This is a genomic window from Marinobacter sp. P4B1 (assembly GCF_001447135.1).
GTDB lineage: Bacteria > Pseudomonadota > Gammaproteobacteria > Pseudomonadales > Oleiphilaceae > Marinobacter > Marinobacter vinifirmus.
In genome coordinates this window covers 286,624-343,773 of the sequence record NZ_LLXM01000010.1, presented here as the reverse complement: position 1 = coordinate 343,773, position 57,150 = coordinate 286,624, and the positions used below count along the sequence as shown (strand labels likewise).

Below are 57,150 nucleotides of genomic sequence, written 5' to 3'. Positions count from 1 at the left end.
ATCCGATACAGATTCATCATGTAGAACGGGAGATACAGTGTCTGACAGCCACGATTTTGACCTGATAGTGATCGGCGCCGGCTCTGGTGGAGTGCGGCTGGCAAGAATGTCTGCCCAACGGGGCGCGCGGGTAGCGGTTGTGGAATCCCGCCACCTGGGCGGTACCTGTGTGAATATTGGTTGTGTTCCGAAAAAACTGTTTGTTTACGGGGCGCACGTCAGGGAAGAGCTGGAAGACGCCGCCGGCTATGGCTGGAACATCCCCACAGACGACGTAAGCTTCGACTGGCCCACGCTGGTGGCCAACAAGAATGCCGAAATCGAGCGCCTGAACGGCATCTATGGCCGGCTGCTGGAAAACGCCGGTGTTGAAATTATCAACGGCACGGCCAGCCTTCAGGGCCCCAACACCGTTGCCGTCGGTGACAAGACCTACAGCGCAAAACACATTACCGTAGCCACCGGTAGCTGGCCGGTAGTGCCGGATATCCCCGGCAAGGAATGCCTGCTCACCTCCAATGACATGTTCTACCTGCCTCAGTTGCCACGTCACGCGGTGATCTGGGGTGGCGGCTATATTGCCGTTGAATTCGCCGGCATTCTGGCGGGGCTGGGTGTGGAAACCACCTTGCTGTACCGGGGTGACCTGTTCCTGCGCGGTTTCGATGGCGACGTTCGCCGCTTTACCGAAACGGAAATGCGCAAGAAAGGCGTGGATCTGCGCTTTGGCGTAACCATCAACTCGGTGGAATCCAGAGACGACCACTACCAGGTCAACCTCAGTAATGGCGACACCCTTGAAACCGGATTGGTTATGGCGGCAACGGGCCGTCGTGCGCTGGTGGACGGGCTGGGTCTGACCGATCTCGGTGTGGAGCTGACGGCGTCGGGCCATGTGAAGGTCGATGACCACTTCCAGACTGCTGTACCGTCCGTGTATGCGCTGGGTGATGTGATCGGAACGCCGCAGCTGACCCCGGTCGCACTGGCACAGGCCATGGTGCTGTCACGCCGTTTGTATGGCGATGGCCAGGGCGACATGGATTACAGCGCTATCCCGACGGCAGTGTTCTGCCAGCCGAATATCGGTACCGTGGGCCTGACTGAAGAAGAGGCGAGGGAAGCGGGCCATCAGGTGAGTGTTTTCCGGTCAGAATTCCGGCCTATGAAATACACCCTGAGTGGCCGTGAAGAGCGCTGCCTGATGAAGCTCGTGGTCGATAAAGAGACTGATAAGGTGCTGGGCGCCCACATGGTAGGCCCGGATGCCGGTGAAATCACCCAGGGCCTGGCGGTGGCCATCAAGGCCGGAGCCACCAAGGCCCAGTTCGATTCCACCATCGGCATTCACCCTACCTCTGCGGAGGAGTTTGTCACCATGCGGGAGCCGGTGGCTTAATCCTCACCGGATAGCTGGAAGGGCAGGTCAAAGCGGAAATAGGCTCCCTGTCCAAGGTCGGTATCGACCTGGACGTGGCCTCCCATCAGCTCTACCAGCCGCTGCACCATGGATAAACCCAGCCCGCTGCTGACATGCATGCGGGTTGCGGTTCCTGCCAGCGACTGCTCATAGTGCGGCAACAAGTTGTCGAGCCTCTGGCCAGCATTGTTCGAGCCGGAATCACTGACGGTGCAGTTGAGCACCGCTTGCTTGCCATCAGCGGATGACCAGCTGGCCCGGACGCTGATATAGCCGTCTGTGGTGTATTTGAGTGAGTTCCCCAGCAAGCCCGCCAGAACCTGCCGAACCCGGGCAGAATCCCCAAAAACCAGGGCCTTTTCAGGCCAGCTTCCCTGAAAGTGCAGCTCCAGCATCAGCCCTTGTTGCTCGGCCGCAAGGCGGTACGAAGCAGCACAGTTACTGATCAGGTTGCGCAGGTCGAATTCCTGGTGCGCCAGTTCAAAGTGGCCGTTTTCCATCTGCGCGAAGTCCAGCATGTCGGAAATAACCGTCATCAAATCCTGGGTAGACTTACGGGCAGTTTCCAGATAATCCATCTGTTGTTTGCTCAACGGCTCCTGGTGCACCAGGTCAATCATACCCAGCACACCTTTCAGGGGTGTTCGCAATTCCTGGCTCATGCCGGCCAGGAACTCCGACTTGGCCTGGCTGGCGTGCTCGGCCTTTTCCCTGGCGGTTTCCGAGAGGGCGAGGGTCTTTTCCCGGGATTCCCGGGCCTGTCCCAGATGCAGGGCCAGTTGGTTCAGCTGCTGCTGAATACTGGCAATTTCGCGGCCTCCGCCGTGAGTTTCGATGGGCTGTTCTTCGTAATCCCCCTGCATCAACAGGTTTACCCGGCCGGATAACTGGCTGATGGCACGGAAAATAGCGCTGAGGAAATGATTCACCAACAGCATGGTGAATAACAGCATGGCTATGCCCACCGACAACGACGACCACAGCACTTCCTGCTGTCTTTCTTCCAGGATTCGGGGGCTGACAGCCACCTCAAGGGTGCCCACACGCAGTGAGCCGGTGCTGAAGTTCCACTGGCCCGCCAGCCAGTCCGTTCCTGAGGAAAGCTCGACCGGTTCCTGCAGTATCTCTGCGGAATAGATCATCGGGGAGCCTGCGGTGCGATCACCAGATTCGGTGCTATTGCCAACAAATCCGATTTCTTCGCCAACCACATCCGTTACCCGGAGCCATTCCGCCTTGCTGCGCCTGAGCGACTGCCGCAGAACCTGTTCCAGGGCCCCGCGGTTACCGGAAACCACGGCGTATTCCAGGGCCGGTGCCAGGCTGTCCGCGAACAGCTGGCTGCTTTCAGCGAGGTCACGGCGGGAATCTTCCAGCCGGGCGGAGGTGAAGAACGCCATCAGCACCACAAACATCACGGCTGCGGGCAACACTCCGATCAATAGCCGGCGGGACAGCGACATGCCGGACTTTTGCTCCGGGCGACTCATTCTCCGGCCTCCTGCTGTTCCTGGATGAAGCGGTCAACTGCCTGTGCAATCCATTCCCGGTCGGGCAGGGGGATGTTCAGGGAGCGTGCGACCTGCTGGTTGACTTCTACGCGATATTCATCCGGATAGGCGGGTGCCGGCAGCTTTCCGGTTTCAAAGAATGCCAGCAAATAATCCGCGGTCTGTTTTGCCATGGTTGTAAAAGGTGCGTAGCTGGATGCCAGGGCGCCGGCCTTGACGTAGGCCTGGCTGGGGCCGATCAGGATTCGATTACGGCGGTAGGCGGTCAGCAGGATATGTTTGATGTTACGGGGGTTGTAGATCTTGTCATCCAGCCCCGCCAGTACAAAGTCACCGTAGGTCAGGGCGCGGTTAAGGCTTGGAATCAGCTGGTCGTCGCTGCTGACGATAAACATTCGGCCTTCCAGCCCGTAAGTCGGCAACTGTTCGATCAAAGGCTCATACATGTCTGCTGAATCAAGGGTGGCCAGCACGCTGACGCGGGTAGCCTGCGGGAGGATTGCCTTGCCTGTCAGCGCCTGGCGCAGTAACGGGACGTCGTAGAACACCGCGGTCAGCTGCTCCCCGGTCTTGTCCAGGTAATTCTCTATCGCCTGCTTTTCCACCAGTAAGGCGATAATCGGTGCCGTGATTTCCTTATCCAGGAGCCCCGAAAAGGCTGCGGGCCCTATGGCTATAACCGGTCTGCCCGAGGCTAAGGGCAAATCCTTTGCTTCAAGGGGCACCAGGTCCACCTGGCCATCCAGCTCCTTACTGACCAGGTTGGTCATATGCTGGTCCAGCGCGGCATTGCCTGAGCCTTCAATGTAGGCCACCGGGTGTGTGATTGCGGCCGCCTGAACTTTCGAGGCCATCCATAAAAAACAAAGCAATAGCCAGAAGGCCATGCCAAGTGAATGTCGCAAAGATTTATGCACGGTTATTGTCATACCTTCCTGGCTGGTGTCGACATACATCATGGGTGCGTTCTGTTTCCATCAGAACCGGAGACCGGCTTCGACAAAGAACTGATTATGGTCTTCGATATTGTTGTCCGAGCTCAGCTCCGGATCCCGGTTCAGGTAGTGCTGCACGGTGAATGCCAGCTCGGCGCTGTATCGCGGGCCGAAAAAGCTCTTGCTGACCCGGGTGTCTATGCGTTCAAACTGGGTATTGAACTCGTCTGCCCAGTAAAACGCAGAGGCGAACCGGAACCCCAGTGGCAAATCCTGGATGGCGGCAAGGCTGCCTGAATGGCGCACAGACATGCGGGTGAGCAGGGCGACGGCTTTGTCCTGGGTATCGGTGTCGACATTGCCGTCCGCTCCGATAATCGGAGTGCCCGAGTACCATGTGTCCTGGTCCAGGTAGCCGTAGCTGGCCCGGAGGGTGGTGCCCGGAAAGTCCAGCGACGCCTCGACCTCGAAACCTTTCTGGTCGGCTGCCACGTTGTTGTCGATGGTCCATTCTTTGAGCTGAATGACTCCGCTGATCATATCCCTGAGCTCGTCCTTGAAGCCTCTGACCTCCAGAGAAAACAATGCGGAATCCATCGGGAACTGGCCAAAATAACTTATTTCACGGGAAGTTATGCGCTCTTCCTGCAAGTCTTTGTCAAGAGTTAAAACATCCAGGTCTTCCGCAGCTGCATAGGTATCAACCCGAAAACCCTCGAGGTCTGAATAGATCGCCGGCCGCACATTCGAGAGCGTGTAACCCCAGTCGGGGTTCTGTTCGAATTCATCCGGTGTACGCACGGCTTCGGAATAGACCAGTCGCAGCGCATGGCGGTTGCTCAGCGTGAAGTTGGCGGCAACGCGAGGTGAGAAATAACCTTCGTCGGTGGTACTGGTGTGCTCCCAGTTTCCGCCGGCGTTCAGGGTCATAAAAGAGATTGGCGTGTATTCCAGGTTACCGAAGTAGCGGGACTGATAGCTGTTGCCACGGCCGTTGAAGTAGGTTTCCGAGCGATAGGTGTCTTTGCGGAAGCCAGCGCCAGAAACAAGCTTCAGGTTGTCGCTGAACAGCAGGGTGTCCTGAAACTCAAATTCCAGGCGGGTGTCTTCGGAGTTGGCGTTCACCGTAGCAAATGCCCGTTCTCCGCCGCTGTTGGTAAAGCACAGTCGTTCACGGTCATCACCATTGTCGAAGTAGGTATATTCGTAAAGCGGAGTTCCGTTGCGCAGGCACTGGGCCGTATTGTCAGGGAAGGAAACGGCGTAGGCCTGCCGGCGATCAAAGTTCTCGACAGCGGCCTGGATGTGGAAAAAATGCCGGTCTGACGTGGCGTAGTTAAACCGGGTTTGCAGGTAGAAATCCCTGACTTCGATATCCGGGTTTTCCAGCGGCTCCAGCTCGCCACTTTTGAAGCGATCCTGGTTATTGGTGCCATCGACCACACCGCCGCGAAACTCCAGGTCGGCCTGGCTGTTTATTTGAAGACGTGAATCGTAGGTGAAGGAATTGATGTCATGGCCGTCGTAAAACGGCACCTGCTCATCCCCTTCAATCTGATAGTCAAAGCCGTCGAACTTGCGCTTTTCGTAAGTCAGGCGCCAGTCATAGTCAGACCCCGTATGACCGACGGAGCCGAAGGTTCTCAGGTGCCCCCGCGAGCCCCGGGTAACCTTGAACTCGGCGCCACCGGTGTCAGCCGGGTCCCGGGTAATGATGTTGATGGTGCCGAGAAACGCATTAATGCCGTAGGCGGCCGAGTTTGGGCCCCTGGCTACTTCGATACGCTCAATCATCTCCAGCGGCACCGGCATGGTTTCCCAGTCCATATCCGACAGGGTGGCCCGGTGAGCGGTGCGGCCATCCACCAGAACCTGCATGCGGCGCTGCTCGTAGTGAACAGTGCCGTGGTAAGTGGTTACCGGTGTGTGGCTGCCAACAAAATTGACCACCATGCCAGGCACCAGGCGGAACACTTCGTACAGGTTAACAATGCCCAGGTTGCGAATCAGGTCGCCATCGATCACGGTGGTGCTGCCGGGAACCCGGGTTTTGGGTTGGCGCAACCGGGTAGTGGTAAGCACTTCCGGGATGTCTTCATTGAAACCGGCATAGAAACCATTGCTGAATTCCTGCTCGCTTTGGGCAAGTGCCTGTGGCGCAGCCGCAGCGGTTATAGAAACAGCTAACAAGCCGAGCGTAAATCGGGCTGAAAGTGCCGGTTTTCGGGGCAGGGTTGCCGCCAGGTAATTCGTAATGGGCATGGGTGTCGTTCTATAATTTGCCGAGCGGGCAGATTAGTTGCGTTTATTGCCTAATCGTAGGGTAGATCGGGCGATTTGTCTCGAGAAACATTACAAATCTTCCATGACCGGAGTTGCGAATTTATGAATTGTTGGGACATTCTGGGTATCGAGCCAACCGATAACCGGGAGCGGATACGGCAGGCATACGAACAACAGATGAAGTTCGCCTCTGACCACGAAGCCGAAGCCCTCAGGCAGGCCTACCAGGAAGCAACGGGCCATGCGCCATCGGTGGCAAAGGCACCGTCTGAGCCTGATTCGACTCCCGAGCCTCGGGTTGCTGCCGCGGACACCCGGGAACCGATAGCCCCAATGGATGGCAACGACGCCCAGATCGTCCGTGAGGTGATTATCCAGGTTCGTGCACTGCTGAACGACAACGACCGACAGCAGGATGTCAATATCTGGAAGGCGATTCTGTGTGAACCGCCAGCAGATCAGATGCCGTTACGGCGGGAGATTGCCAGCCAGCTGGAGCACCAGGTGCGGCCCATGGCCGAGAACGGCAGTTTTCCGGCACCGGTTGCCCGCTTTCTGGGGGACTGGTTTGAATGGTTCAGCGTGCAGGAAGCCAATCCGGAACCGGATGAGAGAAACTATCCGGAAGCCGGAATGGCCGATGACCAGGGTTTTGATAACCAGGCCGAACAGCCGCCGCAGATGATGAATTTCTGGCCGGCGGTGATCGGCTGGATTGTCGGGCTGGCTATTCTGGCCGCATTATTCGGTGGTATGGGTGGCGGCTGAGGCCTGCTCGATCTTTACCCGGTACCTCTGGGCCAGGATGGCCCCTACAATCACCTGGATCTGGTTGTAGCACATAATGGGCAGCACGATCATGCCAAACCCGGGGTGGCCGGAGAACAGCACCTTGGCCATCGGCAGTCCTGACGCCAGGCTCTTCTTGGAGCCACAGAACACCACCGCGGCTTCGTCTTCCAGGCTGAAGCCCAGTTTTCTCACCATCATCCGTGCAATCAGCATAAACAGCGCCAGCAACCCGAAGCAGAGGACAATCGCCAGCACAATGGCCTGAACCGGCAGGTTCTGCCAGAGCCCGCTGACCACAGAGTGGGAGAAGGCGGAATACACGATAATCCAGATAACGCACTGATCGTAGCGCGCCATCAGCTTCTCGTTCCTGCCCAGGAACCCGCCCAGCCAGGGCCGCAGGGCGTGGCCCACCGCAAACGGCAAGAGCAACTGAAGGATAATGTCCTTGAGTGCTTCAAGCACCGCAAATTCGCCGGTGCCAGACGTGGAAACCAGCAACAGCAACAGAAACGGTGTCAGCATCATGCCAAACACATTGGAGGCGGCCGCACTGCAGATGGCTGCCGGCACATTGCCCCGGGCCATAGCGGTGTAGGCAATGGAAGAGGACACCGCTGAAGGCAGTACCCCCAGATAGAGGAATCCCAGCCCCAGGTCTTTCGGCATCCAGTCCGGTGCTATGCCGCTAAGCGCATTGACCGGAAGTACTGCCAGCGGAAAGAACACGAAGGTGAGGGAAGTGATCAGGATGTGCAGCCGCCAGTGGGTGGCGCCATCAATAATCTGTTGCCGTGACAGTGCCGCACCGTGAAAAAAGAACAGCAGCGCAACCGCAATGGTGCCAGTGGTCGCCAGGGCATCGGCAGCACTTCCGGTTACCGGCAGGAAAGACGCCAGGATAATGGCGCCCAGCAACAACAATGTGAAGGTATCGATCCGGAACTTCACCGCTTAATCCTCCCCGGTCAGGGCTTTCAGGCTTGGGGTGAGCAGGGCGCGGGACAGCGCTTCGGCCTTGGCTGCATCTTTACGGCGGATAGCCGCCAGCAGCAGTTCATGGTCTTCCTGGGTGGGTTCCGGAAGGTCCGAGTCGGTTTCTGTCTGTTCAATGGTCTGACTGACGGCGTGGGAAAAGTAGTCGTAGAGCTCAATCAGTGCCGAATTGCCGGACGCCCGTACCAGCGCGTGGTGAAAGTGCTCGTCGTGCTGTATGCGCTCGGAAACCCGCTCTCCGGCGGCAGCCCGTGCGTCCAGGGCACTGGTCATGGCCTTCAGATCCTGCTCGGTTCTCCGCGCGGCGGCGAGCCTGGCCGCTTCGGTTTCCAGCATGATCCGAACCTCTATCTGCTCCGCCAGTTTGCTGCGGGCAATGCGCCGGAGAGTCTCTCCGGCATCCCGATTGGCCCTTACGTAGGTACCGTCGCCCTGACGGGTTTCCAGCATGCCAACGTGAACAAGTACCCGGACCGCTTCCCGGATGGTGTTACGGCTGATACCCAGAGCCTCCGAAAGCTCTGCTTCTACAGGTAAGCGAGTGCCTACTGGCCATTCACCGCTTTCAATATTCTGACGAAGGCTTTCAATGGCCGTTTCCACCAGGGAGCCTTTTCGGATCGGTTTGAGCATTGTGGATCATCCCTCAATATGATGAACCAATCATCCTATGAATTGGTGATAAGTTCAAGCCGTGCAGGGCATCGGCTTGAGTGGGGATCAGAGGTTTTCGGAACGGGGTTTCAGGAACTGGTAGTCGGCTGTGTCTACAAACCGTGTGGCAAAGCGGTAACTGAAGGTAAAGCCTGGCCAGTTCACGGTGTTGCGACCGTGCTCATCCAGATACCAGGAGGTACAGCCGGCCTCCCACACGCTGCCGTCCAGCCCTCTTTGTACCACCTGGCTGTAACGGCTCTGGCGGTCTTCCCGCACATCCATTGCCTGCCCCGGATAGCGGGACAGCGCCCTGAGCGCGCTCAACACGTAGCGGAACTGGGATTCCAGCATGTACAGGATAGAGTTATGGGCCAGGTTGGTGTTGGGGCCATACAACATGAACAGGTTCGGAAATCCGCTTACGGTGATGCCTTTGAATGCCTTGCTGCCATTGGCCCAGGCCTCGTTCAGGGACACGCCGTTGCGACCGGTAATGTGGATGGGCGACAGGAATTCGGTGGCCCGGAAGCCGGTGCCGAAAATGATCACATCCGCAGGCCGGTGTTCACCGGTTTCTGACACCACGCCCGTTTCGTCAAACCGGGTGATGCCACCGGTAATCAGGTTCACGTGGGGCTCGTTTACGGCCCGGTACCAGTCGTTGGAAATCAGGATGCGCTTGCAGCCAATCCGGTATTCCGGAATCAATTCGGCGAGCTTGTCCGGGTCAGTTACCCAGCGGCGCGCTTCGTTGCGGGCGCGATTGGCAAAGAACTCGAGTAACCCCGAGAAACGTGTGAACGCCAGGGCGCGCACTTCATTCTTCAGGTAAATCATCCCGCGATACAGCCGGTCCCACAGGGGCAGCTTTGCGAACAGTGTTTGTTCCAGCGGGGTGAAGGTTTTGTCCGGTTTGGGCAGCACCCACGCGGCAGAGCGCTGGTAAAGGTCCAAATGGGCCGCCTTCGCGGTGATTTCCGGCACAAACTGGATGGCGCTGGCGCCGGTGCCGATGACGGCAACCCGTTTGCCCTCCAGGTTGATGTCGTGGTTCCAGCGGGCGGAATGGAAACTCTCACCGCCGAAATCCTCCAGGCCGGGAATATCCGGCATGGCAGGGCGGTTAAGCTGACCGGTTGCGGTGATCAGTACATCGGCCCGGAAAGTGTCGCCGGCGCCGGTGGTTATCTGCCATTGGTTGGTCTGTTCATCAAACTCGGCGGATTCCACCGTCTGGTTGAAGCGGATCAGGGACTCGAGGTTGTGTTTGCGAACGCAGGATTCGATGTAATCCAGAATCTCGGGCTGGGTGCCGAATTTCCGGGTCCAGTCGTGTTTGGGCTCAAACGAGTAGGAATACAGGTGCGATTGCACGTCGCAGGCGGCACCGGGGTAGGTGTTGTCCCGCCAGGTTCCGCCCACGGCCCCCGCTTTTTCCAGCAGGGTAATGTCGCGGATACCCGCTTTCTGCAGCTGGATGGCCATGCCAATGCCACCAAAACCGGTGCCGATGATAATAACCGAAGGGGATTTGTGCTGCTGTTTCCGGCGTCGTGTCATGGATACTGCTTCCTGGACGTTTGTTTTTATATGACACGACTATAACCGGCTAACGCCGGAACCAAAAGACTGTTTCAATCAGATCCGATGGCCGGAACGCTCACATATTGGCAGCGCTGGCGTGGGCAGTATTGTGCCAGTCGACGGTTTCCGGCTGGGCGCTGTCTCCGGCAAACAGGTGGCCCACCGCAGGGATGGCGTACCACAATTCACCCCGGGTGGGGTTATGGCGGGCAAACTCGCCATGGCTCATGCCCACTTCCCAGATTTCATTGCTTTCCCAGCCTTCCGGAGCCAGCTCGATACGCACCTCCGAACCAATCAGGCTGATGGCTTCAATCCGCAGCGGCAAGCGGGCGTGGGCCACCGGGGCCTTAGCCAGCTGCACTTCGTGGGGGCGAAGGTACAACTGGGCTTCCTGGTTATTCATCACACCGGGCAGGGCTACCCGCGCGTTGCCCTGCACCAGGCTCTGGCCCTTCACCACACCGGACAGCACGTTTACATGGCCCAGGAAGTCGAACACAAAGCGGCTTTCCGGGCGGGCATACAGACCAGTCGGGCTATTCACCTGCTCAACCTTGCCCTGGCTCATTACGACCACCTGGTCAGACAGTTCCAGTGCTTCTTCCTGATCGTGGGTTACAAAGATACTGGTGAAGTGGAATTCATCGTGCAAGGCACGCAGCCAGCGGCGCAGATCCTTACGCACCTTGGCGTCCAGTGCGCCGAACGGCTCGTCCAGCAGCAGGATGCGTGGCTTGGTAGCCAGGGCCCGCGCCAGCGCGACACGCTGCTTCTGGCCACCGGACAACTGGGCCGGATAGCGGTCTGCCAGCTGTGGCAGCTGAATCATTTCCAGCAGTTTCGCTACCCGTTCGTTGATTTCTTGCTTCGAGGGCCGGCTCCTGCGGGGCAGGGATTCCAGGCCGAAGGCGATGTTCTGGGCGACCGTAAGGTGCTTGAACAGGGCGTAGTGCTGGAAAACGAAACCGATGTTTCTGTCCCGAACGTGCAGGTTACTGACATCGTCGCCACCAAACAGCACCCGGCCGGAATCCGACGATTCCAGCCCGGCAATAATCCGCAGCAACGTGGTCTTGCCGGAACCGGATGGCCCGAGCAGGGCGGTCAGCTTGCCTTCCGGTATATCCAGAGAGACATCGTTCAGGGCCTGGAACTTGCCGAAAGATTTCTTGATGCGATCGATTGTGATGCTCATATCATGCACCTCCTGTTTTCGGCGCCGGGTGTTCAATTCGGGACTGTCGCCATTCCACAATGGCCTTGGCGATCAGTGTCAGTATGGCGATAGCCGCCAGCAGCGAGGCCGCGGCAAACGCACCGGCCACGTTGTAATCCTGATAAAGCAGTTCAACATGCAGCGGTAAGGTATTGGTTTGTCCGCGAACATTGCCGGACACCACAGACACTGCACCAAACTCGCCCACGGCCCGGGCGTTGGTGAGCACCACGCCGTAAATCAGTGCCCATTTGATGTTGGGCAGGGTGATCTTGCGGAAAATCCGCCAGCCGGATGCGCCCAGAACCACGCCGGCTTCTTCCTCTTCACTGCCTTGTTGCTGCATCAGAGGAATCAGTTCCCGGGCCACGAAGGGGCAGGTTACAAACACCGTGACCATGACAATGCCGGGCCAGGCAAACATCAGTTGAACATCGTGGCTGCTCAGCCAGCCACCCAGCCAGCCGTTGCGGCCATACAGCAGCAGGTAAAGCAAACCGGCCACCACCGGAGACACGGCAAACGGAATATCAATCAGGGTGATCAGCAGTTTGCGGCCGGGAAAGCGGAACCGGGTAACGGCCCAGGCCAGTGCGGTACCGAAAACAAGGTTCAGTGGCACCGTCAGCAGGGCTACCAGCAGCGTCAGCCCGATGGCGTGCAGGCTGTATTCGTCCAGAATGTTATCGCTGAAGGTGCTCCAGCCGGCGCTAAGTGCTTCGGTAAAGATCACCACCACCGGAATGACCAGCAGGATCACGGTCAGGCTCACCGCCAGGCCGATCAGGCTTCGGCGAACCCAGGGCTGGTCACCGACTCTGTGCTGTTCCGCCGACATCTATCGACCCTCCAGCCGGCGCAGATACCGGCCTTGCCACAGATTGATAGCGAACAGCAGCACCAGGGAGACCAACAAGACCATAGAGGCAATGGCACTGGCGGCGGCGTAGTCGTATTCCTGCAGGCGCACGAAGATCATCAGGCTGGTCACTTCGCTGAGATAGGGGGTGTTGCCGGCAATAAAGATAATGGCGCCGAACTCACCAAGGCTGCGGGTGAATGACAAGGCAATGCCGGTCACCAGGGCTGGCCACAGGGACGGGAAAATCACTTTCCGGAAAACCCGGGCATCGGAGGCACCAAGGCTGACAGCGGCCTCTTCATCCGCCGGAGACAGCTCTTCCAGAACCGGTTGAACGGTGCGCACCACAAACGGAATGCTGGTGAAGGCCATGGCAACCACGATACCCAGCGGGGTAAAGGCAACCTCAATACCGGCTTTTGCCAGCACCTGGCCATACCAGCCGTTCTGGGCGAACAGGGTAGCTAGGGTGATGCCGGCAACCGCCGTGGGCAGGGCGAAGGGCAGGTCGACAACCGCATCGATCAGCCGCTTGCCGGGGAATTCATAGCGCACCAGCACCCAGGCCAGGAGCAACCCGAACAGGCCGTTGAACAACGAGGCTGCCAGCGCAGTCCAGAGAGTCACCTTGTAGGATTCGATCACCCGGGGATCGGTGATGGTGAATACGAACTGATCCCAGGTCATGCCGGAGGTTTCCACGACCAGCCCGGTCAGGGGCAGCAGCAACACGAGGCTGACAAAGAACAGGGAAATACCGAGGCTCAGACCAAACCCCGGTAACACCCGTTTGCTTCGACCGGCAAAGCGCCGCACGGGGGCGGCGCCTGCTTGAGCGGATACCGACATGCTCGCCTCTTACCGCCGACGCTGCAGCTGGTCGAGTTTGCCGCCACTGGTGAAGTGAACCTTCATGGCGTTTTCCCAGCCACCGGCGATTTCATCGATGGACTTGAGCTTGAGCTCCTTGAAGCGGTCGGCGTTCTCGGCTTTCACAACCTCATTGTGAACCCGGTAGTTAAAGCCGGCCAGCAGGCGCTGGGATTCTTCAGAATACAGATGGGTCAGGTATTCCTTCGCCAGTTCTTCGGTGCCGTTCTGCCTTACGTAGTCATCAATCCAGGTGACCGGGAACTCGGCCAGGAAGCTCACGTTGGGGGTGACCACTTCGTACTCATCGCCCAGACGGTCGGCCAGGTTGAGTACTTCGGATTCAAAGGTCAGCAGCGCATCGCCAATGCCACGCTCAACGAAGGTGGTGGTGGCTCCACGGCCGCCGCTGTCGAATACCCGTACCTGGCCCAGGAAATCCGCCAGGAACTGGTCAACCTTGTCCTGATCGTCGCCGAAGGTGTCCTGGGCATAACCCAGCGCGGCCAGGTAGGTGTAACGGCCGTTACCGGAGGTTTTCGGGTTCGGCATCACCAGGGCAACGTCTTCGCGAACCAGGTCATCCCAGTTCTGGATGTTCTTCGGGTTGTCCTTGCGAACCAGGAACGCCATGGTGGAATAGTAGGGGGAGCTGTTGTTGGGCAGGCGCTCGGCCCAGTTTTCGGGGATCAGCTTGCCGCGTTCGTGCAGAATATCGATGTCGGTCACCTGGTTGAAGGTGGCCACATCGGCTTTCAGACCCTGAATAATGGCCTGGGCCTGCTTGGAAGAACCGGCGTGAGACTGGTTAACTTCAAGGGTTTCACCGGTCTTTTCCTGCCAGTGCTTCTTGAATTCCACGTTGTAGGCGGCGAACAGCTCGCGGGCAATATCGTAGGAGGTATTGAGCAGCTCCCGGTCAGCGGCAAGGGCTGGTTGGGCGGAGAGCAGGGCAGCGCCCAGTGCAAATCCTTTTAGCAGGTGTTTCATGGAAAGCTCCTCAGATTGGAATCAGTGAATCTGAGGAGCAATTTAGCAAAGGCTTCTAAGAACTAAAAATACTAAAAATAAATAATCAAAGCACTTTGGGGAATATGGGTCAGTATTTCAACAGGGCGGAACCCCAGGTAAAGCCACCGCCAAACGCTTCCAGTAACACCACCTGGCCCCGCTGAATGCGACCATCCCGAACGGCTTCGTCCAGCGCCAGGGGCACAGAGGCGGCCGAGGTGTTGCCATGGCGGTTCACTGTGACCACAACCTGGTCCATCGACATACCGAGCTTGCGGGCGGTGGCGGAAATAATCCGCAGGTTGGCCTGGTGCGGTACCAGCCAGTCAATGTCGGATTTTTCCATCTGGTTGGCTTCGAGGGTTTCATCGACGATCCGGCCCAGAGTGTTTACCGCTACCTTGAACACTTCGTTACCCTTCATCTCCACAAACGCCTTGCCGGCCTTGACTGCGTCGAAGTCATTGGCGACACCGCAGGGCACGTGCAGCAGCTCTTCATAGCGGCCATCTGCGTGCAGGTGTGTAGACAGAATGCCGGTTTCTTCACTGGCCTCCAGAATGACCGCGCCGGCGCCATCGCCGAACAATACGCAGGTGCCCCGATCGTCCCAGTTGAGAATGCGGGAGAATACCTCGGCTCCAATCACCAGCGCCTTTTTGCTGGAGCCGGTACGGATGAACTTTTCCGCAGTGGCCAGGGCATACACAAAGCCGCTGCACACGGCCTGGATATCGAACGCGGGGCAGCCCTCGATGCCAAGGCGGGCCTGCAGAATACAGGCGCAGCTGGGAAAGACCTTGTCGGGGGTGGTGGTAGCAAACACAATCAGGTCGATGTCTTTGGCATCGATGCCCGCGGCTTCAATAGCCCTCAGGGCAGCCTGTTCGGCAAGGTCTACGGTGGTCTGGCCGGGCAGGGCGATATGGCGTTGTTCGATGCCGGTGCGTTCACGGATCCACTGGTCAGAGGTATCTACCCGCTGTTCCAGGTCCTTGTTGGTCACAATGTTGTCCGGCAGGTAGGAGCCGGTTCCGGCAATGCGTGCAAAGGTCATTCGGCTTGTCCAGGGTCAGAGTCGATAACAATAGACCCATGCTAACCCTTTGCAACCGGATTGGTTATTAGCGGATTGTCAAAGACCGCCCGGGCAGAATATTTCCCGCCCGGGCGCTTTCGGCGGGCTGATCAGCTCTGTTTGAGCGTATTCATATCAATCACGAAACGGTACTTCACGTCGCCTTTTTTCATGCGCTCGTAGGCTTCATTGATGTTGCGGATGTCCAGCATCTCGATGTCGCAGGTGATGTCGTGCTCGGCGCAGAAATCCAGAACTTCCTGGGTTTCGGGCATGCCGCCGATCAGCGATCCGGCGATTACCCGGCGCTTGGTTACCAGAAGCCCGGCTTGCAGCGCTGGCTCAACCGGCGTCAGCAGGCCCACCAGAATATGGGTGCCATCATGCTTCAGGCATTTCAGGTAAGGGTTCAGGTCGTGGGCTACCGGAATGGTGTCGAGCAGGAAGTCGAAGGAGTTGGCCGCTGCCTTCATCTGCGCCTCATCGGTAGAGATGATCACATGGTCTGCGCCCTGCTTCTTCGCTTCCGCCACCTTGGCCTCGGAGCGGGTGAAGATAGTCACTTCCGCGCCCAGCGCCTTGGCGAATTTCACACCCATGTGGCCAAGGCCGCCCATGCCCAGAACGCCGACCTTGTGGCCCTTGCCGACATTGAAGTACTTCAGGGGCGAGTAGGTGGTGATGCCCGCACACAGAATCGGTGCGGCGGCGGCCGGGTCCAGTTTCTCCGGTACGCGAACCACAAAGCGTTCGCTGACCACGATTCTCTCCGAATAGCCACCGTGGGTAACTGTGCCGTCGTGCCGGTCCAGGCTGCCGTAGGTCATGGTAGAGCCTTCATCGCAATATTGCTCCAGCCCGGATTCGCAGGCGGAACAGGTACGACAGCTGTCTATCATGCAGCCCACGCCCACCAGGTCACCCTCTTTATAGCCTTTTACATCCGGCCCCACGGCGGTTACCCGGCCCACAATCTCGTGCCCGGGAATAACCGGGTACTTCGAGCCGCCCCAATCGTTCTCGACGGTGTGGAGATCGCTGTGGCAGACACCGCAGTAGTCGATTTCAATGGCTACGTCGTCGGTCCGCAGCTCCCGGCGGTCAATGGCGTAGGGGGCCAGGCCGGAATCCGGTGCAGTGGCCGCGTATGCTTTGGTATTTGCCATTCGATTACTCTTTTTCGGTTTTAATACAGGGGTCACGGTACCGGTACGATATGACCGTTACCGTATGTTACCCGACATTCGTCGATTGTAACCTACGTAATCCAGACCATCAGGGATGACCAGATGACACAGATGAAATCTCTCAGGGCGTTCGGCGTTGCCGGGTCCCTGGCCCTGGCCGGGATGGTAGCCGGCTGCATGCCCGGCACCATCGCCACCGGCGTGGGTACCGGCTTTGTGTATGAACAGAAGCAGGACCACAAACACCGTCATGAAGTAGAGCGGGCCGTCGACCAGTATGTGCAGGACCATGCCAGCTCACCCTGCCGGCACGGCGAAGACCGGGTGATGGAATCCGCCACAGAGATCCTCAGGGAATACCGGCTGACCGGTGTGAATGAAGTGCTCAGCCGCCTTGAACGGATTTACAAAGATGATAGCCAGCCGGACCAGGTCAGGGCCGGGGCGCTGTACAACATGGCTGTACTGGAATCCCGCCGCAAAGAGCCGAACAAGGTGCGGGCAAGGGAGTATTTCAAACGCCTTTATGTAGAGTTCCCGAACGAATACCGATGCATCTTTGCAGAGTCTGACTGGCGGGATTCGATGATAGAACAGCAGTTGCTGCTGCCCGGAGAAACCGTGGAGTCCTTTTTGCGTGATGCCCGTGAGGATGTAGAGCACATGCAGCAGTAGGAGTACACTGGCCAAAAGGCTTTGATGAACAAACTCCTACAACCGACTCGGGCGGGCACAGGCTATGAAGGTAATTGTTATCGGCGCAGGCATTATGGGTGTCACCCTTGCCACACTGGCAAAGGAACTGGCACCCGAGCTGGATATCACCATACTGGAACGGCTGGATGGCCCGGGGGCAGGGAACTCCTGGGTATTCAACAACGCTGGTACCGGTCACGAAGCCAACTGTGAGCTGAATTACACCCCGGTAGACGGTGAGGTTATCTCCGTTGAAAAGGCCCTGAAGATCCACGCCCAGTTTAACGTGGCCAAGCAATTCTGGGCGTACCTGGTAGAAAAGGGTGCCATTAAAGACCCCACCACGTTCATCAACCAGACCAAGCACTGCACCCTGGTCTCGGAATCCTTCATCGAAGAGCTGGCGCTTCGGCACAAGGAAATGTCCGGCCATCATTTCTTCGAAAGTATGCGGTATTCCGATGATTTTGATGAGATAAAAAGCTGGATCCCTTACACCATGGAGGGCCGGCCTCGCCATGAAAAGATGGCTGCCACGGTAATTGAAACCGGCACGGATGTGAACTTCGGCTCTCTGACAGAACAAATGGCCTCGTACGCTGCCCGGGATTTGGGCGTGGCCATTGAGTACGGTGTACACGTAAAGCGTGCACACCGCAGCCCGGCCGGCAGCTGGTTGCTGGAAACCGAGCGCAACGGTACGGCCACCCAATATAAAGCTGATGTACTGTTTGTTGGCGCCGGCGGTGGCGCCTTCCCGCTACTGAAACGGAGCCATTTGCCGTTTGCCAGGCGTTTCGCCGGCTTCCCGGTGGGTGGCCGTTTCCTGCAGGCGCCGGTTACGCCGGAGCAGGCTGACCAATACCGCGCCAAAACCTATGGCCGGGCCGAAGTGGGCGCCCCCCCGATGTCTGTTCCGCACCTGGATCTGCGGGTGGCCAATGGCCAGCATTACCTGTTATTCGGGCCGTTTGCCTCCTTTAAACCGGTTCTTGAGAAAGGCCGGGGCTTTATTGACTATCTCCGCTCCATGCGCCTGCACGACATTCCGGGCCTGTTGAACGTGGCCATGGAGAACTTCCCACTGGTGAAATACCTGGTCTCCGAGACCTTCAAAGGCGAGCAGAGCATGCTGGATTCGCTGGAGAAGTTCGCCCCCGGGCTTGGTGACAAGTTCAACTGGCAAGCCGTGGAAGCCGGGCAGCGGGTACAGATCATTAAAGATGGCGACCTGCAGATGGGCACGGAGATAATCGTCTCCAGCGACAAGACCTATGGCACCTTGCTGGGTGCATCGCCCGGAGCCTCGGTTTCGCCGGAAGTGATGTTGCGCGCACTGGAACAGTTGATGCCGGCGCGGTTAAACACAGAGAAAGCCAGGAGCAAGCTAAAAGAAATCTTTCCGGAAGATAACCTGGAAATCCTTGCCAACGATGCCGAGCGCTACCGCGAAATTCGTGACGGGGTAAACCAATCGCTGGGCATCGTTTAACAGAACCAGCAGTTACACCCGCCGGCGACGGCCTTCTGTTCGCCTGCGGGCCTGTTCCGAGTTTACGTAGACGGATTCCGTGAAGGTGGCATTGGCGTGGCCGAGCTCTTCACTGATGTGGCGGATATCCGCCCCGGCCTCGATGGCCTGGCTTGCTCCGGTGTGGCGCAGATAGTGGGTTTCGGAGCGAATCGCCAGCATTTGCCTGGCTTCATCCAGATAGCCTTCGCGCTCCATCCGGTCTGCGGTGGCAACCATTGCCTGCTCGTAGATGCGTTGCACCTGTCGTTTTCCGATGGCATTACCTTTCGCTGACGGCAGAATAGGCGTGGATTCTCCGGGCACCGGCAACGGAGAAGGCAGGCCCAGATGGCCTCGCCAGCGCTTCAGGTAATCCAGGTAGGCGTCTGGCAGGGTAACTTGTCGGGTTTTGTCGCCTTTACCGAACACCGAATAAACCCAGTAGGGTTCGCCATCGACAATGGTTCGGCGGAAATCACCGAAGCAGGGGGTGCGCACCTGGTTCCGGTCCACCGGCCGCGGTGCCAGTTCGCTGACCCGCAGGAACAGGCTTTTCATGGTGACGATCACAAAGAGGTTACGCTCGAATTTCGGGTTGCTGTCCGCCAATTCAGTGAGGGTTTCCAGCAGGAACGACCATTGCCAGTCCGTCAGCCGCCGCACTTCGGCGTCCCGGTCCTGGTTCAGGCTGGGCTTGGCGTTCCGGTCACGCTTTCGGACATCAATCAGCGGATTTTTTGACAGATAATCCTGGGCCACCAGATACTTGAAGAAGGTCTGCAGTGCCGTGCGGCTGGCGTTCAGGCTGGCTTGGGTAACGGAGTAGGGCGCCTGTACGGCTTTGGATCGGAGCGCCATGGGTCGCCAGTCCGGGTTGGAGCGACGCAGGTCTGCCTGAGAGACGAATGCCGGATAGATCCCACTGGATATCCAGGGAGCCGGAGGGGTTTTCAAAAAGGCAAAGTAGCCTGTGATCAGGTCGCTGTCTGCCTGGGCAAGGTGACGGCGGGCAATCAGCCAGGTGTAGTTGAGAAAACGCTGGATTTCGCTTCGAAAACGGTTGTATGTTCCGGCAACATCGCTGTATTTTTCGAGGAAACGGCGGGCCGTGTAGAAGTCCCGACGGGCTTTGTCCGGGTTAATGGGCACCGCATCCAGCGCCGCACGCAGATCGGGATACAGCGCAAGCTCGGCCTGTTCGTGGATGAGATCAGCGGTGTCAAACAGCGGAAAACCGGGAAATCCGGGCCTGGCGTTCATCTGGGCAGCCTTGTTTGCGAATTGTGTTGTACGGTCGGGAAGCCTGAAATGTCCAATACTCCTAAATATTGGACATGCCAAAGAGTGTAAACAATTCAGTGATTTATCGCCAACTCTTCATGCAGTATCTCTCAAGCGTTTCGGCGCCTCAGGAATTTCTCTGCTTCAGTTGATGCGACGATAATGGAGTTTCACAGCGAGTTATGGATATAAAAAACGGCTTATCGGGATTGGTAACCGCCGCTGCGTTCTCGGTGTGCCTGTTTGCGTTTCCAGGTATTTCAGGTGCAGAGACGCTATGGGATGAACAACCTGCGGTCGTCGAGTTTTCTGTGCCCGTCGAACGGGTAGAGAAAGCGTCAATCTCGGAAGACGGGCTTCTATGGATTGTTCTCGACGACCAGGGCCGAACTGAGCTCCACGAAATGACCAGGGCAAACCTCGGCCAGCCCGTGCAGATTGTGATGGCCGGCCAGGTTGTTCTGCATTTTACCGTTATCACAGAGTTGGAAAGTGGCCGGCTGCGTGTGCAGAATCCCCACCAGGGCCTGATTGAGGCTTTAGAGGCATTTCTGTGAAATACGGCGGGGCCTGTGTTTGCCATTCTGACGACATGAAGGGCTTACCTGTTTGAGCAGATACCTCCATACCTCACTGCGCATAATGTATATTATGTTAAATGTAGTATAGGGATCTGCCCACTCACACTTTGTGATAAGCGCCATACAGGTATAGAATCGCCAACGACTTTCCCGGCGGCTCATTCACGGGCAGCTATTCCTTTTCTGCGGTTCAGGATCCTGAGATGCCAGTTCTTGATGCTGTTCTGATTGCGGTTGCGGTACTTGCGCTTCTTGGCGTGATTTTCGAAGAAGTCATCCACGTTAATAAGGCAAAGACGACCCTGTTTTTTGGCACCCTGAGTTGGGTGTTGCTGTTTCTTTTCAGTGGCAGCCAGGATGAAACTGCCGCGGTCTCTGCCGGGCTGTCTGAAAGTATTGCCGAGATTGCCGGGCTCTGGTTGTTCCTGGTGGCGGCGATGACCTTCGTGGCTTACCTGAACAAGAAAGGCATGATCGAGAACATGATCTACCTGATCATGCCACGCAAAGTGACGGAACGCCGGTTGCTGTTTCTCACCGGGCTGTTCTGTTTTGTGTTCTCGTCCCTGGCGGACAACATCACCGCTACCCTCGTTTCCTGCTCACTGATCCTGTCCCTGAACCTTGAGCTCAAGAAACGCCTGCAATTTATTGTTCTGGTTGTGTTTGCGGTGAACTCCGGTGGTGTCTCGCTGATTACCGGCGATGTAACCACGCTGATGATCTTCCTGGCCGACAAGGTAGAGATTCTGACATTGCTGACACTGGCCATCCCGGCTTCGATCACGGTATTTATCCTGGCGGTGTTCCTCTCCGGCGGGCTGTCCGGAACGGTAACGCTGCAAGCCAGCTCCAATGAAGTGCGAAAGGTTGATGTGATCATCGCGATTCTGTTCCTGGCGACCATTATCGGCACCATCAGCGGAAATGCCCTGTTTGGCATCCCGCCGGTTCTTACCTTTCTGTTCGGTCTTTCTATCATGTTCCTGGTGTCCCGGTTCATGAGCAGCGACGAAGACCTGGACCCGATCCTGGAATACATTCGGGTGATCGAGTTCGAAACCCTGCTGTTTTTCCTCGGTATTCTGTTGCTGGTGGGTATGCTCAAGGAAATCCACGCGCTGGATTCGCTGGTTGCCATCTATGACGTACTGCCGCCGGTCTACGCCAACTATCTGATGGGCATTTTCTCGGCCATTATCGACAACGTTCCGCTGACCGCTGCACTGCTGAAATCCGGGATTGATATGAGCCCTGCGGAATGGATGGGGCTTACCTACGCCGTGGGCGTGGGCGGTTCTTTGCTGGTGATCGGCTCTGCCGCAGGCATTGTGGCCATGAGCAAGATCCAGGGGCTCACCTTTGGCACCTACATGCGCTACGCCCTGCACTTGCTGGCCGCCTATACGCTGGGCTATGGCGGGGTGTTGTTACTCGGATCCTTTATTAACGGCTGAGCATGAAAAAGCCCGCGGGAAGAGGCTTCCGGCGGGCTTTGTGCGTTGGGCGCGGGGTTAGAAATTGACTTGCATGCCGATGCCCAGGCCATCCACGGTTACATCGTTATCATCGTAGTAACGCATGTACTCCAGGTTTGCGGACAGGTTCGGGGCGAAGGCGAAGTTCACGCCAGCGCCATAAGAAAAGTCGGAGTCGTCGTCCTTGGCATTACCTGCCTCAGCTTCGATACGGGTGAAACCCAGCACCCCGTAAGGCGTAATCGGGCTCTCATTTACCATGTTGAAGGTAGCGTAGCCGCCGAAGAAGTTGTCCAGTTTAACGTCAACGCCCCGAACGGTATCGTCATCTACACCAAAGCCCGCGCGCGCTTCCACGCCAAAGTATTCGGTGGCCATTACACCAACCTTGCCGGACAGTGTGCCCGCGTCGGCATCACCAATTCCGTCAAAATCCGCGTTCATAAACGTGTAATTCGCACCCGCATACAAACCTCCAACGCCAGATTTGTACATATCCTGGGCCGATGCGGCGCCAGCCATGGCAATGCCGGCCGTAGCCACAGACGCAATCAGAACATTCTTTTTGATAGTCATAGCGTTTCTCCTTGGTGAAAAACGGAGCTGTGTTGCACTCCTGTTATCAACTTGCACCAACTCAACGGCAGTGGCCATAGTAAGGTTCCGCATTTACCCGGAATTTACAGTGTTTTAATTTGCCGGTAATCCTGCGCCACGCGGGCTGTTACCTTGCGGATACAGGGCACCGCGGGTATCCTGACGGCCTCTCACTGTCAGCTGGTACGGGCGCACCTTGAGAAATCTAAATCCTGTTATTTTTATTGTCAGCGTGATGTTTGTACTTTTGAGTGCTTTCATGACGTTACCGGTGTTTCTCCTGGCCGGAACTCCCTCCGGCGCGCCTAATGCCATGGCGTTTGCAGAGTCTGCTGCGATCGTCTGTGTGCTGGGTATTCTGGGTATCCTGCTTACCCGCAACAATAATCGGGAGCTCAAGCCCCGATACATGTTTGTTCTGACCGTATCCAGCTGGTTTATTATCGCCCTGCTCTCGTCCCTGCCTTTTTATCTGAGCGATAACGGTATTTCTGCTGCCGATGCGGTGTTTGAAGGCACCTCCGGCATTACCACCACGGGCGCTACCGTGTTCAGCGGGCTGGACAACTTTGACCGGGACCTGCTGCTCTGGCGCTCCATTCTGCAATGGCTCGGTGGCATCGGGATTATCGGTATGTTCGTTGCCGTTCTGCCGTTCCTGCGGGTGGGCGGTATGCGCCTGTTTGCGACCGAATCCTCGGAGTGGACTGACAAGGCCCTGCCCCGGATGAAAACCCTCAGCCGTGGCCTTCTGTTCGTTTATTTGGTGTTCACGGTCATCGCAGTAACGACCTATTGGTTATCCGGTATGAGCCTGTTTGATGCGTTCAACCACGGTTTGACCAGTATCGCTACCGGCGGCTTTTCCACCTCCGATATGTCCATGGGCAAGTTCAACGACTTGATCCTTATGGAAGCGACTTTCTTTATGATGCTCGGCAGCTTGCCGTTCTTCCTGTTTGTGCGGGAAATGCACGGCCAGCACTTTGTGCTGTTCAGGGATCAGCAGGTACGCCTGTTCCTGGCGATTCTGCTGGTGGTGCCGCTGTTGCTCACGCTGCACCGCTGGTGGGTATCGCCGGTGGCATTCGACCCCTTCCATAACTATGTATCCACCCTGTTCAACGTTACCTCGGTGGTGAGTACCTCCGGTTACGCCTCGGAAGACTATTCAGCCTGGGGCCCACTGGCGTTCGTTGCCTTCTTCTTCCTGATGTTTGTCGGCGGTTGTTCCGGCTCCACCGCGGGCGGTATGAAGATTTTCCGCTTCCAGCTGTCTCTGATCATCCTGCGGGAGCAGCTGATGCGCCTGTTGCACCCCCGCGCGGTGTTTACCCGGAATTATAACGGCCGGGCGGTCAGCGACGAGATTATCTCCTCGATGATTGCCTATACCTTTATATTCCTGCTGTGCCTGCTGATTATTACGGTGCTGCTGGCTTCCCTGCAGCTGGACTTTGTCACTTCGCTGTCGGGCGCGCTGACATCGCTCACCAACGTTGGGCCTGGACTGGGCGACATTATCGGCCCGGCCGGTAACTTCGGCCCGCTGCCGGATGCCGCCAAGTGGATTCTTTCGGTGGGTATGCTGATGGGCCGCCTGGAGATTCTCAGCGTGGTGATTGTGTTATCACCGGGATTCTGGCGCGGCTGATTCCTAGCGGTACCAAAGGATGTGGCTGTCTTCCAGCGGCAGGTTCAGGCGGGCATCCTTTACCCGGATTCTCGGGGTGAAGTGGCCTGCCGGGCGCGGGGGCACGGTTGCCCGGTAGAGATAGCTGTCTTCTGACCCCTCCAGTGCATGCTCCATAGCCATGGGTTGCACCAGTCTTGGCCCGAACTCCGACGCTTCCGCCACCAGTTCCACCGCCAGTTGTTCATGACCCAGGCCGTCCAGGTAAACACAGAGTGAAAAGGTCTGGCTGTTGTCGCCCGTCTGTTCGGTCAGTTCACCAAACCGTAGTTTTGGCCAGTGCCGGCAGACGTTCTTTCGATTGGCGACCAGCTCGGCCGCGATTTCCGGAGTACGCTCGTTACCCTGGGCCGCCATCGGCAGGTAAAAGTCGGAAACATACTCCCGTACCATGCGGTTAGCCGAATAGCAGGCGGTCAGCTGGTCCATACTGGCACGGATGCGTTGCAGCCAGGTACCGGGCAAGCCCTTGTCATCCAGGTGGTAGAATTCCGGAATCACCTGCTGTTCCAGCAGTTCATAAAGTTCCCGGGCATCCGAGTCGTCATGGCTGCCATCCAGTGCCAGTTCTTCAAAGCTGGCCCCGGGCCGTATCGCCCAGCCAACCTGATCGTTCCAGGCTTCCGCCCACCAGCCATCAAACTGGGAAAGGTTGAGCCCGCCGTTCACCAGAACTTTCATGCCACTGGTGCCACAGGCTTCCCAGGGGTGGCTCGGGGTGTTCAGCCACACGTCTACGCCCTGAATCAGCTGGCCGGCCACGGCAAGGTCGTAGTCTTCAATGAACACTACCTTGCCTTCCACTTCCGGGCGCTGCGAAAAGGCTTTCCAGCGCCGGATCAGTTCCTTTCCGACCTTGTCCTTCGGGTGTGCCTTTCCAGCCAGCACGATCTGCAACGGCCGGTCACGGTTAGTCAGCAACCGGACGAGCCTTTCCGGGTCTTTCAGCAACAGGTCCGGGCGTTTGTAGGCCGTGAACCGCCGTGCGAAACCCAGTGTCAGGGTTTCTGCATCCAGCAACAGGCCGCAGGCGGCGTCCGGGTTGCTGCCGTAGTTGTGTTCGCAATGTTGTGCGTGCAGGCGTTTGCGCAGATAACCCACCAGCCGGCGGCGCTGACTGCGGCGCATTTCCCAGATAGACAGGTCATCAACGTCGCACATGGGTTCCGGTTCGAGCATTGGCTGGCGCCAGCGGTCCTTGCCACAGGCGCGAGTCCAGAGTTGGTCGGATTCCGGAGAATCCCAGCTCGGGGTATGGATTCCGTTGGTCACGTAGTCTGCAGGGATATCCGGCGTGGGCCAGCGACCAAACCAGGGCTGGAAGATGGTCTGGGTCACCTTTTGGTGTATCCGGCTGACACCGTTGAAGCGGCCGCTCATACCCAGGGCCAGCCCCGCCATATTCAGGTCTGATGTGCCGCCATTGGCGATGCCCAGCAGGTTATCCAGGCGGTTGCCCTGCCCGGACAGCCAGGGTTCCAGGTACAGGGCCGCCAGTGCGCGGGGAAAACGGTCGAATCCGGCGGCCACGGATGTGTGGGTGGTGAGCAGGTTAGTGGCCCGGGTGGCAACGCGGGCGACTTCGAAATCAGTTTGCTGGCTGCGTTGCCACTGGTGGGCCCGCTCTACCAGGGCCAGGGCGCTGTGGCCTTCGTTAATGTGGCAAAGTGCCGGTTTCCGATCCAGAAGCTCCAGCAAACGCCAGCCTCCGATGCCCAGAACCATTTCCTGTTGCAGACGCTTTTCCGGGTCGCCACTGTAAAGTTCACTGGTGATACCCCGGTCGCCGGGTTCGTTGCGGGGGTCGTTACTGTCCAGCAGCAGGAGCTCGCAACGCCCCACCTGGCCTTTCCAGCCCCGAAGCCGAACCTCCCGGCCCGGAAAAGGTACGGTTACCCTCGCCCATTCGCCGTTGCTGTCCCGTAAGGGCGATACCGGCAACATGGTGGGATCGTTGTAGGGATGGAATTCGATCTGTTCACCTGCCGTGTTCAGGGCTTGGCGGAAGTATCCTTGCTGATACAGCAGGCCCACAGCCATCACCGGAACACCGAGGTCACTGGAAGCTTTGAGGAAATCGCCAGCGAGTACTCCGAGCCCGCCACTGTAGAGAGGCAGGGATTCGGAAACACCATATTCCATGCAGAACCAGGCGATTCCGCCATCGAGTTTGTTATTGCAGGAATCCGAATACCAGGTCGCAGCCCGGGTAAACTCTTCGTGCCGGCTGACCTGCTCCTGATAGAGAGTCAGGAAATCCGGATCCTGGGATAACGCCTGCAGGTGCTCCACTGCAACCCCGTTGAGCACCAGCCAGGCATTATGGGTGGCTTCCCAGGCTTCTTCGTCCAGGGCCCGCCATAACTGATCGCCGCCGTGATGCCAGGTCCAGCGCAGGTCCAGTGCCAGGGAGATAAGCCCCGACAACTGGTCGGGCAGGGCCCGCATGGAATAGGCGGCAAGTGTCATGGGCTGGCCTCAAGCCGTCAGTGTGCGGTGTAGCCACCGTCGATCACCAGCTCGCTGCCGGTTACAAACTTGGATTCATCCGACGCCAGGTAAACCACACCCCAGGCGATATCGTCCGGCTCGCCCATATGGCCCAGCGGGTGCAGGGCGGCGGTGGCGTTCCTGGCCTCTTCCGGATCCACTCCGGTGGTTTTCATGTGGCCCTCTACCATCGGTGTCCAGATAAAGCCGGGGTGGACAGAGTTCACCCGGATTCGGTCTTTGGCGTAGATCATGGCATCTGTCTTGGACATCAGCCGTACCGCACCCTTGGAGGCATGGTATGGCGGTAAGTCCGGTGCGCCCACCAGGCCATAAATGGAGGACAGGTTGACGATGCTGCCGCCACCCGCTTTCAGCATGTGCGGAACCGAATGCTTGGTGCAGAAAAACACACCCTTTACGTTAATATCCTGAACTTTGTCCCATTCTGCCTCGGTCAATTCGTGGGTCGGCTTGTTGGCACCGGAGATACCGGCATTGCTCACCATAACGTTCAGCTTGCCAAAGCGCTCGGCCACGCCATCCAGCGCTGCTTTCACCTGGCTTTCATCGGCCACGTCACAATGCCAGTAAGCCACCCGGAAACCTTTCTTGGTGAGTTCCTGCACCAGGGCTTCGCCTTCTTTATCAAGCACGTCGAGCACACCTACTGCCGCGCCCTGCTCTACCATCCGTTCCACCATGGCCCGGCCCAAGCCCAATGCTCCGCCGGTTACCGCTGCTACCTTGCCTTCCAGTCTAGCCATTGCTGTTTCTTCCTTTCGTGTCGGGTTTTCAGTGAATCTTGCGATGTCTGAGGGTTGCCCGGCCGTCTGCGTCTTTGTGGTCTTCCAACCAGAGTATCAGCTCGGAAATGACCCTTGCGTCGTTCTCTGCGCTGTCAAAATCGACGCCGAGCCCCTCATCGGCCCTACGAACCACGTGGGCCTTCAGCGTGTGGTGTTTCTCGGGTTTCTCCGGAAACCGGAACGACAAGTGCAGGGCCTGGTTCAGCCTCACATCATCAAAGCCGGTGACAATAAAAAGCCCCCGCCTGGACGCATCTTTTATCGCCCCGGTGGCTACAGGCATACCACGCTTGTACACCAGTATAGGCAACTCCCCTTCAATTCGCTGGCTAAGACGGTGTTCCATTCGAGCCCCCTTTCACAAACCTTAGTTCTGTGGCAGATACAGGTTAGACCTGTTCATGCTCCATTTATATCTGTTTATTTATTGATCAGCTTGATTCTGATCAATAAATAACCGGAGCAACATTACCGCCCGTATAGCTGCACCGTTTCCCTGAGCCGGGCAATATCCACAAGCTCCTGATAATGCTCCGGAAGCTGCCATATCCAGTTGTTCTCGATAGTGCCGGGGGTGTTGAACCGGGCATCAGAGCCCAGGCCCAGCAAGTCCTGTGCAGGCACAATCACCAGCCCGGAGACCGATCCCATGGCTGCCTGGATAATTGGCCAGGGCATCTGCGCTGCCTCTTCGCCGGTAATTCTCAGGTAGTGGTTTACGTGTTGCCGTGTGCGCTCATCAAGGCTGTGGTACCAGCCCAGGGTGGTGTCGTTGTCGTGGGTTCCGGTGTACACCAGGTCTTCTGCCCTGTGGTTATGCAGCAGGTGTGGATTGCCAGGGCTGCCGTCGAAGCCGAACTGCAGAACCGTCATGCCGGGCAACCGGAAACGCTGGCGCAACTGTTCCACATCGTCGCCGATAATGCCGAGATTCTCGGCCACCAGGGGAAGGTCCGGCAGTTCCCGGAAACAGGCCGACAGAAAGTCATCCCCCGGGCCGGGCACCCAGTAGCCGTTCACCGGCCGGGGGTCACTGGCAGGAATTTCCCAGAACGCCTGCAGGCCCCGGAAATGATCGATTCGCAACAGGTCAAACTTTTCCCGCTGGCTGGCCAGGCGGCTGAGCCACCACCGGTAACCATCCCGCGCCATGGCCTGCCAGTTATAAAGCGGGTTACCCCAGTGCTGGCCGTCCGGCGAAAAATAATCCGGCGGAACGCCAGCCACTGCCAGCGGCTGACCGTTTTCATCCAGCTTGAACTGCTCCGGATTGGCCCAGACATCGGCGCTGTCATGGGCCACAAAGATGGGAATGTCCCCGAACATCAGCACGCCCCGGTCCCGGGCGTATTGCCGAAGCGCATGCCATTGCCGGTGGAACAGGAACTGCTCGTATTTCACCTGTTCGATGGCTGATTCATTGGCCCGGGAAAACTCTGCCAGTGCGCCGGCATCGCGCCGTCGCAGGGGTTCGGGCCAGTCCGGCCAGGCTGTTCCCGGGTATCGGGCCCGGATGGCCATAAACAGTGCGTAGTCATCCAGCCAGTGGCTGTGGCTGGCCAGAAATTGTGGCCAGGCATCGTCAATCTCCCGGCTTTCCAGCTTGCCGGGCAGTTCCCTGAAGTCGATCAGCTCCGGGTTACCGGCGTGGGCCGACAGCGACTGGTAGGGTGAAAGATCCGGATGGGTCGGCCCGATAGGCAGCGTTTGCCAGACGGTTACACCGGCCGCTGCGAGCCAGTCCACAAACCTGCGAGCGCTTTCGCCCAGCTTGCCGTGGCTGCCCGGCAAGGCAGTCGGGTGAAGCAGCACACCGGCACGGCGCCTGGAAAACACGGAAACGGGTGGCAGGGCCTGAGTCATGCACCCTCACCCGATTCGTGCCCGGGGCGCATGGCGCCGCCCCGGGCCGGCTCACCGCCGCCCTGGCTCAGGGGCTGGAACAGGCTCGGTGGTGCCGGGTATCCGATGGCATCGTAAAGGTTGACCAGGTGGCGCCGGTAAAGGTGTTCGAAATCTTTCACGACAGCAGCCGGGTTGTAATCCCCGAACCACCAGAACCAGTCCGAACCTTCACACAAGCCCAGCTGCCTTGCAGCCGCCGCCTTCTGTTCTGCGTTTAACGAGCCGTTGTCCATCACCTTGTCGTAATGCTGTTTCGCTTCACACAGCAAATCCCAGGCGCGGTTTTTGTCGGGATCACCAATCCAGGTTGAGAAGGTTCCGTAAATCCAGCTGCCGGCAACAAGGTGAGGCAGGCCCTCGGGCTGGCAATCCGGAGTGTCCAGGTAATCCCGGTAGGTGGTCAGTTGCAGATCCGGGTGGTTCTCCAGAACCCGGTACAACTCGTCCAGAAAGTAGTAGCCGTTCTCCGGGTAGTATTCCCAGGCATTCTCTCCGTCCAGGATCACCGAAATCACCGCATTGGCGTTGTTGCGATTGTCCTTCGCAATATTCTCCATGTGATGTACCAGGTCGCCCACGGCATCCCGGGCGTGCCAGTCGGCATAGGTAAAGCCGATCAGGTCAGACAACCCGTCATCACGGAAAAACACGGTCAGCGGCTGTTCAGCGAACCGGAATGGCCGGTGGATACTGCCGCCGCCATCGCCGGCACCTTTGTTTCGGGCCAGTTTCATGCTGTTGTGGATCACGGAATCACCACTGGCAGTCCAGCGGAATCCATGATCGTGCAACAGGGGTAACAGTGACTGGCTCAGCGCGCCTTCGGAAGCCCAGCAACCGGTGGGCTGTTTGCCGAAAAACCGCTGGAACACTTTCTTGCCCTCTTCCAGGTGCCATGCCGCCCGCTGGTCTCCTCCGGGGTAGTGCCCGTGTTCGGGCAACCGGATATCAGGAATCGCTTCACTGGCGGATTTCAGGTCCAGCAGCAGCGGCATGATGGGGTGTGCCCAGGGGCTCATTGCCAGTTCTACCTGCCCGTTCTGCTCCAGGTGCCGGTATCTCGGGCCGATGCCCGCCAACAACTCGGCAATGACATCCAGCACGGCCAGCCGGTCTTCACGGGAATACTGATGGCCTTTTTCCTGAAGGCTGCGGATAACAGGGTGAGACCGGCGAACGGTTTCTCCCATCCAGCCAAGGTGGTACCACACCAGCAGGTCTTCCAGGAACTGGACAGAAATGTAGCGCTGTATATCCGGCCGGGCGCGATAGAAACCGACCAGCTCGGACAACCTGCGGTAAGGGGGAAATCGTTTGATGATTCGGTCGGCATTGGCCCGCAGGCACTTATCCATCAGGTCCAGGAAGCCGGGCGAACCGGGCTCCGGAAGGGACTCGCTCACCAGGGCTGCCAGTACCGGATCACCAATACCGGTGCCTTTATGTCGCCAGTACTCTATCTGCACCAGGTATTCTTCAATCTGTTCCAGCAGCACCGGCGCAAAGTTCACCACGGCCCGGGCATCCGGGTGGGCTTCCAGGTGGGCGGCCATGTCGGCGTAGTCTTTGATGCAGTGCAGGTACACCCAGGGAAACAGGAATTCGCCAGTGCTCTGGTCCTGATAGTCCGGCTGATGCATGTGCCAGCAAAGCACGACCGGTGTGCGGTCGTCAGAGGCCATGGGGGTAGTCCTGCTCCAGCATCTCCGGGGTTACCAGCACAATGCCTTTGGGTGATACGTAGAAGCGTTTGGCATCCTGTTCTGCGTCATAGCCGATACGGGTCCCTTCCGGAATCCGGCAGCCCCGGTCGATGACCGCCCGGCGGATTTTGCAGTTTCGGGCAATATCCACATCGGGGAAAATAACCGTGTCTTCTACAGTACAAAAGGAATGGACAATCACCTTGGAAAACAGCAGTGAACGCTGCACCTGCGCGCCGGACACAATACAGCCGCCGGCCACCATGGAATCCACGGCATAGCCACGCCGGTTATCGTCATCAAACACAAACTTGGCCGGGGGCATCTGTTCCTGGTAGGTCCAGATGGGCCATTCCGAATCGTACAGGTTGAGTTCAGGGCTGACGCCGATCAGCTCCATATTCGCCTGCCAGAGCGAATCGATAGTGCCGACATCCCGCCAGTAGGCCGGTTTGTTGTTGACCGGGTCCCGGAACGGAAACGCAGACACCCGAAGGCGTTCGATAATTGACGGGATAATGTCCTTGCCGAAATCGTGGGATGACAGTGTGCTGAGTTCGTGGTCCCGCAACAGCTCATCAAACAGGATTTTGGTACTGAACACATAGATGCCCATGGAAGCCAGGGCTTTATCCGGCTGCCCGGGCATGGGTTTGGGATTGTCCGGCTTTTCAACAAACTCGGTAATCCGGAGCTTGTCGTCCACCGACATCACCCCGAAGGCCCTGGCGTCTTCCAGGGGCACTTCTATACAACCGACCGTAACGTCTGCCTCCTGCTCCACATGGGCGGCCAGCATGGTGCCGTAGTCCATCTTGTAAACGTGGTCACCCGCCAGGATCAGCACATACTCCGGATTGTGGCTGCGGATAATGTCGAGGTTCTGCAATACCGCGTTGGCGGTGCCTTCGTACCAGGAGGTTTCGATGCGCTGCTGGGCTGGCAGCAGCTCCACAAACTCCCCCATTTCGCCCCGCAAAAAGCCCCAGCCCCGCTGGATATGTCGCATCAATGAGTGGGACTTGTACTGGGTAATCACACCCACCTGGCTGATGCCGGAGTTGATACAGTTGGAGAGTGGAAAATCGATAATCCGGAACTTGCCGCCAAAAGGCACTGCTGGCTTCGCCCGCCACTTGGTGAGGTCTTCCAGCCGGCTGCCCCGGCCTCCGGCCAGCACCAGGGCGAGGGTTTGCCGTGTCAGGCGGCTGACGTAACGCTTTGCCATTTGCATAGTTCTGCTTCCCTGAAAACCCGCTTGGTCCTCTGCCCGTCCTGAGCGAACGGTAATAGACACTGCATTGACGATTTATAAGATTCTAGAACACTACCATCCAATTATGACGTAAAATTGTCGCAGGTCATTTTTCGATCAGCGGCAAAAACGTCCAATGGTCTAACCTCCAGCCGTACCATTCTGAACGGGAACCCGAGGACTATGGAAAGCCCCACCCTGAGCGAGTTCGACCTCTACCTGCTGGCCGAAGGCCGGCACTGGCATATCTATAATGTGCTTGGCGCACATCCCATGACCCATGAAGGCACCGAAGGTGTGCGTTTTGCGGTCTGGGCCCCCAATGCCAGGGCTGTCAGTGTCGTCGGTGATTTCAATCACTGGCAGGCCGACGCAGACGCCATGCAGCTGCATGAAGGATTCGGCGTATGGTCTGTGTTCATACCGAAAGTCCAGGTTGACGCCCTGTACAAGTTTTCAATTACAACCCGCGACGGTCACCAGCTCACCAAAACGGATCCTTACGGCCAGGCCTTCGAACTCAGGCCGTCAACCGCCGCCCGGGTTACCGAGCGCCGGGGCTATTGCTGGGAAGATGGCGACTGGCTGGAAAGCCGCAACCGGTTTGACTGGCAACGCAGCCCCATTTCCATTTACGAGGTGCATCCCGGTTCATGGCGCCACCACGGCTCCGGTCGCTGGCTGACTTACCGGGAGCTGGCAGAGCAGCTGATTCCCTATGTACTGGAGACCGGCTTCACCCATATTGAATTGCTGCCGGTGACCGAGCATCCCCTGGATGAATCCTGGGGCTACCAGACCACCGGCTACTACGCGCCCACCAGCCGCTACGGCAGCCCGGATGACCTTCGTTACCTGATTGACCAGTGCCACCAACACAATATCGGGGTAATTCTCGACTGGGTTCCCGGACACTTTCCGGACGACGAACACGCCCTGGCAAAGTTTGACGGCACCGCCCTTTACGAACACGAAGACCCGCGCCGGGGCCGGCACCAGGACTGGGGCACCCTGATCTACAACTACAGCCGCCATGAAGTAAAAAACTTCCTGATTGGCAGTGCCCTGTTCTGGCTGGATACCTTCCATGTGGATGGCCTGCGGGTAGATGCCGTTGCCTCCATGCTGTACCTGAATTACTCCCGCAATGAAGAAGACTGGTTGCCGAACGAATACGGCGGCAACGAGAACCTGGAGGCTATTGCCTTCCTTCGGGAGCTCAACCAGGTGTGCCAGGGCCGGTTCCCCGGGGTGCTGATGATGGCGGAGGAATCCACCTCCTGGCCCCAGGTTACCCGGCCACCGGAAGTCGGCGGGCTGGGCTTCAACCTGAAGTGGAATATGGGCTGGATGCACGACACCCTGCACTACTTCCAGCAGGACCCTGTTTACCGGCAATTCCACCACGACAAGCTCACCTTCGGGCTGCTGTATGCCTTTTCCGAGAACTTCCTGTTGCCGCTGTCCCACGATGAAGTGGTACACGGCAAATCCAGCCTGATCCAGAAAATGCCCGGAGACGACTGGCAACAACGGGCATCGCTGCGGCTGCTGTTCAGCTATATGTTCACCTACCCGGGTGCCAAGTTGCTGTTTATGGGCGGCGAGTTCGGCCAACGGCAGGAATGGAGTGAAAAACGGGAGCTGGACTGGCACCTGCTGCAACACGAAGGGCATCAGGGCATCCACAAACTGGTGCAGGACCTTAACCGCCTGTACCGGGAACAACCTGCCCTGCACCGGCTGGACTACAATGCAGCCGGTTTTGAATGGATTGATTGCCACGACTCCACCCAGTCGGTGGTCAGCTATCTGCGCAAACCGGACCAGCACGGTGGCGAGGCCCTGGTGATCGTGGTCAACTTTACCCCCGTGCCCCGGCATCACTACCGGATTGGTGTTCCCCTGGCCGGCAACTGGCAGGAGATCTTCAATTCCGACTCCACCTACTACGGTGGCAGTAATCTGGGCAATCCGTTTACCCTGACTGCAACCGACACCCCCTGGATGGCCAGGCCGGCGTCGGTGGAGGTTACCCTGCCACCCTTGGGGCTGATTATTCTGAAGGCCGATGCATGACCCGAATTCTGTTTGCCACCAGCGAAGTCTTTCCCCTGGTAAAGACCGGCGGCCTGGCCGATGTGTCCGGCAGCCTGCCGGAAGCCCTGTGCCGGCTCGGCTATGATTGCCAGATCCTGCTACCGGGTTATCCCGCTGCACTCAAGGCGGCCCGGGAGGCCGGTTCTCAGCGCAAGGCCCGCTTCCGTTTCGGGCAATACGATGTTTCACTCTGGCAAACCCAGGTGCCGGAGACTCAGGTACTGCTCTGGCTGGTGGATTGTCCGGCCCTGTTCGACCGGCAAGGTGACAGCCCGTACCAGAACGAAAACGGTGAAGACTGGTGGGACAACGCCCATCGTTTTCACCTGTTTGCCCGTATCGGGGCCATGATGGCGCTGGGGCAACTGGGGTTATCCTGGAAGCCGGATATCGTGCATTGCAACGACTGGCAAACCGGCCTGATCCCCGTGTTTCTGCACAACGACAAGCACGCGCCCGCCACTGTCTTTACCATCCATAACCTAGCGTATCAGGGCCTTTTCTCCCATGAAACGTTCAGGGCGCTGGGGTTGCCGGATCATCTCTGGCGCTTTGACCAGTTGGAATTTCACGGCCAGTTTTCCTTTCTCAAGGGCGGCCTGGTGTTCAGCGATGCCATCACCACTGTGAGCCCGAGCTACGCCCGGGAAATCCGCACGCCGGAGTTTGGCTATGGGCTCGACGGTTTGCTGGAACACCGGTCCCATGCCTTGACCGGCATATTGAACGGCATCGATAACCGTTACTGGAACCCGAAGTCGGACCAGCACCTGGATTTCCACTACAGCCCGGACGATACCTCCGGAAAAGCCCAGTGCCGGGCAGCCCTGCAGCGCAAACTGGGGCTGGAAGTGAACGGCGCTCCGGTGCTGGGATTTGTCGGGCGTCTGGTAGAACAGAAGGGGCTGGACTGGCTGCTGGAAGCACTGCCGGCTTTACTGGAAAAGGGTTGTCAGTTTGCCATTCTCGGTTCCGGAGAGGCCCGTTACCAACAGGCGCTGCAACACCTGGCCCGGGACTGGCCCGAACAGTTGTCACTTACGCTGGGTTATAACGAGGCCCTGGCCCACGAAATAACCGCCGGCGCGGACATCTTCCTGATGCCATCCCGGTTTGAGCCCTGTGGCCTGAACCAGATGTACAGCCTGCGCTACGGCACCATACCGGTGGTGCACGGCACGGGCGGGCTGAACGATACCGTACTGGACCCCGGCGAGGTGCCGGTACGGGACGCCAACGGATTTGTTTTCCGGGAGCCCAACGCCCACGGGCTGAAGCGCGCCGTGAACCGGGCGCTCGAGGCCCGCAAGCACCGGAAAACCTGGCAACAGCTGCAGCAAAATGGCATGACCGCAGATTACTCGTGGAAGCACCGGGCCGGCGAATACGCCGCCCTCTACAACAAGCTCAGGCATAACCAGTAACCACAGGGAGGTTCCGAACATGCACAAGGCTACGGAATTCCGGCTTGAAGCCCGCCCCCAACTGCCCGAAGCCCTGCATCGGCTGGGGGAGCTGGCAAACGACCTGTTTTACAGCTGGAACCACGGCGTAAGGGGGCTGTTTGCCCGTATTGATCTGCGCCTGTGGCAGAAAGTGGAGCACAACCCAAAGCTGTTTCTGCGGCGGGTATCCCAGCACCGGCTCGAAGAAGCCGCTGCCGACCGCGCCTTTCTCGCCGAATACCGTCGGGTGCTGTCCAGTTACGATGCCTACGTAGAGGCCGGGCCGGGTGCAGAAGTAGTGGAGCTGCTCAACCCCGAAACCAGCCTGGTGGCCTATTTTTGCGCCGAGTTCGGGTTTCACGAAAGCTTTCCGATCTATTCCGGTGGCCTGGGCATCCTGGCCGGTGACCACTGCAAGGCGGCCAGCGATCTCGGCTTGCCCTTTGTGGCCGTCGGGCTACTGTACCAGCAGGGCTATTTCATGCAGACCATTGATGCCCAGGGCCAGCAAGTAGCCCGGTATCAGTGCCACGACAGCGACGAGCTGCCCATCAGCCCGGTAGAACAGGATGGCGAGCAACTCAAGATTTCCGTGCCCTTCCCGGGGCGGGAGCTGTGGGCCCGGGTCTGGCAGGCGCGGGTTGGCCATATCCGCCTGTACCTGCTCGATGCCAATACACCAGAGAACAACGAGCAGGACCGGGAACTGACCCTGCAACTGTACGGCGGCGATTCAGACACCCGCATCAGCCAGGAAATCCTGCTGGGCATCGGGGGCACCCGCGCGCTGGCAGCACTGGGCATCAAGCCCACCGCCTGGCACATTAACGAAGGCCACGCCGCCTTCCAGATCCTGGAGCGCTGCCGGATGGCCATGGAGAACGGCCTCAGCTTCGAGGCCGCCCTGGAATCCGTTGCCGCCTGCACCCTGTTTACCACCCATACGCCGGTTCCCGCCGGCCATGACATTTTTCCTCGGGACCTGGTTGCCCATGCCCTGGGCCCGTATACAGAAACCGCGGGGCTGGATTTCGACCGGGTTTTCGAGCTGGGCAGCAAGAACGGCGATGGCACCTTCAACATGACCAGCCTGGGCTTGCGGGGCTCGCGGTTTCACAATGGTGTCAGCCGTATCCACGGCGGGGTCGCCTCAGAAATGGAAGGCAGCATCTGGCCGCAAATTCCTCCGGAAGAAAACCCCATCGGTTACATTACCAACGGCGTGCATGTTTCTACCTTTCTGGCGCCGGAATGGGCCAGCCTGTTTGAAATGCAGGCGCCCACCTGGAAAAGCGAGCTGAGAAACCCGGATTTCTGGAATTTTGTCGACAGAATTCCGGATTATCACTACTGGAGCGTGCATAAAGCCCTGAAACAACAGATGGCAGAATTCATCGTGCGCCGGTTGAGGCGCCAGCATCAGCGCAACGGTACCGGCCATTCGGTCACCGAGCGCATGACCCGAAAGCTGGTATCCCCCGAAAAAGACGCCATGGTGATCGGCTTTGCCCGGCGCTTTGCCACCTACAAGCGGGCCACCCTGATATTTTCCGACCTGCCGCGGCTGGAACGGTTACTGACAGACCCTGACAACCCCGTAGTCCTGGTCTTCGCCGGCAAGGCCCATCCCAAGGACAACCCGGGGCAGCAACTGATCAAGGTCATCCACGACCTGTCCATACAGCCTTCCCTGATGGGTCATATTATTCTGCTGGAAGACTACGACCAGGCCATGGCGCGGCGGCTGTTAAGCGGCGTGGATGTCTGGCTGAATACGCCGGAATATCCAAAAGAAGCCAGCGGTACCTCCGGCGAGAAAGCCGCCATGAACGGCGCCCTTAACCTGAGTGTGCTGGATGGCTGGTGGGGCGAAGGTTACGACGGCAACAACGGCTGGGCCATTGCCCCCCGCGATATTCACCTGGACCAGGAATTCCGCAACCGTGAAGAAGCCCGGGACCTGCTCGACTTACTGGAAATAGAAATTATCCCGCTGTACTACAAACGGGAAGCCCAAGGTTACTCGAAAGACTGGGTGGCCCGTTCCAAGGCGTCCATGAAAACCATTACGCCCCGGTTCAATTCCCAGCGCATGGTGATGGATTACGTACGGAACTATTACCAGCCGGCCAGCGCCCAGGGACACCGCCTGGCAGCAAACAAAGGCGAACTGGCCAATGAGCTGGCGCAATGGAAGGCGCGGATACGGGCGGCCTGGCACGGGGTGAACATTCAGATGCACGGTTGTGTCACAGACCGCTGCAACTGGGATGAAGAAGTGGAGCTGAGCGTAGAAGTGGCCCTGAACGGGCTGGCACCGGAGGATATCCGGGTGGAATGCGTGGTGTCACCGGACTGTACCGGCAGCCACGGCGAGCCCGGGCCGGACAGTTTCATCCTGGAGCCGGCAGGTGACCAGGATGGCAAAACCCTGTTCTCCGCGCGCATCAAAGCGCCCTACCCGGGCCTGCAAACCCTGCGATTGAGGGCCTATCCCTACCATGACGCCCTCACCCATCCGCTGGAGATGGGCGCCATGCTCTGGGCCTAGGCTATTCTTCGGTTGGCGTCAGCGCCTCGCCGTTGTTATTGGCGGCCAGGGCGTTGACCACCGGATTGGCGTACATATCCAGCAGGTAAGGCCGGATAGCCGGATCACAGGCTTCCAGCCGGCGCTCCATTTCAGCACGGGCCGCATCCAGGTCCGCCGGCGACCAGGTTTCTGCCGTCACCACGCTTTCACTGACACTGCCCGGTGTTTCCCGGGCTTCCGGGTGAACGCCCCGCATCTGGTAAGCCACCAGGTTGGATGCATGCAGATGGTAATTGGCGTGCATTTCGTGGTCGATGCGGGCGGCCAGGGCTTTCGGATTGTCCGGTGCATCGGCAATAGGCGCACCGAAGTGCACATGCACATGCCCCTTGTAACCGGTCAGGCCTTTTACAATCTGCTCGGAATCTTCCCCTTCGGTTTTCTGGTAGCTGCCGGTACGGGCCTTCACTTCCAGCTCCCGGGCCTTGTCGGCATCGCAGGGGTCGTACTCGTAGGCAATAGACACCGGCACAATATGCAGCCGGTTCATGGCCTCGCCAAAGTCCAGCCCGGATTTTTTCCGGCTCATGTAGAACATCTTGATGATGGCAGGGTCCGTGGCGTCTATACCGTCCTTCGCGCGGCCTTCACGCTGGGCTATCCAGATGCTGTGGTTGGTGTCGATGCTGTGGTTGATAAACCCGGACAGCGTCAGGTAGGCATCGCGCATTTCCCGGGGGCTGGTCATGTTACGACGCACCACAAAGCTCTTGTTCAGGCGCATCATCTCTGCAAACACCCGGTTCTGCAGCAGATTGTCGCCAATGGCAATGCGGGTGGTCAGGAAACCGTTCTGGAACAGCAGGTAATTCACCACCATTGGGTCAAACACGATGTCCCTGTGGTTGGAGATAAACAAATGGGCGTTGGTCTTGCTCAGGTTCTCCAGGCCGCTGTGGGTTACCCGGGAGGTGGTGCTTTCAACCAGTTCGCCCACGTACTTTGACAGCTCCGCCTGCAGGTCATCCACCCGATGGTAGTGGCCGAAGTTGCCAACCAGCCAGCGCCGTACAAACATCCGCAAGACCGCCGGCGCCCACTTCGCCGCCAGGGGGGACTTGAAGCGGCCCACCATGTCGAGGAACTCCCGATCATTAACCAGGCGTTTGATGGCCGGCGCTGTTTCTTCATCCGAATAGGGACGGATTGCGTCAAATTCCTGCATGCAAGCCCTGTTGTTGTTCGAAGCGGTTAATCAAGTGGTTGGAAATTGGCGGTATTCTATCCTGTCTTGGCACTGATTTCCTCCACCGAAATGGCGGGGTTAACCAATCCCGCCGGCGGATCTGTTATCATCCCCGCCCTGAACATTTCCCGCCCACAGGCAAAGACCAGCATGTATCCGGACCAGGATTTTGACCAACTGACCCGCGAACCCCCTTCTGCCACCGGCCGAAGCCCGGAGCAGGTTCTGCACGAGGTATTCGGTTACGAAAGTTTCCGGCCGCTGCAGGGCGATATCGTGCAGGAAGTGGTGGGCGGTGGTGATGCCCTGGTACTGATGCCCACCGGCGGCGGTAAGTCCTTGTGTTATCAGGTGCCGGCGCTGGTTCGACCGGGTACGGCGGTGGTCATCTCGCCGCTGATCGCCCTGATGCAGGACCAGGTGGCCGCCCTGAAACAACTGGGCGTGAAAGCGGCGTTCCTGAACTCCACCATGGATTTCGAGCAGGCCCGGGCCACCGAATATGCCCTGATGACCGGCGAACTGGACCTGCTGTATTGCGCACCGGAACGGCTGATCCAGCCTCGTACCATTGAACTGCTGCACAACGCGTCCCTGTCTCTGTTTGCCATCGACGAAGCCCACTGTGTCTCCCAGTGGGGCCATGATTTCCGGTCTGATTACCTGCAGCTGAGCATGCTGGCGGAAGAATTTCCCGGCATTCCCCGAATTGCCCTGACCGCAACCGCCGATGAACGTACCCGAAAGGAAATTGCCGAGCGCCTGTCGCTGACCCAGGCCCGGCACTTCATCAGCGGTTTCGATCGCCCGAACATCCAGTATCGAATCACCCCGAAAATCAACGCCAACAAACAGTTACTGGACTTTATTAAAGCCGAACATGAAAGTGACTGCGGCATTGTTTACTGTCTTTCCCGTAACAAGGTAGACGCCACTGCCAGGTTGCTGGCCAGCAAAGGCTACCTGGCACTGCCCTACCACGCCGGCCTGACTGCCGAAGAACGAGCCAGGAACCAGGAGCGCTTTCTGCGCGAAGATGGCGTAATCATTGTGGCGACCATTGCCTTTGGTATGGGCATCGACAAGCCGGACGTGAGGTTTGTTGCCCACCTGGACCTTCCCAAGAGCCTGGAAGCCTACTACCAGGAAACCGGACGGGCCGGCCGTGACGGCAAACCCTCGACGGCCTGGATGGTTTACGGCCTGCAGGATGTCATCAAACTGCGGCAGATGCTGGAAGCGTCCCTGGGTAATGACCAGTTCAAACGTGTCGAGCGGCAGAAACTGGATGCCATGCTGGGCCTGTGTGAAGTCACTCAATGCCGCCGGCAGGTTCTGCTGCGTTACTTCGGCGACACCCTCGAACAGCCCTGCGGCAACTGCGACACCTGCCTGAACCCGCCGGAAACCTGGGATGGCACGGTTGCTGTGCAGAAAGCGCTGTCTTGCGTGTACCGCACCGGCCAGCGCTTTGGCGTTAACTATGTCATTGATGTACTTCGCGGTTCAGAGAACGAACGTATCCTGCAATCCGGCCACCAGGCCATTTCCACCTACGGCATCGGGCAGGATTTATCGGCGACCGAATGGAAGTCGGTATTCCGGCAACTGGTGGCTAACGGATATCTCCGCGCAGATCCGGAAGGCTACGGCGCCCTGCAGCTGACCGAACGCTGTCGCCCCCTGCTGAAAGGTGAACAGCCTATCCAGCTGCGTAAAGACCCGGTTCAGAAGAAGGGCTCTGGCAGCAAGTCATCTGGCAGTCGCGCCAGCGGGCAGGATATCCGGGACCAGATCACTGACCATACTGGCTGGGACGCCTTGCGGGCTTGCCGCAAGGAACTGGCAGACAAGCAGGGTGTGCCGCCCTATGTGATCTTCCACGACACCACGCTGTTCGAAATGCTCCAGCGCCGACCTGGCAGCATCGAAGAGCTGGGCGAAATCAGCGGGGTTGGTGCCGCCAAGCTGGAGAAGTATGGCGAAACTTTCCTTCAGGCCATCGCTGAACTGGGCGCTGGCTGATCGGTCAGCGTACCTTCCAGCTCGTCGGTTGATGCCACCCACTGCCCGGTTGCGCCTATAATACTGTCGATCAAAGCCATGAATTTGGTGTCCTGGTTCCAGTTACCGCGAATTTGCGTTGCAAAATTGCCCGTAAAGCAACAACAATGCAAATCAGAACAATACAACGACATTTCACGCATCTTCCAGAAGGAAAGCCGACTTGGGTTGTACTCCCCTTTTCCGCGTCGTTTCTTTCGCGGCCTGCCTGCTGGCAAGCCTGGTACCTGCCACCCATGTAGTTGCCGAAACAACAGACAACCACCGGGAGCTCACCCTCTGGTACCGCAACTACGACAGCCCGGCAATTCGCAACCTGGTGTTGCTGGCCCTGGATAAAACCCCCGAGTACGGCAGCTATGAACTCCTTCGCAGTTTGGAGGTCAGCCAGGGGCGGGCATTGCTGGAGCTGACCAAAGGTAACAACCGGATCCTCGATATTGCCAACGTTGCCACCACGGCTGAACGGGAAGACAGCCTGAATCCGATCCCCGTTCCGGTGGATGGCGGCTTGCTGGGCTTTCGGGTTTGTCTGGTCATGCCGGAAAACCTGCCAAAGTTCAAAGATATTTCCAGCCTTGAAGACATCAAAGCCCGTAAAATCAGTATTGGCCAGGGAACGCACTGGCCAGACACCCCGATTCTCGAGGCCAACGGGCTGAGAGTCATCACCAACCCCCGGTTCGAAGTGCTGTTCGGGATGCTGCTGAACCAACGTTTCGACTGCTTTTCGAGGGGAATCAGTGAAGTGCTGTTTGACCTCGAACAGCCCCGCGCCAGTGGCCTGGTGATTGAGCCCGATCTTCTGATTGCTTACCCGCTACCTTCATACCTGTTTGCCGCAAAACACGATCACGACACCGCCCACCGGCTTCAGCTTGGCATTGAGCGCGCCATCAATGATGGCAGTTTTGCGGACTATCTGAACACATACTTCGGCCGCGCGATGAACGAACTTAACCTCAAGCATCGCACCATCATCACCCTCAAGAACCCTTACCTCAGTGATGAATCCAATGGTATTGGCCGGAAAACGCTGGAAGAGCTGAGCCGGCGTATCAAATACCTGGACCAATAGTCCCGGGCGAAGTATTCAGGAGCCTCTGTTAAACTGATGCATCCTGAACCGTGCATCCGCTCGTCAAAAACGGAGAATCTCTGAATGGCCCACGAAGAACTGCACCTGAACCTGCGCAACCTCACCCTCGAGGATTACCCACAGCTCCAGGAACTGATGGACGATGTTTATGAGGACATCGGCGGTGCATGGCCAAAAGACACCATCAAGGCGCTGGTGGAGCAATTCCCGGATGGCCAGATCTGTATTGAAGACAATGGCCACCTGGTAGCCGTAGCACTAACCGTAAGCGTTAAGTACGAGCGGTTCAGCAACCCCCACGCCTACGACGACCTGATCCTTCGCAACGAAAAGATCTGGCACAACCCCAATGGTGATTCCCTGTATGGGCTGGATGTGTTCATCCACCATGAATATCGCGGCTATCGTCTGGGCCGGCGCTTGTATGAAGCCCGAAAGGAACTGTGTCGCTCCATGAACCTGCGGGCCATCCTGGCCGGCGGCCGCATTCCCAACTACTTCAAGTATTCCGAGCAGTACACACCGGAAGAGTACATCCAGCGGGTAGACCGCAAAGAGATCTACGATCCGATTCTGAGCTTCCAGCTCTCCAATGACTTCCAGGTTACCCGGCTGATGCACAAATACCTGCCGGAAGACGAAAAATCCATGGGCTATGCCACGCTCCTCGAGTGGCGAAACATCCTGTATACCCCGCCCTCCTCAGTACTGGACGTGAAGAAAACCCAGGTGCGTATGGGTGCAGTTCAGTGGCAGATGCGAGAGTTCACCTCGGTTGAGGAAGTGCTCAAGCAGGTAGAGTACTTCGTCGACGCGCTGTCGGACTACAAAAGCGATTTCGCCCTGTTCCCCGAGTTCTTCAACGCACCGTTGATGGGGCTGACCGACCAGATGGACCAGACCCGCGCCATTCGCTTCCTGGCCGGCTTTACCGAACAGTTCCGTAACGAAATGTCGGAAATGGCCGTCAGCTATAACATCAACATCATCACTGGCTCCATGCCGCTGATCGAGAACGACCGGGTATACAACGTCTCCTATCTCTGCCACCGGGACGGTCGGGTTGATGAGCAGCGCAAGATTCACATTACCCCACACGAACGCCGGGACTGGGTGATTGAAGGCGGTAATGAGTTCAAGGTATTTGATACCGACGCGGGCCGGGTTGCCATTCTGATCTGCTACGACATCGAATTCCCGGAACTGGGCCGTATTGCAGCCAGCCAGAACGTCGATATTATCTGTGTGCCCTTCTGGACAGACACCAAGAACGGCTACCTGCGGGTGCGCCACTGCGCCCAGGCGCGAGCCATTGAAAACGAATGCTATGTGGTGATCACCGGCAGCGTGGGTAACTTGCCCAAGGTGGAAAACCTGGACGTTCAGTACGCCCAGTCATCCGTGTTCTCGCCTTCGGACTTCGCCTTCCCCCACGATGCCGTGATGGCGGAAACCACGCCCAACACCGAGATGATCATGTTCTCGGATATGGACCTGGAAAAGCTGAAACTGGTACGTAACGAAGGCTCTGTCACTAATCTTAAAGATCGCCGTGTTGATATGTACGAAATCAAAACCCGTTCACGGTAACGGATCTGGCCCGGAATCACCGGCCAGGGTCTTGAACCATTCCCTGAAAGGGTTACCGTAGACGGCTGACAGCATTGCCATAATTGCTTTCGCCGTCTATTGTTTGATCTATATACACATTCTGATGTACTGAAAAACGCAGAGATACAGGTTAATGAACGACCCACTACCGGATCTGGTTGCCCGCTTCCGTGTTCGCCAGGGACTGTTTCGTAAAGAAACCGTCGAGGCCCGCGTGTACGAGCTGGACAGCTATGGCTGCGTGATGAAAACCGACAAGGTTTTCGAGCCGGGCGATACTCTGGTTCTGGAGCTGGTAATGGATATGCCGTTTGAGGAAATCCGGGCCGAGGGTGTCTCCGGCCTGGTCACCGAAAAGAGAAAGCACTGTAGCAATTTCTTCTATTCGATTGATTTTTCTGACCTTAACACCAAAGACGCATCTCCCCTGTCAGAAAAACTCCGGCGCATTCACGAAGTACTTCTGAAAAAACAAAGCCTCAAATCCCGCCGTGGCCCGGGCCCCGTCGCGAGCATGAGGCAACTGGCCTGATACCCCGTAGTACTTACCAAGCATCCGTCTGCAAGGAGACGTCCCCATGGCAAAGAAAGCCAAACCGAGCGTAGATAAGATCGTCAAGAAGGTGAACAAAGAGTTCGAGAAAACCTCTGCCCAGATCGAGGGGCTGATTAGCGATGCCCTGCAACAGTTCGACCACCTGCAGCACCAGATTCAGGACCCCGTGCGCAAGCTGCTCAAAGACATGGACGAGCTGCGTGACCGGGAAATGAAGCGTTTTAACGAAGAGTTCGAGCGCCGGATGAACGAGTTCCACGAATTGCAGGCCACCCTGCTGGAGCGTGTGGGTATTGCCTCCAAGGAAGCCCGCAAAGCGGCGGACGAAACAGCCAGCAAGGCCAAGTCTGCGGCCAAATCCGCTACAGGCAGCAAGCCGGCTGCAAAGAAGGCGCCTGCCAAAAAGCCTGCCACCAAAAAAACTGCCACTCCGAAGGCGGCCAAGCCTGCGGACAAGTCTGATCTTACCCGTGTGAAGGGTATCGGACCGGCGACTGCGAAGAAGATGAAAGAAGCCGGTATCATTTCCATCGAGCAGATTGCCAACCCGAACGCCGAAGACAAGCAGAAGCTGGAAGCCTTCAAGAGCATGAAAGGCTACAGCCAGCTGACCGCCGAGGCGAAAAAAGTACTGTAAAACGTACCTTAGCCTCGGATGTCGACTACCCGCGCCAGAGCCTCGTCCAGGCTCTGGCGTTCTTTTTCAGGGGTGAAGGTTTCAGCGAGCGCCGACACAGCCGATCTCAGTTTTGCCAGGTACTCCGGTTCCCGCTCTGCCCGGTACATCAACCGGGCCAGTGCCTTGTCATCCCCAACCGGGAAATAGCCCGGATAATCCTCACCCAACAGCCCCTTATTGCCCGGAATATCCGATGCCAGAATGGGCAAGCCTGCCCTGCAGGCTTCAGAGACCACATTCGCGCCACCTTCCATCACAGAGCTGATGACCATCACACTGCTCACGGCCATCAGGTTTTCCAGGCCCGGTTTATCCAGCTCCCCTAACCAGTGAAAGCGCGGGTTATCCTTGCTTTCTGCCAACGCTTTCTCGCGCCACTCCTCGGTGTGCGGGCGGCCGGCACAATTAACGACAATGCTGGAATCTTCCGGTAGATGCCGAGCGGCAAGGGCAGCCCGCAGGCTGTCTTTTTCATCACGCAGGTGGCCGATCACACAGATATTGAACTGCCCCGGTTCCGGCCGGGAGCCGCCGCGCACGGCAGGCTGCGCCGCAGACTGACGAAGGGTAACGAGTTTGTCGCGGAATGATTCGGGAATATCCCGGGCTACCAGGTCGTGCAGGCCTATCAGCAAATCCGCCGCGTCCATCGAAGCCAGGGTAACCCCGGGATATTCATGCTGGTGATGATAGATATCGGTACCCGTCAGCACGACAATTAATGGCTTGTCCGGATGTTTCTCTCTCCATGCCGCTACCGCACCGGCACTGCGCCATGCGTGGAGGGCGAGCATCAGATCAGCCGTTTCTCCATCATACCCAGTCAATACCTGGACCTGATGGCCGGATTGCTCCAGCAGTACCTGCCAGCGCAGGGCTGTGGCTCGATTACCGGCCTTGGAGTCCGGGCCGGCAGGAGTGATGATCAGAAGATGCATAAAGGGTGTCCGATAAATTTACCGAAATTCTGCACGCGCCAGTGCTCCGGGTAAAGGATACCTGCGTATACCGGTTCAGACTTGTGGTAATTCACGGTATCCTGAGGCTGCCTTCGGCGCTGGCCGGACCACCCAAAAGCTCCCCCGACTAAAAGGAATGAATCATCATGGTCATCAAACATCTACGGAAATGGCTGGTTTCCGGCCTTCTGTCTTTTTCTGCCGTAACTGCCGTACAGGCACAAACCTTCGTGTTTACGGCTATTCCTGATGAGGATGAAACGAAGCTGGTAGAGCGCTTTCGCGGCGTGGCCGATTACCTTTCCGAGCAGCTCGACGTAGACGTTCGTTATATCCCGGTAAAATCCTATGCGGCAGCGGTATCCGCCTTCCGCAACAACCAGGTGCAGCTGGCCTGGTTTGGCGGGCTGTCCGGTGTGCAGGCGCGGCGCCTGGTGCCGGGTTCTGAGGCCATCGCCCAGGGCGTGGAAGACGAAGCCTTCGTCACCTACTTCATCGCCAACACCAGCACCGAAATCGAGCCGGCAGACAGCCTGGCGGACCTTGAGGACAACCTGCGTGGCAAAACCTTTACCTTTGGTTCCAAGGGTTCTACCTCCGGCCGCCTGATGCCCGAGTTCCACCTGCGCGACACCTTTGGTGAGGCACCGGAATCTGTATTTTCCCGTGTTGGTTTCAGCGGTAACCATACCCGTACTCTTCGCCTGGTAGAGGCTGGCACCTATGAAGTGGGCGCGCTCAACTTCCAGGTCTGGGAAAAAGAGCTGGCAGATGGAAACATCGATACCGATGCCGTTCAGATTATCTGGAAAACCCCGGCGTACCCGGATTACCAGTGGACCATCCGCGGTGACGTGAACGAGCGGTTCGGTGAAGGTTTCAAAGACAAGGTGACCAAGGCCCTGCTGGAACTGGGCGACCCGGCACTGCTTGAAAGCTTCCCCCGTTCCGGCTTTATTCCGGCGTCTAACGATGATTACGAGCCCATTCGCAAGACCGCTGAAAACATCGGAATCCTCGATTGATGTCAGGATTTGATTTTCATGGTCTGACAGCCAGCTTTAACGGAGAGCGGGTGATTGGCCCGCTCTCCCTGCACGTAAATGAAGGCGAGCATGTGGCGCTGGTCGGCAAAAGTGGCGCCGGCAAGTCTACGCTGATCCGTTTGCTTTACGACCGGCTTGAGAGTGAGGCATCCCTGATTCCGCAAGGCCTGGGGTTGGTGAACGCGCTGCCGGTATTTCATAACGTGTTTATGGGACAACTGGACCGACATCCCGGCTGGTATAACGCCCTGACCCTGATTCGCCCGTTCCGTCGCGACCGCGACACCGTAAAGGCCTTGCTCAAAGAACTGGAAATTCCCGAGAAACAGTGGATACCGGCGGCTGCACTGTCTGGCGGGCAACGCCAGCGGGTGGCCATTGCCCGGGCCATCTACCGGCAGGCCCCTGTGCTGTTAGCGGATGAGCCCATTTCGGCACTGGATGGCCCCATGGCGCACCTGGTCATGAAAACCCTCACCAACCGGTTCTCCACCTCGATTATTGCTTTGCACGATGTGGACATGGCACTGCGTTACTGTAACCGGATCATCGGCATTCAGGACGGCCAGGTAGCGCTGGACGAAGCGGCTTCCTCGCTTGTCGCATCCGACATCATGTCGCTGTATTAACGGGCCAGAACCAGTTTATGTTTTCCTACCCCACCGTCAGAGCCAGTTTCATCTTCCTTGCCATTGCGCTCGGCGGTTTGCTGGCGGCCGATATTGCCATCACCACCGCCAACCCCTGGCAGGATCTTGGCCGGTTCTTTCTGGGCGTAGCTACCCCCAACTTTTTCAGCACCGAAGGCCTGATGACCGCCCTGCTGCGCACGGTGGCGTTCGCCTTCGTGGGTGTAACCATCGGCAGCCTGGCAGGATTTCTGCTGGCGCTGGGTTATCGGTTTCTGCCGGTTCGAATCTTCTGTGCCTTCATCCGTTCGATTCATGAGTTGTTCTGGGCGCTGATCTTCTTACAGTTCTTCGGTTTCCACCCACTGACCGGCGTGCTGGCCATTGCCATCCCCTATTCGGGTATCTTCGCCAAGGTGTACTCGGAGATCTTTGAAGAGTCTGATCCGGAGCCCGGCCGCCTGCTGCCTCCCGGCACCGGTTCGGTGTCAGCCTTTCTGTATGCCCGTATTCCGGATTGCTGGGAACAGATCCGCACCTACACCTCTTACCGCCTGGAATGCGGCCTGCGCTCCTCGGCCATTCTCGGTTTCGTGGGTTTGCCTACGCTGGGGTTCTACCTGGAATCGTCGTTCTCCCAGGGCATGTATTCCGATGCCGGCGCCATGCTGATTCTGTTCTATATCCTGATTGCCACCCTGCCCCTGTGGGTTCGGCCGAAATTGCTGCCGTTCTACATTCTGGCCGCTCCATTCTTTCTGGGAGACGGGTTCCCCATTGTCTGGGGCAATGTGGAGCGGTTCTTCACCGAAGACATCATCCCGGCGCCCCTGCGTAATGGCGAGGGGCTTGCCGGCCTCTCTGCCTGGTTCGGGGATGTGATGATCACCGAGGCACTGCCGGGCATCTGGAACACCATTGTCCTTACCCAGATTGCCCTGGTGGCTACGGGCATTATTTCCCTGCTGGCATTCCCGCTGATTTCCAACCACTTTGGTGGCCCGGTGCGCCGTACTTCCGGCCATGTGTTGCTGGTGATTGCCCGCTCCACGCCGGAATACATCCTGGCTTACATCCTGTTGCAACTCTGGGGGCCGTCCATGCTGCCGGCGGTGGTGGCACTGGCCCTGCACAACGGTGGCATTATCGGCCACCTGATCGGGCGCCAGACCAACACCATTCAGTTGCGCCCGGATGCGCCCACCGGCTTCACCCGGTACAGCTGGGAACTGGTTCCCCGGGTTTACCGGTCGTTCCTGGCGTTTCTGTTCTACCGTTGGGAAATCATCATGCGGGAAACAGCCATCCTCGGCATCCTGGGCATCTACACGCTGGGCTTCTATGTCGACAGCGCCATACAGAACATCCGTTTCGACCGGGCCATGGTGCTGATACTGATCACCGCGCTGCTGAACATCGGCGTTGATGCACTGGGCCGCTACATTCGCCGGAAACTGGCCCTGCAGACCATGCAAACCTGCTGATCAGCTGAGACCAGCATCACAATTCCCGCGCCTGAAATGCCGGTACTGCCAGAATTGGGAAGCCGGTTACCTTGCCGCTCGTTACATATCGTTACAATGCCTTATCGTTCTAACTTCAGGAATGCGAGGCAAGAAACCCTTCATGGTCAACGGACTGGTCACAGTTACTGAGCTCGGCTTGCTGGCACTGGTCGGCATTCTGGCAATCCGGATGGTTGCCCTGTCCCGGGGAGAAGCACTTCAACTGGCAGGTGATATAGCAGAACCGGAAATACCCGGCCCGGTGGCAAGGCGCACGGCGCGTACCGGCAAGCGGGTGAAAATTGCCTCCGCCCATGGCACCGAACTGCGCACCCAGCTGCACATTCTGGCCGGGCTCCAGGAGCGGGATTGTCGGGACAAGGGGCTTTTGCTGGCCGAGGCGCCAGAGGCAGTGCGGCTGTACGCAGCCGCCTGGTTGTATGGGGCCGGTTGTGCACTGAGCCGCCAACCGGTGCGCCATTCCGATGCCCTGGCAGGCATGGTGGCACGCATTGTCAGCCGTAAAACAGGCATTCGCCAACCGGAAGCATTGCAGGCTATCAGCACCCTCACCTCCAGTTCCGTGTTACTGGCCTGCTACCGGGCCGGCCTTGAAGGCGCTGAACACTGGCAGCAACATCAGTATGTACCGGCTCACTCCAGCCTTTATGATGCAGCCACCAGCAACGCGTTTATCTGACGGCTTCAACTTCCCAATTACTGCCAAGGTTAATCGCTGTGGTGCCGGTTTCATCCTCTGCAGGCACTCCGGCGATCACCGGCCGGGTAAATCCGCCGTCGTCAGTGTGCTGCATGGAGTCGACATCCACAGACCGTACCAGCCATGATTTCCCGCCTGCGTTCACACGCGCCCGGTGGGTGAGCCCGAAGACAAAGCGGCAGTAATCGAGTTTGAGCTGAAGCAAATCCTGTTCTGCCTTGAGAATCTTTCTGAGCAGAACCTTTTGAACACTTTCCCCGTAATCCATCACATTTCCCTGGAGATTGTTGTATTTTCCAGGAATTTAACTACTTCTCCGCACGAAAGACCAGTGTTGACGGCACATTTTCGATTAAATCCTGGCCATCCTGAAAATCGATTCTCCAGATCATTTCACTGCCAGTGGTACAGAACGGCGCGGTAAACCTGGCCCGGTATTCCAGCGATTCTTCCCGTACCAGCGGCACCGGGTACTCGCCCATGTACATGTTTTCGCCCCTGAGTACCGCCAGAAAGCGATCCGGCGCTTCCGGCACGGTCACCTGGAGCCGGTACTCCACGCCCTGGTCTCCCTCCGGGCCGGGGGTCAGCTTGACCTGCCACTGACCTTGATCCGTTTGCCAGCTGCAAGGGCCTGCAAGCAGGTCGCAAGGTGGCTTCTTCTCCTCGTTGCTGGCTTCGTTCAGGTAGTCGGGAGCAAATGCCAGTATCGCTACAGCAGCAATCAGTAAACCCCCTGTTACGATGGCTCGTATCATCTCAGCAGCCTCTCATCCCCTTTTTGAAGGGGGCATTATGGGCATAAATGCCGACATGGCAAAGGTTTCTAAACCGCGGCCAGCATGAGAAAATGCCCGGCTTTCTGGCTTGAATCAACCAAGAAACAGGATACCGCTGTGCAACCGGACATCTCCGTAAAGCACCTGAACAAGATCTACGAAGACGGCTTCCAGGCCCTGAAAGACGTTAACCTGGAAATCTACCCGGGAGAGATCTTCGCCCTGCTTGGCCCCAATGGTGCGGGCAAAACCACGATGATTTCCATCATCTGCGGGATAGTGAACAAGAGCAACGGTGAAGTAACCGCTGCCGGCCACGATATCGTTAAAAACTACCGCAAGGCCCGCGAAGCCATCGGCCTGGTACCCCAGGAGTTGAATACCGATTCCTTTGAAACCGTATGGGATGCGGTGTCGTTCAGCCGCGGCCTGTTCGGCAAGGCCCCGAAACCCGCCCACATAGAGAAGGTACTGAAAGACCTCTCCCTGTGGGATAAGCGCAACAACCGCATCATGTCGCTGTCTGGCGGCATGAAACGCCGGGTGATGATTGCCAAGGCCCTGTCCCACGAGCCTCGCATCCTGTTTCTGGACGAGCCCACCGCGGGCGTGGATGTAGAGCTTCGCCGCGACATGTGGGAGATGGTCCGGAAACTCCGCGAGAATGGCACCACCATTATCCTGACCACCCATTACATCGAAGAAGCCGAGGAAATGGCAGACCGCATCGGTGTGATTCGCCAGGGCCAGATTATCCTGGTGGAAGACAAGGACGCTCTGATGTCCAAGCTGGGCAAAAAAGAACTGCGCCTGCAGCTGCAGCACAAGCTCGACAAGGTACCGGGCGAACTCACTCTGGAGCCCATCGAGCTTTCGGAAGACGGCTACGAGCTGATCTACACCTTTGACTCCCAGAAACAGCAAGCCGGCGTTGCCCGCTTACTGCGGACCCTGGGGGATCTGGGCATCGAGTACCGGGACCTGCAAACCCGGGAAAGCTCCCTGGAAGAGATTTTTGTGGGCCTGGTGCACGAATAAGCCGCCCGAACGGAGAGTGCAAAATGAATCTTTACGGTGTAAAAGCCATCTACAAGTTCGAAATGGCGCGCATGAAGCGGACCATCATGCAAAGCGTGCTGTCGCCGGTGATCTCAACCTGCCTGTACTTCGTGGTATTCGGTTCTGCCATCGGCTCCCGCATGGGCGATATCGACGGCATCGACTACGGCGCCTACATCATCCCGGGCTTGCTGATGCTGTCCCTGCTGATGCAGAGCATCTCAAACGCCTCTTTCGGCATCTATATGCCAAAGTTTTCCGGCACCATCTATGAAGTTCTGTCTGCGCCTGTGTCCTATGCCGAGATCGTTCTGGGCTACGTCGGCGCTGCGGCCACCAAGGCGGTTATTCTGGGGCTGATTATCCTGGCGACCGCACGGCTGTTTGTCGACTACTCGGTACTGCATCCCGTGTCGATGCTGGCCTTCCTGGTGCTGACGGCAGTGACCTTCAGCCTGTTCGGGTTCATCATCGGCATCTGGGCCGACGGCTTCGAGAAATTGCAGATCGTGCCCATGATGATCGTAACCCCGCTGGTGTTCCTTGGCGGCACCTTCTATTCCATCGATATGCTGCCCCAGGTCTGGCAGACCATCAGCCTGTTCAATCCGGTGGTGTATTTGATCAGCGGCTTCCGCTGGGCTTTCTATGGCGTATCTGATGTGCACGTGGGCATCAGCGTTGCCATGACCCTGGTATTCCTGGCCATGTGCATGACCACCGTCTGGTGGATCTTCAAAACCGGATACCGGCTGCGTTCGTGATGTTTCGTGTATTGCTGGCAACCTGTGCCCTGATGGCGCTGGCCGCCTGCGGCGCGGCAGACGCCCGGGACGAACAACCCTTGCCGGCGATTGAGGCCTGTTTTGTAACCGCTGATCGCTCCTACCCGGTCATGCTTGAAGTGGCCAGTGAACCGGAGCAGCGGCGCCGGGGCCTGATGGGCCGGGAACACCTGCAGGATAACGCCGGCATGCTGTTCGAGTACCAACAGCTGCGACCGGCCGACCACGGATTCTGGATGTACCAGACCCTGATCCCACTCGACATCGCCTATCTAGGTGCACAGGGCGAGATAGTAAGCCTGCGGCAAATGCACCCCTGTGCATCCTCCCGCAGCAGCGACTGCCCGGCTTATCCGGCCGGCAAGCCCTTCCTGAGTGCGGTGGAAATGAATGCCGGCTACTTCCATGAACGCGGCATTGGCACCGGTGACCGGCTGGTATGGCCAGCCAACGGTGCCTGCAAGCCCTGAAACCACTCCGGCTATTTGTGCTGCCAGTTCGGGGCCCGCTTATCCAGGAACGCTGAAATACCTTCCTGTGCATCTTCAGCTGTCATATTGGTGGCCATCACCCTGGCGGTGTAATCGTAGGCATCGGCCAGGGGCATTTCCAGCTGCCGATAGAACGCCTCTTTACCGATCTTCAGGGTGTGGCCAGATTTACCGGCAATGGTTGCGGCCATGTTGTAGACAGTCTCATCCAGGGCTTCCGGTTCCACTACCCGGTTCACCAGCCCGATATGCTCTGCGGTTTCTGCATCAATCATTTCGCCGGTCAACAGCATTTCCATAGCATGTTTGCGGGAAACATTTCGCGACAGCGCCACCATCGGCGTGGAGCAGAACAGCCCGATGTTCACACCCGGCGTGGCAAACCGACTGCCCCGCTCCGCTACCGCGAGGTCACAGCTGGCCACCAGCTGACACCCTGCAGCCGTTGCCACACCGGCTACCCGGGCGATCACCGGCTTCGGCAGGTTCACAATCTGCTGCATCACCTTGCTGCACTGCTGGAACAGGGCCAGCTGAAATTCGTGGCTGTCGAATTTATCCCGCATCTCCCCCAGGTCGTGGCCGGCGCAAAACACATGGCCGGCGGAAGCCAGCACCACTACCCGGCTGCCGTCATCCCGGGCGATTTTCTCAAGGGCTGAAGACAACCCTTCCAGCATCGCCATCGACAGGCTGTTCCGGCGCTCCGGCTGGTTCAGGGTCAGTGTGGTAATACCGTTTTCTGTACGGACTCGCACTGGGCTTTCTTGCGCGGCAGACATAATTCAGAACTCCTTGATGGCTATCACCCCAGTATTGCCAACAGCTGCCAGCCTGTCGAACAGACTTTGGGCGTATACAAATAGTTGCAATTTGCGGCTATTACCGAGTATTCGCAGGCAACCCCGACCGGTACGATGAATGCTTAAAACAAGCAAGCCAGAAGCTTGTTAAAACATCGAACAGGTAAACGCAGTATGAAGCAAGTCCGCCACTCACTGGCCTCCAGGTTTGTTCTGTTTCTGGCGGGCCTTCTTGTACTGGCCATGATCGCCCTGCTTCTGATCGAAAGAGTTGTATTCCAGCCGGTACTCATGAAAGCCGAGAACCAGCAAGCCGGCCAGGAACTCGCGCGCATCGAAAATTCGCTGGAGCAGAACCACAATGCGTTGACAGCCCAAACCCGGGACTGGGCGCACTGGGATGACACTTACCAGTTCATCCAGGATGCAAACAGCGACTATGCCACCAGTAACTTCAGCCGGGAGATGTTCGAAGACCTGCACGATCAGGCCATGATCTTCATCAGTGAAGACCAGCAACCAACGTGGATTGCGGGCATTGATCCGGGCACGAACACCTACGTCACCTGCACCTCGGCAACGGGCGACTGCAGCTGGGCGGCACCGCTCATTGCTGAGGTTCAACCGTTTCTGGGCGAAGTAGAAGCAACGGGGCTGGCGCTGAACGTCGCCGCACCATGGCCCGCACTCGCTGCGATAGCACCCATACTTCAAACCGACAGGACAGGCCCATCCCGGGGCTGGCTTATCAAGCTTCGGCTGATTGACGAACGGCTGACGGATTTGCTCGAGGAACAGACCGGGCTACCGGTACAGATTGCCACAGGGCCAGCCCCGGCCGATACGGAACGGAAAGTTGCCCTTCAGCGAGGGCCAGAACTGCTGCATGCCGGCAAGCCCCTGTTAACCCATTCCCGTGGACCCGAGTTGGTGTTGAGCACCGAAATTCCGAGAGACCGTGTAAAAAGGGCCTCAAGGATTTTCCGCTATTCACTTGCCTGGACGGCCGTTTTGCTGGCCGTTGTGATCGGGGTGGTGCTGGCACTGCTATATGGCCTGGTACTGAAGCCACTGGGCCAGTTCACCCGCTTTGTTACCGGGAAACAGGGCGAGAATTCCCTTGCCCAGCGCGAGAACCTGGCAGACGTACCAGGCAGCCTGTTGCAGCGGAAAGACGAGTTCGGCACCCTCGCTCGCCACGCCCAGGGGTTGATCAGCCAGCAACGGGAACAGTCAAAAATGTTGCTGGACCTGTCCCAGCACGATCCGCTGACAGGCCTGGCCAATCGCCGACTGTTCGATGCCAGCTTGCAGCAAAGCCTGTCGGATGAACCGGAGATGCCGACCTCCGTGTTGATGCTGGATATCGACCATTTCAAACTTTATAACGACCGCTATGGCCATCCGGAAGGTGACAGATGTCTCGCCAGCGTTGCGGAGTGCATGGAGCAAACCGTCAAGCCCCATGGCTTTCTGGTTGCCCGCACCGGCGGTGAGGAATTCAGTGTGCTGATGCCCGAAACAGGGTTGGAACAAGCCAGAACCTGTGCCGAAGAACTCCGTAAAGCCATCGCAGGCCTGAAACTGCCCCACGCAGACTCTCCAGTGAGCGATGTCGTCACCGTGAGTGTCGGTGTTGCCAGTAGTGTAAACGTGGACAATGTTTCCGGCTCCACACTCATGCGCAGCGCAGACCTGGCGTTGTATGAGGCGAAGGATCAAGGCCGGAACCGGGTTGCCTGCTTTGGTGAGGATGCGGCAAACATTTTCGGCTGAAGGGCCGGGGAAATCAGGATGGTGCTCCGGGCCGGAATCGAACCGGCACGACCTTACGGTCGAGAGATTTTAAGTCCTTTCGTTTGAGTTTGAACAAAAATGGTCAACCACTAACAGCTTTGAATTTTCAGCCGGTTACGCCAGAATAGTCCCTATAGTCTTTTAACAGTTTTGAACTAAAGTGATGCACCAGTGATGCACCAGCGGTTCACCAAGGGGGAAGAAATGGCCGATAAAGTGAAGCTCAACAAGACCAACCTGGACAAGCTGGAAGCGGTAGACGGAAAGCGCCGCATTGTTTGGGATTCTGCCATTCAGGGCTATGGCGTGCGGATCATGCCGAGCGGAAGCAAAGCCCTGTTCTTCCAAGCCCGGTTTAAGGGCGAAGTGATCCGCGTAACCATTGCCCGTTACACCGGCACCGCCCCCAGCGCCGAACAAGGCCGCAAGCGCGCGCTAGAAATCAACGCAGACATAGCCAACGGCATAGACCCCCGCCCGGAGAAAAAGGAAGCAGAGGCCGCCACGTTCGGGGATCTTCTGACCGGCTATATCGAACTGCTGGAAAGCAAGGGCAAGAAATCCGCCGCGAACGTCCGAAACCAGATCAAGGCGGACGTAGAAAAGGCCCAGCCGAAACTATGGAAAAAGCGCGCGGCTGAAATCGACCTGGACGACTGCATAAAGGTAGTGGCGGACGTTAAAGACCGTGGCGTTTTGCGCCAGGCTGACAAGATCCGCAGCTATATCCGTTCAGCCTTCACGGAAGCCATTAAGGCGCGCGGCAACGTAAACGCCCCGGCGGCATTGCGGAAGATGAATATCAGGGCCAACCCCGCCCGCGATATGGTGAAGGTG

At 57.9% G+C, this 57,150-nt stretch carries 50 protein-coding genes and 1 tRNA gene (1 of these 51 only partly in view); 24 read left to right on the top strand and 27 right to left on the bottom strand.

The genetic code is table 11. From position 1 onward, the window contains the following. Positions 1-37: 37 nt before the first annotated feature. Entirely contained in the window at positions 38-1,399 is a 1,362-nt protein-coding gene (gene gorA, locus AQ621_RS07690) for a glutathione-disulfide reductase (RefSeq protein ID WP_058340958.1), read from the top strand. Here the strand turns inward: gorA and AQ621_RS07685 are convergent. Genes AQ621_RS07685 through AQ621_RS07675 form a run of 3 tightly spaced genes read right to left on the bottom strand, consistent with a single transcriptional unit; the run spans position 1,396 to position 6,128 of the window. Further along, entirely contained in the window at positions 1,396-2,910 is a 1,515-nt protein-coding gene (locus AQ621_RS07685) for a sensor histidine kinase (RefSeq protein WP_058340957.1), read from the bottom strand. The genes gorA and AQ621_RS07685 overlap by 4 nt on opposite strands. Then, a complete protein-coding gene (locus AQ621_RS07680; RefSeq protein ID WP_227508265.1) occupies positions 2,907-3,890 on the bottom strand; it encodes an ABC transporter substrate-binding protein in 984 nt (327 codons plus the stop codon). Before AQ621_RS07680 ends, AQ621_RS07685 begins: the two co-directional genes overlap by 4 nt. Positions 3,891-3,908: 18 nt before the next feature. Next, positions 3,909-6,128 (bottom strand): TonB-dependent receptor plug domain-containing protein, encoded by a 2,220-nt coding sequence (locus AQ621_RS07675; RefSeq protein WP_082640938.1) that lies wholly within the window; start codon positions 6,126-6,128, stop codon positions 3,909-3,911. 123 nt (positions 6,129-6,251) lie between these two features. Here AQ621_RS07675 and AQ621_RS07670 point away from each other — a divergent pair, with 123 nt between their 5' ends. Beyond that, positions 6,252-6,917: a J domain-containing protein gene (locus tag AQ621_RS07670; protein ID WP_058340956.1), complete on the top strand. Its 666-nt coding sequence runs from the start codon at positions 6,252-6,254 to the stop codon at positions 6,915-6,917. Here the strand turns inward: AQ621_RS07670 and AQ621_RS07665 are convergent. From AQ621_RS07665 to AQ621_RS07625, 9 genes are all read right to left on the bottom strand, one after another. Beyond that, positions 6,891-7,892, bottom strand: coding sequence for a bile acid:sodium symporter family protein (locus AQ621_RS07665; RefSeq protein ID WP_058340955.1), 1,002 nt, complete (start codon positions 7,890-7,892; stop codon positions 6,891-6,893). The two genes, AQ621_RS07670 and AQ621_RS07665, sit on opposite strands and share 27 nt — an antisense overlap. A gap of 3 nt (positions 7,893-7,895) precedes the next feature. After that, positions 7,896-8,570 (bottom strand): FadR/GntR family transcriptional regulator, encoded by a 675-nt coding sequence (locus AQ621_RS07660; protein ID WP_058340954.1) that lies wholly within the window; start codon positions 8,568-8,570, stop codon positions 7,896-7,898. Between the two features lie 87 nt (positions 8,571-8,657). Next, positions 8,658-10,154, bottom strand: coding sequence for a flavin-containing monooxygenase (locus AQ621_RS07655; RefSeq protein ID WP_058340953.1), 1,497 nt, complete (start codon positions 10,152-10,154; stop codon positions 8,658-8,660). A gap of 100 nt (positions 10,155-10,254) precedes the next feature. Beyond that, complete coding sequence (locus AQ621_RS17900) at positions 10,255-11,376, bottom strand: sulfate/molybdate ABC transporter ATP-binding protein (RefSeq protein WP_058340952.1); 1,122 nt, start codon at positions 11,374-11,376, stop codon at positions 10,255-10,257. 1 nt (position 11,377) lies between these two features. Next, positions 11,378-12,235: a sulfate ABC transporter permease subunit CysW gene (gene cysW, locus AQ621_RS07645; RefSeq protein WP_058340951.1), complete on the bottom strand. Its 858-nt coding sequence runs from the start codon at positions 12,233-12,235 to the stop codon at positions 11,378-11,380. Continuing rightward, positions 12,236-13,108 carry a sulfate ABC transporter permease subunit CysT gene (cysT, locus tag AQ621_RS07640; RefSeq protein ID WP_058340950.1) on the bottom strand — a complete coding sequence of 291 codons (873 nt, stop codon included), beginning with the start codon at positions 13,106-13,108 and terminating at the stop codon, positions 12,236-12,238. Between the two features lie 9 nt (positions 13,109-13,117). Beyond that, positions 13,118-14,119 (bottom strand): thiosulfate ABC transporter substrate-binding protein CysP, encoded by a 1,002-nt coding sequence (gene cysP / locus AQ621_RS07635; RefSeq protein WP_058340949.1) that lies wholly within the window; start codon positions 14,117-14,119, stop codon positions 13,118-13,120. Positions 14,120-14,228: 109 nt separating this feature from the next. Continuing rightward, positions 14,229-15,197, bottom strand: a complete 969-nt coding sequence (locus tag AQ621_RS07630) for a beta-ketoacyl-ACP synthase III (RefSeq protein ID WP_058340948.1) — start codon at positions 15,195-15,197, stop codon at positions 14,229-14,231. 131 nt (positions 15,198-15,328) lie between these two features. Further along, positions 15,329-16,384 carry an NAD(P)-dependent alcohol dehydrogenase gene (locus tag AQ621_RS07625; protein WP_058340947.1) on the bottom strand — a complete coding sequence of 352 codons (1,056 nt, stop codon included), beginning with the start codon at positions 16,382-16,384 and terminating at the stop codon, positions 15,329-15,331. Positions 16,385-16,507: 123 nt separating this feature from the next. Between AQ621_RS07625 and AQ621_RS07620 the strand changes: the two genes are divergently transcribed. After that, positions 16,508-17,080, top strand: coding sequence for a hypothetical protein (locus AQ621_RS07620; RefSeq protein WP_058340946.1), 573 nt, complete (start codon positions 16,508-16,510; stop codon positions 17,078-17,080). A gap of 64 nt (positions 17,081-17,144) precedes the next feature. Further along, a complete protein-coding gene (locus AQ621_RS07615) occupies positions 17,145-18,593 on the top strand; it encodes a malate:quinone oxidoreductase (RefSeq protein ID WP_058340945.1) in 1,449 nt (482 codons plus the stop codon). A gap of 12 nt (positions 18,594-18,605) precedes the next feature. Here the strand turns inward: AQ621_RS07615 and AQ621_RS07610 are convergent, their stop codons facing one another. After that, positions 18,606-19,874: a tyrosine-type recombinase/integrase gene (locus AQ621_RS07610; protein ID WP_058340944.1), complete on the bottom strand. Its 1,269-nt coding sequence runs from the start codon at positions 19,872-19,874 to the stop codon at positions 18,606-18,608. 203 nt (positions 19,875-20,077) lie between these two features. On the opposite strand from AQ621_RS07610, the gene AQ621_RS07605 reads away from it, so the two are divergent. Then, positions 20,078-20,452, top strand: coding sequence for a hypothetical protein (locus tag AQ621_RS07605; protein ID WP_058340943.1), 375 nt, complete (start codon positions 20,078-20,080; stop codon positions 20,450-20,452). Between the two features lie 227 nt (positions 20,453-20,679). Continuing rightward, positions 20,680-21,933 (top strand): sodium:proton antiporter NhaD, encoded by a 1,254-nt coding sequence (gene nhaD, locus AQ621_RS07600; protein WP_058340942.1) that lies wholly within the window; start codon positions 20,680-20,682, stop codon positions 21,931-21,933. A 57-nt stretch (positions 21,934-21,990) separates the two neighbouring features. On the opposite strand, the gene AQ621_RS07595 is transcribed toward nhaD, so the two are convergent. Together AQ621_RS07595 and AQ621_RS17680 are read right to left on the bottom strand one after the other, a co-directional pair. After that, entirely contained in the window at positions 21,991-22,530 is a 540-nt protein-coding gene (locus AQ621_RS07595; RefSeq protein ID WP_058340941.1) for a porin family protein, read from the bottom strand. A 114-nt stretch (positions 22,531-22,644) separates the two neighbouring features. Continuing rightward, positions 22,645-22,812 (bottom strand): hypothetical protein, encoded by a 168-nt coding sequence (locus AQ621_RS17680; RefSeq protein ID WP_173637036.1) that lies wholly within the window; start codon positions 22,810-22,812, stop codon positions 22,645-22,647. Between AQ621_RS17680 and AQ621_RS07590 the strand changes: the two genes are divergently transcribed. Next, entirely contained in the window at positions 22,787-24,205 is a 1,419-nt protein-coding gene (locus AQ621_RS07590; protein ID WP_058340940.1) for a TrkH family potassium uptake protein, read from the top strand. The two genes, AQ621_RS17680 and AQ621_RS07590, sit on opposite strands and share 26 nt — an antisense overlap. A 3-nt stretch (positions 24,206-24,208) precedes the next feature. On the opposite strand, the gene glgP (AQ621_RS07585) is transcribed toward AQ621_RS07590, so the two are convergent. From glgP (AQ621_RS07585) to glgC, 6 genes are all read right to left on the bottom strand, one after another. Then, positions 24,209-26,713, bottom strand: coding sequence for an alpha-glucan family phosphorylase (gene glgP, locus AQ621_RS07585; RefSeq protein WP_058340939.1), 2,505 nt, complete (start codon positions 26,711-26,713; stop codon positions 24,209-24,211). A 17-nt stretch (positions 26,714-26,730) separates the two neighbouring features. Further along, entirely contained in the window at positions 26,731-27,501 is a 771-nt protein-coding gene (locus AQ621_RS07580; protein WP_058340938.1) for an SDR family NAD(P)-dependent oxidoreductase, read from the bottom strand. Positions 27,502-27,529: 28 nt separating this feature from the next. After that, on the bottom strand, positions 27,530-27,889 hold the full coding sequence (locus AQ621_RS07575; protein ID WP_022988256.1) for a PilZ domain-containing protein: 360 nt from the start codon (positions 27,887-27,889) through the stop codon (positions 27,530-27,532). Positions 27,890-28,011: 122 nt separating this feature from the next. Continuing rightward, complete coding sequence (malQ, locus tag AQ621_RS07570; protein WP_058340937.1) at positions 28,012-29,406, bottom strand: 4-alpha-glucanotransferase; 1,395 nt, start codon at positions 29,404-29,406, stop codon at positions 28,012-28,014. Next, positions 29,403-31,130: a glycoside hydrolase family 57 protein gene (locus AQ621_RS07565; RefSeq protein WP_058340936.1), complete on the bottom strand. Its 1,728-nt coding sequence runs from the start codon at positions 31,128-31,130 to the stop codon at positions 29,403-29,405. The genes malQ and AQ621_RS07565 overlap by 4 nt, the downstream gene beginning before the upstream one ends. Next, a complete protein-coding gene (gene glgC, locus AQ621_RS07560) occupies positions 31,120-32,379 on the bottom strand; it encodes a glucose-1-phosphate adenylyltransferase (RefSeq protein WP_227508263.1) in 1,260 nt (419 codons plus the stop codon). The genes AQ621_RS07565 and glgC overlap by 11 nt, the downstream gene beginning before the upstream one ends. A gap of 210 nt (positions 32,380-32,589) precedes the next feature. On the opposite strand from glgC, the gene glgB reads away from it, so the two are divergent. From glgB to glgP (AQ621_RS07545), 3 genes are read left to right on the top strand one after another with little or no spacing between them, the layout of a single operon-like run. Then, entirely contained in the window at positions 32,590-34,485 is a 1,896-nt protein-coding gene (gene glgB / locus AQ621_RS07555; protein WP_058340934.1) for a 1,4-alpha-glucan branching protein GlgB, read from the top strand. Further along, positions 34,482-35,930, top strand: a complete 1,449-nt coding sequence (gene glgA / locus AQ621_RS07550; RefSeq protein WP_058340933.1) for a glycogen synthase GlgA — start codon at positions 34,482-34,484, stop codon at positions 35,928-35,930. The genes glgB and glgA overlap by 4 nt, the downstream gene beginning before the upstream one ends. A gap of 19 nt (positions 35,931-35,949) precedes the next feature. Next, positions 35,950-38,502 (top strand): alpha-glucan family phosphorylase, encoded by a 2,553-nt coding sequence (glgP, locus tag AQ621_RS07545; protein ID WP_145840259.1) that lies wholly within the window; start codon positions 35,950-35,952, stop codon positions 38,500-38,502. Between the two features lies 1 nt (position 38,503). On the opposite strand, the gene AQ621_RS07540 is transcribed toward glgP (AQ621_RS07545), so the two are convergent. Further along, positions 38,504-39,709, bottom strand: coding sequence for a 1-acyl-sn-glycerol-3-phosphate acyltransferase (locus AQ621_RS07540; RefSeq protein WP_058340931.1), 1,206 nt, complete (start codon positions 39,707-39,709; stop codon positions 38,504-38,506). A gap of 171 nt (positions 39,710-39,880) precedes the next feature. On the opposite strand from AQ621_RS07540, the gene recQ reads away from it, so the two are divergent. The 5 genes from recQ (at position 39,881) to AQ621_RS07515 (ending at position 45,697) form a co-directional block, all read left to right on the top strand. Next, positions 39,881-41,755, top strand: coding sequence for a DNA helicase RecQ (gene recQ, locus AQ621_RS07535; RefSeq protein ID WP_058340995.1), 1,875 nt, complete (start codon positions 39,881-39,883; stop codon positions 41,753-41,755). Positions 41,756-41,957: 202 nt separating this feature from the next. Continuing rightward, a complete protein-coding gene (locus AQ621_RS07530; protein ID WP_082640936.1) occupies positions 41,958-42,872 on the top strand; it encodes an ABC transporter substrate-binding protein in 915 nt (304 codons plus the stop codon). An 84-nt stretch (positions 42,873-42,956) separates the two neighbouring features. Then, positions 42,957-44,483, top strand: a complete 1,527-nt coding sequence (locus AQ621_RS07525) for a bifunctional GNAT family N-acetyltransferase/carbon-nitrogen hydrolase family protein (RefSeq protein WP_058340930.1) — start codon at positions 42,957-42,959, stop codon at positions 44,481-44,483. Positions 44,484-44,637: 154 nt separating this feature from the next. Further along, the gene (locus AQ621_RS07520) at positions 44,638-45,036 is read left to right on the top strand and encodes a hypothetical protein (RefSeq protein ID WP_058340929.1); all 399 of its coding nucleotides are present in this window, start codon (positions 44,638-44,640) and stop codon (positions 45,034-45,036) included. A gap of 46 nt (positions 45,037-45,082) precedes the next feature. Continuing rightward, positions 45,083-45,697, top strand: a complete 615-nt coding sequence (locus AQ621_RS07515; protein ID WP_058340928.1) for a helix-hairpin-helix domain-containing protein — start codon at positions 45,083-45,085, stop codon at positions 45,695-45,697. A gap of 8 nt (positions 45,698-45,705) precedes the next feature. On the opposite strand, the gene senB is transcribed toward AQ621_RS07515, so the two are convergent. Then, positions 45,706-46,677 (bottom strand): selenoneine biosynthesis selenosugar synthase SenB, encoded by a 972-nt coding sequence (gene senB / locus AQ621_RS07510; protein WP_058340927.1) that lies wholly within the window; start codon positions 46,675-46,677, stop codon positions 45,706-45,708. A 167-nt stretch (positions 46,678-46,844) separates the two neighbouring features. On the opposite strand from senB, the gene AQ621_RS07505 reads away from it, so the two are divergent. From AQ621_RS07505 to AQ621_RS07490, 4 genes are all read left to right on the top strand, one after another. Further along, positions 46,845-47,723: a putative selenate ABC transporter substrate-binding protein gene (locus AQ621_RS07505; RefSeq protein WP_145840258.1), complete on the top strand. Its 879-nt coding sequence runs from the start codon at positions 46,845-46,847 to the stop codon at positions 47,721-47,723. Then, positions 47,723-48,373 carry an ATP-binding cassette domain-containing protein gene (locus AQ621_RS07500; protein ID WP_058340926.1) on the top strand — a complete coding sequence of 217 codons (651 nt, stop codon included), beginning with the start codon at positions 47,723-47,725 and terminating at the stop codon, positions 48,371-48,373. Before AQ621_RS07505 ends, AQ621_RS07500 begins: the two co-directional genes overlap by 1 nt. Before the next feature lie 17 nt (positions 48,374-48,390). Beyond that, a complete protein-coding gene (locus tag AQ621_RS07495) occupies positions 48,391-49,857 on the top strand; it encodes a PhnE/PtxC family ABC transporter permease (RefSeq protein WP_058340925.1) in 1,467 nt (488 codons plus the stop codon). A 142-nt stretch (positions 49,858-49,999) separates the two neighbouring features. Then, complete coding sequence (locus AQ621_RS07490; protein WP_058340924.1) at positions 50,000-50,578, top strand: hypothetical protein; 579 nt, start codon at positions 50,000-50,002, stop codon at positions 50,576-50,578. Here AQ621_RS07490 and AQ621_RS07485 read toward each other — a convergent pair. Together AQ621_RS07485 and AQ621_RS07480 are read right to left on the bottom strand one after the other, a co-directional pair. Then, a complete protein-coding gene (locus AQ621_RS07485) occupies positions 50,571-50,867 on the bottom strand; it encodes a hypothetical protein (RefSeq protein WP_058340923.1) in 297 nt (98 codons plus the stop codon). The genes AQ621_RS07490 and AQ621_RS07485 overlap by 8 nt on opposite strands. Positions 50,868-50,907: 40 nt before the next feature. Beyond that, the gene (locus tag AQ621_RS07480; protein ID WP_058340922.1) at positions 50,908-51,357 is read right to left on the bottom strand and encodes a hypothetical protein; all 450 of its coding nucleotides are present in this window, start codon (positions 51,355-51,357) and stop codon (positions 50,908-50,910) included. A gap of 138 nt (positions 51,358-51,495) precedes the next feature. On the opposite strand from AQ621_RS07480, the gene AQ621_RS07475 reads away from it, so the two are divergent. Genes AQ621_RS07475 through AQ621_RS07465 form a run of 3 tightly spaced genes read left to right on the top strand, consistent with a single transcriptional unit; the run spans position 51,496 to position 53,692 of the window. Next, positions 51,496-52,416: an ABC transporter ATP-binding protein gene (locus tag AQ621_RS07475; protein WP_058340921.1), complete on the top strand. Its 921-nt coding sequence runs from the start codon at positions 51,496-51,498 to the stop codon at positions 52,414-52,416. 23 nt (positions 52,417-52,439) lie between these two features. Next, complete coding sequence (locus AQ621_RS07470) at positions 52,440-53,201, top strand: ABC transporter permease (RefSeq protein ID WP_022988234.1); 762 nt, start codon at positions 52,440-52,442, stop codon at positions 53,199-53,201. Further along, a complete protein-coding gene (locus AQ621_RS07465; RefSeq protein WP_058340920.1) occupies positions 53,201-53,692 on the top strand; it encodes a DUF192 domain-containing protein in 492 nt (163 codons plus the stop codon). The genes AQ621_RS07470 and AQ621_RS07465 overlap by 1 nt, the downstream gene beginning before the upstream one ends. 11 nt (positions 53,693-53,703) lie before the next feature. On the opposite strand, the gene AQ621_RS07460 is transcribed toward AQ621_RS07465, so the two are convergent. Then, positions 53,704-54,495 (bottom strand): enoyl-CoA hydratase, encoded by a 792-nt coding sequence (locus AQ621_RS07460; RefSeq protein ID WP_058340919.1) that lies wholly within the window; start codon positions 54,493-54,495, stop codon positions 53,704-53,706. Between the two features lie 195 nt (positions 54,496-54,690). Between AQ621_RS07460 and AQ621_RS07455 the strand changes: the two genes are divergently transcribed. Next, the gene (locus AQ621_RS07455; RefSeq protein WP_058340918.1) at positions 54,691-56,292 is read left to right on the top strand and encodes a sensor domain-containing diguanylate cyclase; all 1,602 of its coding nucleotides are present in this window, start codon (positions 54,691-54,693) and stop codon (positions 56,290-56,292) included. 19 nt (positions 56,293-56,311) lie between these two features. On the opposite strand, the gene AQ621_RS17645 is transcribed toward AQ621_RS07455, so the two are convergent. Then, positions 56,312-56,410: transfer RNA gene (locus AQ621_RS17645), tRNA-OTHER, on the bottom strand. Positions 56,411-56,517: 107 nt separating this feature from the next. Between AQ621_RS17645 and AQ621_RS07450 the strand changes: the two genes are divergently transcribed. Then, positions 56,518-57,150 carry the 5' portion of a tyrosine-type recombinase/integrase gene (locus tag AQ621_RS07450; RefSeq protein WP_058340992.1) on the top strand. 654 nt of this gene lie beyond the right edge of the window, so the window shows 633 of its 1,287 coding nt (coding positions 1-633); its start codon is at positions 56,518-56,520; the stop codon falls past the right edge of the window.

Excerpts from the sequence above, each read along its gene's own strand:
- AQ621_RS07685 (WP_058340957.1), bottom strand. The coding sequence starts at position 2,910 with ATGAGTCGCCCGGAGCAAAAGTCCGGCATGTCGCTGTCCCGCCGGCTA.
- AQ621_RS07680 (WP_227508265.1), bottom strand. The coding sequence starts at position 3,890 with ATGATGTATGTCGACACCAGCCAGGAAGGTATGACAATAACCGTGCAT.
- AQ621_RS07675 (WP_082640938.1), bottom strand. The coding sequence starts at position 6,128 with ATGCCCATTACGAATTACCTGGCGGCAACCCTGCCCCGAAAACCGGCA.
- AQ621_RS07670 (WP_058340956.1), top strand. The coding sequence starts at position 6,252 with ATGAATTGTTGGGACATTCTGGGTATCGAGCCAACCGATAACCGGGAG.
- AQ621_RS07660 (WP_058340954.1), bottom strand. The coding sequence starts at position 8,570 with ATGCTCAAACCGATCCGAAAAGGCTCCCTGGTGGAAACGGCCATTGAA.
- AQ621_RS07655 (WP_058340953.1), bottom strand. The coding sequence starts at position 10,154 with ATGACACGACGCCGGAAACAGCAGCACAAATCCCCTTCGGTTATTATC.
- AQ621_RS17900 (WP_058340952.1), bottom strand. The coding sequence starts at position 11,376 with ATGAGCATCACAATCGATCGCATCAAGAAATCTTTCGGCAAGTTCCAG.
- cysW (WP_058340951.1), bottom strand. The coding sequence starts at position 12,235 with ATGTCGGCGGAACAGCACAGAGTCGGTGACCAGCCCTGGGTTCGCCGA.
- cysT (WP_058340950.1), bottom strand. The coding sequence starts at position 13,108 with ATGTCGGTATCCGCTCAAGCAGGCGCCGCCCCCGTGCGGCGCTTTGCC.
- cysP (WP_058340949.1), bottom strand. The coding sequence starts at position 14,119 with ATGAAACACCTGCTAAAAGGATTTGCACTGGGCGCTGCCCTGCTCTCC.
- AQ621_RS07630 (WP_058340948.1), bottom strand. The coding sequence starts at position 15,197 with ATGACCTTTGCACGCATTGCCGGAACCGGCTCCTACCTGCCGGACAAC.
- AQ621_RS07625 (WP_058340947.1), bottom strand. The coding sequence starts at position 16,384 with ATGGCAAATACCAAAGCATACGCGGCCACTGCACCGGATTCCGGCCTG.
- AQ621_RS07620 (WP_058340946.1), top strand. The coding sequence starts at position 16,508 with ATGACACAGATGAAATCTCTCAGGGCGTTCGGCGTTGCCGGGTCCCTG.
- AQ621_RS07615 (WP_058340945.1), top strand. The coding sequence starts at position 17,145 with ATGAAGGTAATTGTTATCGGCGCAGGCATTATGGGTGTCACCCTTGCC.
- AQ621_RS07610 (WP_058340944.1), bottom strand. The coding sequence starts at position 19,874 with ATGAACGCCAGGCCCGGATTTCCCGGTTTTCCGCTGTTTGACACCGCT.
- AQ621_RS07605 (WP_058340943.1), top strand. The coding sequence starts at position 20,078 with ATGGATATAAAAAACGGCTTATCGGGATTGGTAACCGCCGCTGCGTTC.
- nhaD (WP_058340942.1), top strand. The coding sequence starts at position 20,680 with ATGCCAGTTCTTGATGCTGTTCTGATTGCGGTTGCGGTACTTGCGCTT.
- AQ621_RS07595 (WP_058340941.1), bottom strand. The coding sequence starts at position 22,530 with ATGACTATCAAAAAGAATGTTCTGATTGCGTCTGTGGCTACGGCCGGC.
- AQ621_RS07590 (WP_058340940.1), top strand. The coding sequence starts at position 22,787 with ATGTTTGTACTTTTGAGTGCTTTCATGACGTTACCGGTGTTTCTCCTG.
- AQ621_RS17680 (WP_173637036.1), bottom strand. The coding sequence starts at position 22,812 with ATGAAAGCACTCAAAAGTACAAACATCACGCTGACAATAAAAATAACA.
- glgP (WP_058340939.1), bottom strand. The coding sequence starts at position 26,713 with ATGACACTTGCCGCCTATTCCATGCGGGCCCTGCCCGACCAGTTGTCG.
- AQ621_RS07580 (WP_058340938.1), bottom strand. The coding sequence starts at position 27,501 with ATGGCTAGACTGGAAGGCAAGGTAGCAGCGGTAACCGGCGGAGCATTG.
- AQ621_RS07575 (WP_022988256.1), bottom strand. The coding sequence starts at position 27,889 with ATGGAACACCGTCTTAGCCAGCGAATTGAAGGGGAGTTGCCTATACTG.
- malQ (WP_058340937.1), bottom strand. The coding sequence starts at position 29,406 with ATGACTCAGGCCCTGCCACCCGTTTCCGTGTTTTCCAGGCGCCGTGCC.
- AQ621_RS07565 (WP_058340936.1), bottom strand. The coding sequence starts at position 31,130 with ATGGCCTCTGACGACCGCACACCGGTCGTGCTTTGCTGGCACATGCAT.
- glgC (WP_227508263.1), bottom strand. The coding sequence starts at position 32,379 with ATGGCAAAGCGTTACGTCAGCCGCCTGACACGGCAAACCCTCGCCCTG.
- glgB (WP_058340934.1), top strand. The coding sequence starts at position 32,590 with ATGGAAAGCCCCACCCTGAGCGAGTTCGACCTCTACCTGCTGGCCGAA.
- glgA (WP_058340933.1), top strand. The coding sequence starts at position 34,482 with ATGACCCGAATTCTGTTTGCCACCAGCGAAGTCTTTCCCCTGGTAAAG.
- glgP (WP_145840259.1), top strand. The coding sequence starts at position 35,950 with ATGCACAAGGCTACGGAATTCCGGCTTGAAGCCCGCCCCCAACTGCCC.
- AQ621_RS07540 (WP_058340931.1), bottom strand. The coding sequence starts at position 39,709 with ATGCAGGAATTTGACGCAATCCGTCCCTATTCGGATGAAGAAACAGCG.
- recQ (WP_058340995.1), top strand. The coding sequence starts at position 39,881 with ATGTATCCGGACCAGGATTTTGACCAACTGACCCGCGAACCCCCTTCT.
- AQ621_RS07525 (WP_058340930.1), top strand. The coding sequence starts at position 42,957 with ATGGCCCACGAAGAACTGCACCTGAACCTGCGCAACCTCACCCTCGAG.
- AQ621_RS07520 (WP_058340929.1), top strand. The coding sequence starts at position 44,638 with ATGAACGACCCACTACCGGATCTGGTTGCCCGCTTCCGTGTTCGCCAG.
- AQ621_RS07515 (WP_058340928.1), top strand. The coding sequence starts at position 45,083 with ATGGCAAAGAAAGCCAAACCGAGCGTAGATAAGATCGTCAAGAAGGTG.
- senB (WP_058340927.1), bottom strand. The coding sequence starts at position 46,677 with ATGCATCTTCTGATCATCACTCCTGCCGGCCCGGACTCCAAGGCCGGT.
- AQ621_RS07505 (WP_145840258.1), top strand. The coding sequence starts at position 46,845 with ATGGTCATCAAACATCTACGGAAATGGCTGGTTTCCGGCCTTCTGTCT.
- AQ621_RS07500 (WP_058340926.1), top strand. The coding sequence starts at position 47,723 with ATGTCAGGATTTGATTTTCATGGTCTGACAGCCAGCTTTAACGGAGAG.
- AQ621_RS07495 (WP_058340925.1), top strand. The coding sequence starts at position 48,391 with ATGTTTTCCTACCCCACCGTCAGAGCCAGTTTCATCTTCCTTGCCATT.
- AQ621_RS07490 (WP_058340924.1), top strand. The coding sequence starts at position 50,000 with ATGGTCAACGGACTGGTCACAGTTACTGAGCTCGGCTTGCTGGCACTG.
- AQ621_RS07485 (WP_058340923.1), bottom strand. The coding sequence starts at position 50,867 with ATGGATTACGGGGAAAGTGTTCAAAAGGTTCTGCTCAGAAAGATTCTC.
- AQ621_RS07480 (WP_058340922.1), bottom strand. The coding sequence starts at position 51,357 with ATGATACGAGCCATCGTAACAGGGGGTTTACTGATTGCTGCTGTAGCG.
- AQ621_RS07470 (WP_022988234.1), top strand. The coding sequence starts at position 52,440 with ATGAATCTTTACGGTGTAAAAGCCATCTACAAGTTCGAAATGGCGCGC.
- AQ621_RS07465 (WP_058340920.1), top strand. The coding sequence starts at position 53,201 with ATGTTTCGTGTATTGCTGGCAACCTGTGCCCTGATGGCGCTGGCCGCC.
- AQ621_RS07460 (WP_058340919.1), bottom strand. The coding sequence starts at position 54,495 with ATGTCTGCCGCGCAAGAAAGCCCAGTGCGAGTCCGTACAGAAAACGGT.
- AQ621_RS07455 (WP_058340918.1), top strand. The coding sequence starts at position 54,691 with ATGAAGCAAGTCCGCCACTCACTGGCCTCCAGGTTTGTTCTGTTTCTG.